Source organism: Paenibacillus mellifer, assembly GCF_023195895.1.
Lineage (GTDB): Bacteria > Bacillota > Bacilli > Paenibacillales > Paenibacillaceae > Fontibacillus > Fontibacillus mellifer.
Genome location: NZ_JALPRK010000028.1, coordinates 1 through 56238 on the forward strand (window position 1 = coordinate 1; position 56238 = coordinate 56238).

The 56238-nt window shown below is 50.2% G+C and carries 71 protein-coding genes and 1 other annotated feature; of the genes, 3 read left to right on the plus strand and 68 right to left on the minus strand.

From position 1 onward, the window contains the following. Positions 1-257 precede the first annotated feature (257 nt). The gene (locus M0651_RS21130) at positions 258-488 is read right to left on the minus strand and encodes a hypothetical protein (protein WP_059040349.1); all 231 of its coding nucleotides are present in this window, start codon (positions 486-488) and stop codon (positions 258-260) included. Positions 489-571: 83 nt separating this feature from the next. After that, complete coding sequence (locus M0651_RS21135) at positions 572-1192, minus strand: stage II sporulation protein M (protein ID WP_248553693.1); 621 nt, start codon at positions 1190-1192, stop codon at positions 572-574. A 126-nt stretch (positions 1193-1318) separates the two neighbouring features. On the opposite strand from M0651_RS21135, the gene pdaB reads away from it, so the two are divergent. Further along, entirely contained in the window at positions 1319-2128 is an 810-nt protein-coding gene (pdaB, locus tag M0651_RS21140; RefSeq protein ID WP_248553694.1) for a polysaccharide deacetylase family sporulation protein PdaB, read from the plus strand. A 21-nt stretch (positions 2129-2149) separates the two neighbouring features. On the opposite strand, the gene M0651_RS21145 is transcribed toward pdaB, so the two are convergent. Further along, on the minus strand, positions 2150-2758 hold the full coding sequence (locus M0651_RS21145) for a KinB-signaling pathway activation protein (protein ID WP_248553695.1): 609 nt from the start codon (positions 2756-2758) through the stop codon (positions 2150-2152). A 138-nt stretch (positions 2759-2896) separates the two neighbouring features. Between M0651_RS21145 and gerD the strand changes: the two genes are divergently transcribed. Continuing rightward, positions 2897-3712, plus strand: coding sequence for a spore germination lipoprotein GerD (gene gerD / locus M0651_RS21150; RefSeq protein WP_248553696.1), 816 nt, complete (start codon positions 2897-2899; stop codon positions 3710-3712). A 52-nt stretch (positions 3713-3764) separates the two neighbouring features. Here the strand turns inward: gerD and salA are convergent, their stop codons facing one another. From salA to rpmG, 55 genes are all read right to left on the minus strand, one after another. Next, positions 3765-4880 (minus strand): iron-sulfur carrier protein/transcriptional regulator SalA, encoded by a 1116-nt coding sequence (salA, locus tag M0651_RS21155; protein WP_308195569.1) that lies wholly within the window; start codon positions 4878-4880, stop codon positions 3765-3767. Positions 4881-4944: 64 nt separating this feature from the next. Further along, positions 4945-5715, minus strand: coding sequence for an N-acetylmuramoyl-L-alanine amidase CwlD (gene cwlD / locus M0651_RS21165; RefSeq protein WP_248553697.1), 771 nt, complete (start codon positions 5713-5715; stop codon positions 4945-4947). A 65-nt stretch (positions 5716-5780) separates the two neighbouring features. Further along, positions 5781-6950 carry a sulfate adenylyltransferase gene (sat, locus tag M0651_RS21170; RefSeq protein WP_248553698.1) on the minus strand — a complete coding sequence of 390 codons (1170 nt, stop codon included), beginning with the start codon at positions 6948-6950 and terminating at the stop codon, positions 5781-5783. A 50-nt stretch (positions 6951-7000) separates the two neighbouring features. Then, entirely contained in the window at positions 7001-7693 is a 693-nt protein-coding gene (locus M0651_RS21175) for a phosphoadenylyl-sulfate reductase (protein ID WP_248553699.1), read from the minus strand. A 195-nt stretch (positions 7694-7888) separates the two neighbouring features. Continuing rightward, the gene (locus M0651_RS21180) at positions 7889-8761 is read right to left on the minus strand and encodes an FMN-binding protein (RefSeq protein WP_248553700.1); all 873 of its coding nucleotides are present in this window, start codon (positions 8759-8761) and stop codon (positions 7889-7891) included. Between the two features lie 183 nt (positions 8762-8944). Then, a complete protein-coding gene (gene rpsI, locus M0651_RS21185; protein WP_068783673.1) occupies positions 8945-9337 on the minus strand; it encodes a 30S ribosomal protein S9 in 393 nt (130 codons plus the stop codon). 20 nt (positions 9338-9357) lie between these two features. Next, a complete protein-coding gene (rplM, locus tag M0651_RS21190) occupies positions 9358-9795 on the minus strand; it encodes a 50S ribosomal protein L13 (protein WP_248553701.1) in 438 nt (145 codons plus the stop codon). Positions 9796-10053: 258 nt separating this feature from the next. After that, positions 10054-10365, minus strand: coding sequence for a TFIIB-type zinc ribbon-containing protein (locus M0651_RS21195; protein ID WP_248553702.1), 312 nt, complete (start codon positions 10363-10365; stop codon positions 10054-10056). Positions 10366-10452: 87 nt separating this feature from the next. Further along, positions 10453-11232, minus strand: a complete 780-nt coding sequence (truA, locus tag M0651_RS21200) for a tRNA pseudouridine(38-40) synthase TruA (protein ID WP_248553703.1) — start codon at positions 11230-11232, stop codon at positions 10453-10455. A 113-nt stretch (positions 11233-11345) separates the two neighbouring features. After that, positions 11346-11711, minus strand: a complete 366-nt coding sequence (gene rplQ / locus M0651_RS21205; RefSeq protein ID WP_059040338.1) for a 50S ribosomal protein L17 — start codon at positions 11709-11711, stop codon at positions 11346-11348. Positions 11712-11748: 37 nt separating this feature from the next. After that, on the minus strand, positions 11749-12693 hold the full coding sequence (locus M0651_RS21210) for a DNA-directed RNA polymerase subunit alpha (protein WP_059040337.1): 945 nt from the start codon (positions 12691-12693) through the stop codon (positions 11749-11751). A 132-nt stretch (positions 12694-12825) separates the two neighbouring features. Beyond that, on the minus strand, positions 12826-13221 hold the full coding sequence (gene rpsK, locus M0651_RS21215) for a 30S ribosomal protein S11 (RefSeq protein WP_018753969.1): 396 nt from the start codon (positions 13219-13221) through the stop codon (positions 12826-12828). Positions 13222-13240: 19 nt separating this feature from the next. Beyond that, a complete protein-coding gene (gene rpsM, locus M0651_RS21220; RefSeq protein ID WP_036712625.1) occupies positions 13241-13609 on the minus strand; it encodes a 30S ribosomal protein S13 in 369 nt (122 codons plus the stop codon). Positions 13610-13630: 21 nt separating this feature from the next. After that, positions 13631-13744, minus strand: a complete 114-nt coding sequence (gene rpmJ / locus M0651_RS21225; protein WP_003333770.1) for a 50S ribosomal protein L36 — start codon at positions 13742-13744, stop codon at positions 13631-13633. Between the two features lie 163 nt (positions 13745-13907). Then, complete coding sequence (infA, locus tag M0651_RS21230) at positions 13908-14123, minus strand: translation initiation factor IF-1 (protein ID WP_193418686.1); 216 nt, start codon at positions 14121-14123, stop codon at positions 13908-13910. A 2-nt stretch (positions 14124-14125) separates the two neighbouring features. Then, positions 14126-14440 carry a KOW domain-containing RNA-binding protein gene (locus M0651_RS21235; RefSeq protein WP_248553704.1) on the minus strand — a complete coding sequence of 105 codons (315 nt, stop codon included), beginning with the start codon at positions 14438-14440 and terminating at the stop codon, positions 14126-14128. Between the two features lie 3 nt (positions 14441-14443). Then, positions 14444-15196 (minus strand): type I methionyl aminopeptidase, encoded by a 753-nt coding sequence (gene map / locus M0651_RS21240; protein WP_248553705.1) that lies wholly within the window; start codon positions 15194-15196, stop codon positions 14444-14446. Between the two features lie 5 nt (positions 15197-15201). Next, a complete protein-coding gene (locus M0651_RS21245) occupies positions 15202-15846 on the minus strand; it encodes an adenylate kinase (protein WP_248553706.1) in 645 nt (214 codons plus the stop codon). Positions 15847-15943: 97 nt separating this feature from the next. After that, positions 15944-17242: a preprotein translocase subunit SecY gene (secY, locus tag M0651_RS21250; protein WP_248553707.1), complete on the minus strand. Its 1299-nt coding sequence runs from the start codon at positions 17240-17242 to the stop codon at positions 15944-15946. After that, the gene (rplO, locus tag M0651_RS21255; protein ID WP_059040331.1) at positions 17242-17682 is read right to left on the minus strand and encodes a 50S ribosomal protein L15; all 441 of its coding nucleotides are present in this window, start codon (positions 17680-17682) and stop codon (positions 17242-17244) included. Before rplO ends, secY begins: the two co-directional genes overlap by 1 nt. A 52-nt stretch (positions 17683-17734) precedes the next feature. Beyond that, entirely contained in the window at positions 17735-17920 is a 186-nt protein-coding gene (gene rpmD, locus M0651_RS21260; RefSeq protein WP_248553708.1) for a 50S ribosomal protein L30, read from the minus strand. A 12-nt stretch (positions 17921-17932) separates the two neighbouring features. Further along, positions 17933-18430: a 30S ribosomal protein S5 gene (gene rpsE / locus M0651_RS21265; RefSeq protein WP_009226655.1), complete on the minus strand. Its 498-nt coding sequence runs from the start codon at positions 18428-18430 to the stop codon at positions 17933-17935. A 28-nt stretch (positions 18431-18458) separates the two neighbouring features. Continuing rightward, positions 18459-18827 (minus strand): 50S ribosomal protein L18, encoded by a 369-nt coding sequence (gene rplR, locus M0651_RS21270; protein WP_248553709.1) that lies wholly within the window; start codon positions 18825-18827, stop codon positions 18459-18461. An 84-nt stretch (positions 18828-18911) separates the two neighbouring features. Continuing rightward, on the minus strand, positions 18912-19454 hold the full coding sequence (gene rplF / locus M0651_RS21275; protein WP_248553710.1) for a 50S ribosomal protein L6: 543 nt from the start codon (positions 19452-19454) through the stop codon (positions 18912-18914). Between the two features lie 30 nt (positions 19455-19484). Next, complete coding sequence (rpsH, locus tag M0651_RS21280) at positions 19485-19883, minus strand: 30S ribosomal protein S8 (protein WP_128630038.1); 399 nt, start codon at positions 19881-19883, stop codon at positions 19485-19487. 31 nt (positions 19884-19914) lie between these two features. Further along, complete coding sequence (locus M0651_RS21285; RefSeq protein WP_009226651.1) at positions 19915-20100, minus strand: type Z 30S ribosomal protein S14; 186 nt, start codon at positions 20098-20100, stop codon at positions 19915-19917. Positions 20101-20142: 42 nt separating this feature from the next. Then, the gene (gene rplE / locus M0651_RS21290; protein WP_248553711.1) at positions 20143-20685 is read right to left on the minus strand and encodes a 50S ribosomal protein L5; all 543 of its coding nucleotides are present in this window, start codon (positions 20683-20685) and stop codon (positions 20143-20145) included. A 33-nt stretch (positions 20686-20718) separates the two neighbouring features. Next, positions 20719-21072, minus strand: a complete 354-nt coding sequence (gene rplX / locus M0651_RS21295; protein ID WP_009226649.1) for a 50S ribosomal protein L24 — start codon at positions 21070-21072, stop codon at positions 20719-20721. Positions 21073-21124: 52 nt separating this feature from the next. Then, positions 21125-21493 (minus strand): 50S ribosomal protein L14, encoded by a 369-nt coding sequence (gene rplN / locus M0651_RS21300; RefSeq protein ID WP_059048890.1) that lies wholly within the window; start codon positions 21491-21493, stop codon positions 21125-21127. A gap of 36 nt (positions 21494-21529) precedes the next feature. Further along, positions 21530-21793 (minus strand): 30S ribosomal protein S17, encoded by a 264-nt coding sequence (rpsQ, locus tag M0651_RS21305; protein WP_248553712.1) that lies wholly within the window; start codon positions 21791-21793, stop codon positions 21530-21532. A 50-nt stretch (positions 21794-21843) separates the two neighbouring features. Beyond that, positions 21844-22044: a 50S ribosomal protein L29 gene (gene rpmC, locus M0651_RS21310; RefSeq protein ID WP_018753986.1), complete on the minus strand. Its 201-nt coding sequence runs from the start codon at positions 22042-22044 to the stop codon at positions 21844-21846. Next, positions 22034-22468, minus strand: a complete 435-nt coding sequence (gene rplP / locus M0651_RS21315; RefSeq protein WP_059040326.1) for a 50S ribosomal protein L16 — start codon at positions 22466-22468, stop codon at positions 22034-22036. The genes rpmC and rplP overlap by 11 nt, the downstream gene beginning before the upstream one ends. 2 nt (positions 22469-22470) lie before the next feature. Then, positions 22471-23139: a 30S ribosomal protein S3 gene (rpsC, locus tag M0651_RS21320; RefSeq protein ID WP_248553713.1), complete on the minus strand. Its 669-nt coding sequence runs from the start codon at positions 23137-23139 to the stop codon at positions 22471-22473. A 13-nt stretch (positions 23140-23152) separates the two neighbouring features. Continuing rightward, positions 23153-23485: a 50S ribosomal protein L22 gene (gene rplV, locus M0651_RS21325; RefSeq protein WP_059040325.1), complete on the minus strand. Its 333-nt coding sequence runs from the start codon at positions 23483-23485 to the stop codon at positions 23153-23155. A 38-nt stretch (positions 23486-23523) separates the two neighbouring features. Then, a complete protein-coding gene (rpsS, locus tag M0651_RS21330) occupies positions 23524-23802 on the minus strand; it encodes a 30S ribosomal protein S19 (RefSeq protein ID WP_018753990.1) in 279 nt (92 codons plus the stop codon). Positions 23803-23875: 73 nt separating this feature from the next. Continuing rightward, positions 23876-24706, minus strand: coding sequence for a 50S ribosomal protein L2 (rplB, locus tag M0651_RS21335; RefSeq protein ID WP_248553714.1), 831 nt, complete (start codon positions 24704-24706; stop codon positions 23876-23878). A 28-nt stretch (positions 24707-24734) separates the two neighbouring features. Beyond that, entirely contained in the window at positions 24735-25025 is a 291-nt protein-coding gene (gene rplW / locus M0651_RS21340; protein WP_248553715.1) for a 50S ribosomal protein L23, read from the minus strand. Continuing rightward, positions 25025-25648 (minus strand): 50S ribosomal protein L4, encoded by a 624-nt coding sequence (gene rplD / locus M0651_RS21345; RefSeq protein WP_248553716.1) that lies wholly within the window; start codon positions 25646-25648, stop codon positions 25025-25027. The genes rplW and rplD overlap by 1 nt, the downstream gene beginning before the upstream one ends. Positions 25649-25676: 28 nt before the next feature. Continuing rightward, positions 25677-26300: a 50S ribosomal protein L3 gene (rplC, locus tag M0651_RS21350; protein ID WP_248553717.1), complete on the minus strand. Its 624-nt coding sequence runs from the start codon at positions 26298-26300 to the stop codon at positions 25677-25679. A 46-nt stretch (positions 26301-26346) separates the two neighbouring features. After that, on the minus strand, positions 26347-26655 hold the full coding sequence (gene rpsJ / locus M0651_RS21355) for a 30S ribosomal protein S10 (RefSeq protein WP_009226637.1): 309 nt from the start codon (positions 26653-26655) through the stop codon (positions 26347-26349). Positions 26656-26915: 260 nt separating this feature from the next. After that, a complete protein-coding gene (tuf, locus tag M0651_RS21360) occupies positions 26916-28106 on the minus strand; it encodes an elongation factor Tu (protein WP_248553718.1) in 1191 nt (396 codons plus the stop codon). Between the two features lie 83 nt (positions 28107-28189). Further along, positions 28190-30268 (minus strand): elongation factor G, encoded by a 2079-nt coding sequence (fusA, locus tag M0651_RS21365; protein ID WP_248553719.1) that lies wholly within the window; start codon positions 30266-30268, stop codon positions 28190-28192. A 47-nt stretch (positions 30269-30315) separates the two neighbouring features. Beyond that, the gene (gene rpsG, locus M0651_RS21370; protein ID WP_046680956.1) at positions 30316-30786 is read right to left on the minus strand and encodes a 30S ribosomal protein S7; all 471 of its coding nucleotides are present in this window, start codon (positions 30784-30786) and stop codon (positions 30316-30318) included. 262 nt (positions 30787-31048) lie between these two features. Further along, positions 31049-31471, minus strand: a complete 423-nt coding sequence (gene rpsL / locus M0651_RS21375) for a 30S ribosomal protein S12 (RefSeq protein WP_018753998.1) — start codon at positions 31469-31471, stop codon at positions 31049-31051. Positions 31472-31613: 142 nt separating this feature from the next. Further along, positions 31614-31865 (minus strand): ribosomal L7Ae/L30e/S12e/Gadd45 family protein, encoded by a 252-nt coding sequence (locus M0651_RS21380; RefSeq protein WP_240269703.1) that lies wholly within the window; start codon positions 31863-31865, stop codon positions 31614-31616. A 175-nt stretch (positions 31866-32040) separates the two neighbouring features. After that, positions 32041-35655, minus strand: a complete 3615-nt coding sequence (rpoC, locus tag M0651_RS21385; protein WP_248553720.1) for a DNA-directed RNA polymerase subunit beta' — start codon at positions 35653-35655, stop codon at positions 32041-32043. Positions 35656-35700: 45 nt separating this feature from the next. Then, on the minus strand, positions 35701-39246 hold the full coding sequence (gene rpoB, locus M0651_RS21390; protein ID WP_248553721.1) for a DNA-directed RNA polymerase subunit beta: 3546 nt from the start codon (positions 39244-39246) through the stop codon (positions 35701-35703). Between the two features lie 343 nt (positions 39247-39589). Further along, positions 39590-40189: a class I SAM-dependent methyltransferase gene (locus M0651_RS21395; protein WP_248553722.1), complete on the minus strand. Its 600-nt coding sequence runs from the start codon at positions 40187-40189 to the stop codon at positions 39590-39592. A 145-nt stretch (positions 40190-40334) separates the two neighbouring features. Next, on the minus strand, positions 40335-40700 hold the full coding sequence (rplL, locus tag M0651_RS21400) for a 50S ribosomal protein L7/L12 (protein WP_248553723.1): 366 nt from the start codon (positions 40698-40700) through the stop codon (positions 40335-40337). A gap of 68 nt (positions 40701-40768) precedes the next feature. Beyond that, positions 40769-41272 carry a 50S ribosomal protein L10 gene (gene rplJ / locus M0651_RS21405; RefSeq protein WP_248553724.1) on the minus strand — a complete coding sequence of 168 codons (504 nt, stop codon included), beginning with the start codon at positions 41270-41272 and terminating at the stop codon, positions 40769-40771. 45 nt (positions 41273-41317) lie between these two features. After that, positions 41318-41470 (minus strand) — a sequence feature (ribosomal protein L10 leader region). A gap of 80 nt (positions 41471-41550) precedes the next feature. Further along, on the minus strand, positions 41551-42243 hold the full coding sequence (gene rplA / locus M0651_RS21410; protein WP_248553725.1) for a 50S ribosomal protein L1: 693 nt from the start codon (positions 42241-42243) through the stop codon (positions 41551-41553). Positions 42244-42343: 100 nt separating this feature from the next. After that, complete coding sequence (gene rplK, locus M0651_RS21415) at positions 42344-42769, minus strand: 50S ribosomal protein L11 (protein ID WP_016310704.1); 426 nt, start codon at positions 42767-42769, stop codon at positions 42344-42346. Between the two features lie 259 nt (positions 42770-43028). Beyond that, positions 43029-43562 (minus strand): transcription termination/antitermination protein NusG, encoded by a 534-nt coding sequence (gene nusG / locus M0651_RS21420; RefSeq protein WP_155608370.1) that lies wholly within the window; start codon positions 43560-43562, stop codon positions 43029-43031. A 23-nt stretch (positions 43563-43585) separates the two neighbouring features. Further along, the gene (gene secE / locus M0651_RS21425) at positions 43586-43777 is read right to left on the minus strand and encodes a preprotein translocase subunit SecE (protein ID WP_009226623.1); all 192 of its coding nucleotides are present in this window, start codon (positions 43775-43777) and stop codon (positions 43586-43588) included. Positions 43778-43798: 21 nt separating this feature from the next. Next, positions 43799-43948: a 50S ribosomal protein L33 gene (gene rpmG / locus M0651_RS21430; RefSeq protein WP_071784256.1), complete on the minus strand. Its 150-nt coding sequence runs from the start codon at positions 43946-43948 to the stop codon at positions 43799-43801. Positions 43949-44384: 436 nt separating this feature from the next. Between rpmG and M0651_RS21435 the strand changes: the two genes are divergently transcribed. After that, positions 44385-45713 (plus strand): IS3 family transposase, encoded by a 1329-nt coding sequence (locus M0651_RS21435; RefSeq protein ID WP_248553726.1) that lies wholly within the window; start codon positions 44385-44387, stop codon positions 45711-45713. A gap of 100 nt (positions 45714-45813) precedes the next feature. Here the strand turns inward: M0651_RS21435 and sigH are convergent, their stop codons facing one another. From sigH to M0651_RS21485, 10 genes are all read right to left on the minus strand, one after another. After that, positions 45814-46467, minus strand: a complete 654-nt coding sequence (sigH, locus tag M0651_RS21440) for an RNA polymerase sporulation sigma factor SigH (RefSeq protein ID WP_372491028.1) — start codon at positions 46465-46467, stop codon at positions 45814-45816. Positions 46468-46625: 158 nt separating this feature from the next. After that, positions 46626-47147 carry an NYN domain-containing protein gene (locus M0651_RS21445; protein ID WP_248553727.1) on the minus strand — a complete coding sequence of 174 codons (522 nt, stop codon included), beginning with the start codon at positions 47145-47147 and terminating at the stop codon, positions 46626-46628. 5 nt (positions 47148-47152) lie between these two features. Beyond that, entirely contained in the window at positions 47153-47905 is a 753-nt protein-coding gene (gene rlmB, locus M0651_RS21450) for a 23S rRNA (guanosine(2251)-2'-O)-methyltransferase RlmB (RefSeq protein ID WP_248553728.1), read from the minus strand. Positions 47906-47936: 31 nt separating this feature from the next. Further along, positions 47937-48476 (minus strand): Mini-ribonuclease 3, encoded by a 540-nt coding sequence (locus M0651_RS21455; RefSeq protein ID WP_248553729.1) that lies wholly within the window; start codon positions 48474-48476, stop codon positions 47937-47939. Then, positions 48461-49867 (minus strand): cysteine--tRNA ligase, encoded by a 1407-nt coding sequence (gene cysS, locus M0651_RS21460; RefSeq protein WP_248553730.1) that lies wholly within the window; start codon positions 49865-49867, stop codon positions 48461-48463. The genes M0651_RS21455 and cysS overlap by 16 nt, the downstream gene beginning before the upstream one ends. 804 nt (positions 49868-50671) lie before the next feature. After that, complete coding sequence (cysE, locus tag M0651_RS21465) at positions 50672-51331, minus strand: serine O-acetyltransferase (RefSeq protein WP_248553731.1); 660 nt, start codon at positions 51329-51331, stop codon at positions 50672-50674. A gap of 691 nt (positions 51332-52022) precedes the next feature. Next, complete coding sequence (gene gltX / locus M0651_RS21470) at positions 52023-53483, minus strand: glutamate--tRNA ligase (protein ID WP_248553732.1); 1461 nt, start codon at positions 53481-53483, stop codon at positions 52023-52025. A 56-nt stretch (positions 53484-53539) separates the two neighbouring features. Next, entirely contained in the window at positions 53540-54028 is a 489-nt protein-coding gene (gene ispF / locus M0651_RS21475; protein WP_248553733.1) for a 2-C-methyl-D-erythritol 2,4-cyclodiphosphate synthase, read from the minus strand. A 174-nt stretch (positions 54029-54202) separates the two neighbouring features. Beyond that, complete coding sequence (gene ispD, locus M0651_RS21480) at positions 54203-54907, minus strand: 2-C-methyl-D-erythritol 4-phosphate cytidylyltransferase (RefSeq protein ID WP_248553742.1); 705 nt, start codon at positions 54905-54907, stop codon at positions 54203-54205. A 76-nt stretch (positions 54908-54983) separates the two neighbouring features. Further along, positions 54984-56072 carry a PIN/TRAM domain-containing protein gene (locus tag M0651_RS21485; RefSeq protein WP_248553734.1) on the minus strand — a complete coding sequence of 363 codons (1089 nt, stop codon included), beginning with the start codon at positions 56070-56072 and terminating at the stop codon, positions 54984-54986. Positions 56073-56238 lie beyond the last annotated feature (166 nt).

Consider the following 56238-nt stretch of genomic DNA (forward strand, 5'->3'; position numbering starts at 1 on the left):
GAAACTGACGAGATTTAATTTCTCATTTATTACTCACTCGTTGTTCAGTTTTCAAAGATCAACTTTCGTTCTTTCGTTCATCGCTGCGTTTCAGCGGCGACTTTTATAATATATCACAGTCGGCAAGTTTTTTGCAAGAGTTTCGATCAAACTTTTTCTTGCCAATGTCTTCCTGCCTTCTGCTGCTTGTCCCACAAAAACAGGGACAAATGCTAATTTACCATAAGGGCGACCCCGCCGTCAACTCCAATATTAGCCTATTCTCTGGCTTGCGGGAAGCGGGCGCGGCGGGCATATTTCGATAATTCCTTGGAGGGAGCAAATCGGGCGTACATACGGAAAATCGTTTTGTAACGATTAGCGATGGCATGGCGGATATCTTGATCTAGCCGCGTATCGCTCATATCTAGAAGCATTTCATCCAATTCTTTTCGCAGCACATAGTCGAGCTCCTTGCATTCTTTATCACTAAACAGCATTCCCAGCATGCGCAACACTCCTTATTCAGCCGATGGTATAAGGTTAGGTCTTCTTAAAGACGCTTTAATGTTATGCTCACTTTTTGGGAAATTTATGAATGCTGGGTCAAATAAAAGGTTAACGTACTCTCAATAACCGCAGCAATCAGAAGCATAACCACGATCCAAATCGCCCCGCGGCTGGCTGAGACTAGAAATCCCCTCCAATCGACTGTACGTTCGGAAGCATCCCTGGAGCCGATCTCCCCCAGACTTTTGAGGATCAGATATCCGAATTGCATTCCAAAACCGGCCGCGATAAGAATTGCCGGGATTTCAATCACGCCATGAGGAAGCAATCCTCGCACGATCAGACTCAGTGCATTGCCATGATCCGCCCCGGCTGCAGTCACCACGAACCCCAGCGCTAAGCCGTTCATCAATAGAAAGAAAGCCGGTAATACTCCGAAAATGGCCCCCAGCAAGATGACCATAATACTTTTTACCGCATTATTGAAGAAAATAAACAAGAAAAAGTTGAGTTCCGGATGATCGGATTGCGCCAAAGTCTGACTGACCTGGCCCAGCCTCTCAATATCAGGCATGACCCAACGCGTTAAAGTGTCGGCATTCCCTGCACCCAACACCAGTCCCACCACGAAAATTAGTATCGAAAGAAGCATTGCCTTCTTATAAATGCGTAAATCAGTTAGAAATCCCCGGATATAGAACATGCCATCAAGTCTCCTTAAATAAGTGATCGACGTAAAACGTCATAAAGCATTGGAACAAGCATACATTGGTACAAGCGGATCTGTTCAAGATCATTTCATTCTGATGACGAGAGGGGCTTACTGTTCATGAACAACTTCTTCTATGTCCTTAACGGGAAGAAAATCAAACGCTTTTTCTTTGTTTTCGCCGCAGCCCTTTTTGCTGCCGGCGTCATTTACGTGGAACAGGGGCAGGTTACGGTGTTTTCTGAGGAAAGCGCTCCGTCGGCTATTTATAGCGTGTCCACGAACAAAAAAGTCATAGCCCTGACCTTCGATATCAGTTGGGGCGATACGCGGGCCGAACCGATTCTCAAAGTATTGAAGGAGAAGAACGTAAAGAAGGCAACCTTCTTCCTATCCTCACCCTGGAGTAAAACCCATCCGGAAATCGTGAAGTCCATTCAACAGCAAGGGTATGAAATCGGAAGCCATGGACACAAACACACCAATTACAGCAGTCTGAGCGATGAGGAAATTGCCCGGCAAATCTCCACCGCGCACACGATTTTGACAGAAGTGACCGGCCAGGCCCCTAAGCTGCTGCGGCTTCCCAACGGCGACTTCGATAAGCGCGTGCTTAAGATTGCTTCCAATCAAGGCTATAAGGTCATTCAGTGGGATACCGATTCCCAAGATTGGATGAATAAAGGCGTGCAAACCATCGTCGACCGCGTCGTAAAAAAAGCCCATCCTGGAGACATCATCCTCCTACATGCCAGCGATTCAGTCAAGCAGACACAGGATGCGCTGCCCATCATCATTGACGAGTTGCGCAAGCAAGGTTATGAATTCGTAACCGTAACCGATCTGCTGCAAGAAGCCAGCGTACAGGGCAATGAAGTACGTGATCAAGCCTGGCTTCAGGAGCAGTTGGAATACGCCGCCGGCTGGTAACCGGTAGCAAAAAAGCCCAGTCTAAGCTGGGCTTTTTTGGGTTTTGGGATTTCCTGAACTCAGAACTCGCTGTAAAATCAGGATTTGATATGCATTACAAGCGATTAACGGTGCAACAATCCAGGCAGTTGCGGAATTAACGCCAATTTTCAATACGCCGACGGTTTCGACGATCGTTACGGCGATCATAAAAAATAATGTAGGAATCCAAGCCGTTGCATTGGTCAGCTTCGCCTTATAAAACGCGGTACCCACAGCCACAATAAGCAGAACGATCCCAAGGACAAGATCGGAAACCCCATTTTTCTCGCCGCCCACAAAAATTCGGAAGAACATCAACTCCAGCAGTGCCAAAGCGGTCAAGACTAACTGCACATACTGCCACGTTCTTTTGGAAAAAACGCCATTCCCCATATAATTAATCATTAAATATGCGAAAAAGCCCATTTGGGAATACACACTAACCATGATGCCAACGCCCAGCAAGATCCCGACATTCACCAAAATATCAGTTACGCCTTTGTACTGCAGCGTATCGGTCCATTGTAACAGCAAACCGACGATCAACGATCCCGCCGCCCCTACGGCTAAGGTCGTCCCAAATAAGTAAAGCCATTTTTTTAAGTTCAAGCCCCTTACACCTCCACTAACGAAATATTTTACCAACGATCCCGGTAAAAAACCATTGTTTTTAAGCTTTTCGTTGGGATATTTCCGTTTCTAAACCGCATACTAACGTCAGCAATGATGATAAGGAGGAAGGGAACCATGAAATGGCGGGGTACCCGTTGGATTTTATGCTTCTTATGTACATTTACTCTTCCGCTAGCGGCTTGCGGTTCTGAACAAAGCTCCTCCTCCTCTTCCCAGGGTGGGGGATATAAGGAAACCAAATCCATGGTCATCGATATTCTTAAGACCGATGAAGGCAAAAAGGCGATTTATGAGGCGTTAAGCACTCCCCCAAGCAGCAGTGAAAGCGGAAGCAGCGGCGGTGAGAGCGGCGGCGGCTCTGAGTCGGGATCTGATTCCGGCTCCGGCTCCGGCTCAGGCGGGTCCGGAGGAAGTGGCGGAAGCGGCGGAGGAACGTTTGGGGTTAAAATGATTCTCCCCTCCCAAACCTCCAACGAAGTCCGCATGGCGGTCAAGGAAACCATCACCTCACCGGAATATAAGAAGGAAATCGAGAAGATCATGACTGATCCGCAGTTTGCCGGTGACTTTGCTAAGGCGGTCAACTCGCAAAGCAAGGAGCTTCATATGCAGTTGATCAAAGATCCGACGTATCAAAAATCCGTCAGCGATATTTTGAAATCGCCGGAAGTCATGAAGATGTTCCTGGATTTAACCAAAACACCGGATTATCGTAAGCAATCGATGACGGTGATGCAGGAAGCTATGCAGAGTCCGTTGTTCAAGATGGAAGTTCTGGAGTTGTTAAAAACCGTCGTTCAAGAGCAGTTGCAACCAAAGGTTGAGAAAGAGCCGAAGCAGGAGGAAGGCGGCGGCGGTGGCGAAGACGGCGGCGGAGAAGGCGGCCAAAGTAAAGATGGCGGCGGTGGGGGTAGCGGCGGTGGGTCCTAACCTCAAGCTACTCGATACTGACTACAACAAAAAAAGACTGTCCCGAAAAGGGTCAGTCTTTTTCGCATATAAGGGTGATACGCTGCGCCAGTTCATCATACAGCTGGCCGATGGTCGCTTCTGCTTTATACACAGAGGGAGAAAAATCCGGTTCCGAGGGATGGTTGTCCGGCGCTCCAAGCGGAATTTGCGCCAGCAGTTCCGTATGCAGGGACTCCGCCAAACGCGCGCCTCCGCCGCGGCCGAAGATAAAATCCTTTTCGCCGCATTTGGAGCACTCGTAGTAAGCCATGTTTTCGACAACCCCCAGAACCTCATGCTCCGTACGCAACGCCATCGTGCCGGCCCGAGCAGCAACGAAAGCTGCCGTAGCATGCGGCGTAGTTACGATGATTTCCCGGCTTTGCGGGATCATCTGGTGTACGTCTAAGGCAATATCACCCGTCCCCGGCGGAAAATCGAGCAGCAAATAATCCAGCTCTCCCCACCGGACGTCACTGAAGAATTGGCGAAGCATCTTGCCGAGCATCGGCCCACGCCAGATCACAGGGTTGTTGTCCTGGATAAAGAAACCCATCGACATCACCTTGACGCCCAGCCGTTCAACCGGCAAAATTTCGCCTTCCTCGACGAGCGGCGCTTCCTCAATCCCCATCATATCGGGAACGCTAAAGCCATAAATATCTGCGTCAATCAGGCCAACCTTCTTACCCTGTCGTGCCAAAGCCGCCGCTAGATTAACCGTAACGGTCGATTTACCGACTCCGCCCTTGCCGCTGGCCACGGCGATAAAATGAACGCCGGACTTCGGATCAAGAATGGGCAACTGTTCCAATCCGGCTCCATGACCCTTTATCTCTTCCCGTTTATTTGGGGCCGGTTCAGAATGGTGACGGGCCGAGCTGAACGCCGTCTCCCGCTCCTGTTCCGACGCTTCACGGAAACGGAGATGAACCTCCTCCACGCCTGCTTCGGATAAGCGAAAGCGGATCTCCCGCTCTGCCTCGGCCTGCGCCTCGCTGCCTTTCTCAAAGCCGACAACCGTTAACGATACCCGGCCTTCCTTGATCATGATGTCGCGAATCCACTGCAATTCCACCAGGCTGAGTCCCGTGGTTGGTTCGGCTACGGGGCGCAATGCCGCCTGAAGCTGCTCCTTCGTTATCACTGACAGCACCTCGACTTCATCAGATAGTTAACTTAGCTGGTCCATTATGAGGTATATTATAACATTACCTGACATCGTCTGCCGGGGTTTGTACTTTTTCGCCGGAATAATATCTTAAGATCCCTTGATAAATGGAAGCCGCCACTTTTCGCTGATACGATTCGCTGCCGAGCAATTCCGCCTCCCCCGGATTGGACAAGAAACCAACCTCTACCAACACGGAAGGGATGTTTACCGCCTCAAGCAGATACACCTTCTTATCCGAACGATTGGCGACCCGGTCGGTATTCTCCAGATTCCGCCTAAGCTCTTCCTGTACGAGGGCTGCCAAGTTGGCGCTGTCACCATGATTCGGGTAATAGAAGGTTTGCGCCCCTCTCCAGCGCGGTGAAGGGATGCTGTTCATGTGAATGCTCACCAGCAGATCGGCCTGCTGTTCCTCGATGAAGCGAACGCGGGTTTTCAAGTCCTCTGTCTTTCGTTTGCTGTAGCCCTTCGTGCCCGCTCCCGCCAGGTCTTTGTCCTCCTCGCGCGTCATGACGACGATCGCACCGGCCTGCTGCAAATAATCACGCAGATATAAAGAAACGGCTAAATTGATGTTTTTCTCGATCAGCCCCTGTTTGCTGCTGGCTCCGCCATCCGGCCCTCCGTGACCCGCATCCAGAACGATAGTCTGACCCGCCAGCGGTAGGCTCCAGTAATTCCATGCTTTCTGCGACGGCACTCGGTATAAAGCCATCCCAAGGATCATGGCGGCAAGGCCGACGCCGATCAGCGCTATTTTGATGTGGTTCAGGGAAATCCATAACGTCACCTTATCTCGATCGCGCATAAAAAAAGCCACCTTTCTCCCTTCATGACATTACTCATGATATGGGACAAGGTGGACAAATATGACTAGTTGTGGACCTGCTGCTTCATCCCTTCAATCAGGACCTCAGCAACCTCCGGGCGGGTAAATTCCGGCGGCGGGCAGATGCCGTCACGCAGCAATCCGCGAACCTTCGTACCAGATAAGGTCAAATGATCTTCCTTCGGATGTGGGCACGTTTTGCTCGAGGCCATATTCCCGCATTTGGTGCAGAAGAAGCTATGTTCAAAGAACAAGGGAGAAATCCCCAGCTCCTCGGGCGTGAAATTTGAGAAAATTTCCTGGGCCTCATACGTACCATAATAATCGCCAACACCCGCATGATCGCGGCCAACGATAAAATGGGTGCATCCGTAATTTTTCCGAACCATCGCATGAAATATCGCTTCACGTGGGCCGGCATAGCGCATAGCAGCCGGGAAAACGCCTAGAAACGCACGGTCAGCGGGATAGTAGTTATCCAGCAGGGTCAAATAACTCTTCATCCGCACATCCGCCGGCACGTCGTCCGATTTGGTTTCACCTACCAACGGATTTAGGAACAAGGCATCCACGATTTCCATCGCGCTTTTCTGGATATATTCATGAGCCCGATGGACCGGATTGCGAGTCTGAAAACCAACGACGGTTCTCCAACCCTTCTCGGCAAAAATCCGACGCGTCTCCACCGGATCGAAGTAGAACTCCTTGAAGCGAGCCGGTTCAGGGCGATTTAACACCTGTACTGAGCCTCCAACGTAGTAGGGAGAACGTTCCAGCAACTTCTTAACCCCAGGATGTTCGGGATCATCGGTTTTGAACACTTTCCGCGCTTCCTCCGCTTGATCCACGTTATAGACGCTGCCAATCTCCAACAGAGCGTAGATAACTCCGTCTTGTTCGCCGACCAGTGCGACTTGTTCTCCAATCTCCAGGCTTTCCGCCTGCTCCCGTGCGACGGAGAGGGTTATCGGAATGCTCCAGACGGTTCCGTTCACCAGTCGCATGCGGTCGACAACGGATCGATAATCTTCTTCGTTCATAAATCCAGTTAACGGCGAAAAAGCACCAACCCCAATGAGGTCGAGGTCGGATATGGCCCAGTTACTGATCGGAATAGCCGGAAGTCCCTTAGCTGTCTCCAAGAGATGATCCCGTTGCTCTCCAGTAACCAGTCGATGTACTAAGCTTCCGCCATGCGGTAATATTGTCGTCACCCTATCTCCTCCACTTTTAAAAAAATCATCCTTATCGAATAAGGTCCGATTTATTTATGCAAGCCACATTCTGTCTTGTCCGAACCGGACCAGCGTCCCGCGCGAGGGTCCTCGCCAGGCATTACCTGACGCGTACAATACTCGCAGCCAATGCTTGGATAATTACGGTCATGCAAAGGATTGTAAATGAGTTCATGTTCGCGAATATAGTTCCATACGTCGTCCGATGTCCAATTGGCAATGGGATTAAACTTAACTAAACCGAATTTGGCGTCGTATTCGATCTTCTTGGCATTTGCCCGGGTTGGTGCCTGATCGCGGCGAATTCCGGTGATCCATGCCTCGTAACCGCCCAAAACCCGCGTAAGCGGTTCAACCTTACGTACATTACAGCAGGCATTGGGATCCGACTTCCACAGTTCCTCACCAAACTGGGCAGCCTGTTCTTCCGGTGTCAGCTTCGGCGATACCCGAACGAATTCCAGCCCGTATTTGCCAGCAATCGCATCCCGTGTCTCATACGTTTCTTGAAAATGAAAATCCGTGTCCAAGTAAAAAATGTCAGTGGATGGGCTGATTTGTTGCAACATATCAACCAAAACGACATCCTCGGCGCCAAAACTGCAGGCAAAGGTGATATTCGGAAACGTTTCAACTGCCCAGGCGATGATTTCCTGGGGCGTGGATGACTCGAACTCGTCGGCCTTGGCCGCAATCAACTGCTCTTTTTCCAATAGATTCACTTTCCTCAGACCTCCCGCATTAAGCTAAACATGGTAAATCAAAACATTATTCCAACTAATCTGATTAGAATTATATTTTTAAGTATATGGCATTCGCCTTATAAGTCAATACTAAAAAAACCAAAATGAAAAAAAGACCTAACCTCTCCTTAGAGAAGCCAGGTCACTAATTATCGTATTAGTCGTCCAACCCGATTATTCTTCGATTTTAATGGCTTTTAACTCTGTGTCGCCGACTTCAGCCAAGTCGTCCAAAGCGTACTCTACAAGCGCCGTAAAGTTGTTGGAGGAAGTTGTTGCTCCTGCAATGGCATCAACGTCGCCGATCAGTTGCTTGTCAACAAGTTGTTTCTCAAGCTCTTCCGTGTATTTCGCCGGATAGGTGCCCGATTTAGGTTCCATGGCGGCTTTATAATCTGCGTCTTCGGTTTTCAGCTTGCCTTCCTCATTGACGTAGTCAAAGCTAACCGACTCGATCTTGTGGTCCTTGATGATAAGCTCTAACTGCGGTTTCCACCCATGGTCGTCAAACGCTTCTGCTTCTACCTTGTAAGTCCCGTCTTCGTACAGATTAACGATTGCATCGCTGGTATCGCCGGTCTTCGCATGCTCCAATGCGGCTGCAGCCAGCTCGTTAAAGTTTCTGGAAGAATGGGTCGCCCCAGTTACAGCATCCACCTTCGCAGCATCTTGTACCTCAACCAATTTACTACCGAGTTGATCGAAGGCTTCGCGTGGTGTCATTTTGTTTGCCGCTTTGAACGCACTTGTGTAGTTCTCGTCATTCGTGCGCAAATCGCCATTCTCGTTAGTATAGTCGTAGTAGGCCTTCTCGACCTTGCCGTCTTTCACGGTAACCTCGACATAAGCCGTCCAATTGCGAACGTCCTTGCGGTCGTAGATCCCTTTGTACGTGCCATCTGTAAACGTACCGGTTGCTTCAGTGTTATTGGTTGTTGCAGCAGCTTCATTCGAGCTGCTGTTTGTTGCCCCCGCATTATTGGCAGCTTCTTTGTTATTTCCACCGCATGCCGTTAATGCCAAGGCTAAAATAAGTACTGTTCCCACGATTGTCATGCTTCTCTTCAAAATAATTACCCCCACTATCTTGTTGTCGTATCCAAGATGATGGTAACATGGTCAAAAAAGAATGTATGTGAATTTATGCACAATTTAAGATGCATTTCTCAAGCATCACAAAAAAGCCCTTCTCCGCTTGGCGGAAAAGGGCTTTTAGAACCAGAGTAAAGATTAACGTTTCGAGAACTGAGGAGCACGGCGAGCTGCTTTGAGGCCGTATTTCTTACGTTCTTTCATCCGTGGGTCACGAGTCAGGAAGCCTGCTTTCTTGAGCGCAGGACGGAATTCCGGATCTGCTTTAAGCAGAGCGCGGGAGATCCCGTGGCGAATTGCACCGGCTTGACCGGAGATACCGCCGCCATGAGCAATGACGATTACGTCGTAGTTACCGAGCGTTTCCGTCAAGGTCAATGGTTGTTTTACGATCAGCTTCAGTGTTTCCAGACCAAAATATTCGTTGATGTCGCGTTTATTGATGACAATGCGTCCTTCACCCGGTACAAGGCGAACACGTGCTACCGAATGTTTACGACGACCTGTCCCATAGTATTGTACTTGTGCCATGAAACTGTCCTCCCTTTTAATTATCCGCGAAGTTCGTAAACTTCAGGTTTTTGTGCCGCATGTGGATGCTCAGTGCCAGCGTAAGCTTTCAGTCTCAGCTTCATTTTCTCGCCTTGGCGAGTTTTAGGCAGCATGCCGTGAACGGCGGACTCGATTACACGTTCAGGTTTCGTTCTCAACAGATCTTTGGCAACGGTCACTTTCAAACCGCCCGGATGCAGGGAATGACGATAGTATTTTTTGTTATCCATCTTTTTGCCGGTCAAGGCAATTTTCTCCGCATTGATGACGATAACAAAGTCGCCGCCGTCAACATGTGGAGTGAATTGTGGTTTGTGTTTACCGCGGATAAGAGCAGCAGCTTCGCTAGCCAAGCGGCCCAGCGTTTTGCCTTCGGCATCGATAATATGCCATTTGCGCTCTACTTCGGCTGGCTTCGCCATATAAGTGGTACGCATGTAAAGATCCTCCTTCAAGTTCGTCCGAAATGGTTCATCCTGCTGAAAACGATCTTGCTCTTCGGGTCGCTTGACCTCTCCAGCAGATTTATCTTCGATCGTTTCGTTCATGTTTAGCAAGCTAAATGTCTTGTTTGAGCGGTCTTCTTGATTGGGGGCTGTGGGATAGCCATCAAGAAAACACAACTTTTATTTTACAGGAAGCGCAATTAATACGCAAGTCTTTTTTCGGAGTTTCCCATTAATTCCGGGGACCCGTCAATCGAATAGATCTCCAAAGATGTCCAGTGCCGACTTCTTCTTCTTAGGCTTATAATGTCCCTGCTGAGGATATCCTGAGGAAGACTTGGGCTTCTCATAATGGCCCGAGTGCCGGTGATCCTCGTATCGATCCTCCCGATGTTCGTACCACTCGTTAAAAGCCGGCCGGATTTCCCGAATTTCACTCATCAGCTTCTCAAGCTCACCTCTGTCAAGCCACACGCCTTTACAGTCCGGACATACGTCGATTAATACGCCATCCTTCTCCACTTCTCTCATACGCACATCGTTACATACTGGACATTTCAAGGTAAAACCCTCCTTAGATTCGTCGAACTATCTTACTTTTTAAATAAGTTACGGATAGCCATCTCTAAGGTTTCAGTCTTCCCACCATTATCCCGTTATTTCGTCGTATTCTACACTCCAGAGCATCAACCCCTTGCTTTCGGCCGTCGGGCCTGCAGTTTTCCGGTCCATTGCCTCTAGCGTCGTCTTCATGGATTCCGGCGCGCGTTTACCTTCCCCGATCTCGAGTAAGGTCCCCATGATGATTCGAACCATGTGCTGCAGGAATCCATTGCCGGTCACATAAAAGTGTAGAATCCCCTGGCTCGTGGTGCCCGGAATGTTCCCTGATGAATCGACTACGATCCGGGTATCATATATGGTACGAACATGACTGGCCTTCGTGGAGTGACGAGAAGCGAACGATGTGAAGTCATGGGTCCCGATGAGATAGGGCAGACTCTGCTGCATCGCATCCACATTCAGCTTGCCAGGATGATGAAACTGATAATTCCGCTGAAACACATCAATGATCCGGTTCCCGTTGATACTGTAGCGATAGGTTTTGCGTTTAGCGGAACGCCGGGAATGAAACGTCAGCGGGACCTCCTGAGCCGTCAGCACACGGATATCGGAAGGGAGCCGCCCGTTTAGTGCTAAGCACCAGCGTTCAACGGGGATTTGTGAAGTCGTATGGAAATGGAAAGGTTGCTGCCGGGCATGTACCCCAGCATCCGTTCGGCCGGATCCATGGATCTTCAATTGTTCTCCCGTCAACTGATGGATCGCTTCCTCTATATGATCCTGAACCGTGTTTCCGCCCGGCTGGGTTTGAAAACCGAAATAGTTTGTCCCGTCATAACTGACGGTCATCAGCAAATTACGCATCGGTCCCTTCCTCTCTCATGACATCCCCATCGCAATAAAAAAACTCTCCGAAAGCTTAGCCATAAGGCGAGCCGACAGAGAGTTTTACACGCTAGATAAGGGGAGTCCCCGAATTATGCGCGGTCTACCAGTTCCAGGTAAACCATAGGTGCAGCGTCGCCGCGGCGAGGTCCCAGCTTCAGGATACGAGTGTATCCGCCTGGACGGCTGGAATAACGTGTTGCCAGTTCGTTGAACAGCTTTTGGATTGCATCCTGCTCGCCATCGATCGATTCGCGACGAACATAAGCTGCCACTTGACGACGGGCGTGCAAATCACCGCGTTTTGCCTTGGTGATCAGCTTCTCAGCGATCGAACGAACTTCTTTCGCTTTCGCCTCCGTCGTTTGGATGCGTTCGTATAAGAACAGGTCGGTTACCAGGTCACGGAACAATGCTTTACGCGCGCTGGAATCGCGGCCCAACTTTTGGTATGCCATGAGTTTTCCCTCCTTCGCTAGAACGATTCAAGTGAACTTATTCTTCAGTGCGCAATCCCAAACCAAGCTCTTCGAGCTTCTCTTGAACTTCTTCCAAAGATTTACGACCCAGGTTACGCACCTTCATCATATCTTCTTCAGTTTTCGTCGTCAGCTCTTGTACCGTATTGATACCGGCACGTTTGAGGCAGTTATAGGAACGAACGGAGAGATCAAGCTCTTCAATCGTCATTTCAAGCACTTTTTCTTTCTTGTCTTCTTCTTTTTCGACCATGATTTCCGCGTCTTTCGCTTCGTCCGTTAAACCAACGAACAAGAAGAGATGCTCGGTCAATATTTTGGCGCCGAGGCTAACCGCTTCCTCAGGTCTGATACTGCCATCGGTCCATACTTCAAGCGTAAGCTTGTCGTAGTTGGTTACTTGGCCAACACGAGTGTTCTCCACAACGTAATTGACCCGAGTAATCGGGGTATAGATCGAATCGACGGGAATGACACCGATCGGTTGATCATCTCGTTTATTTCGATCTGCCTGAACATAACCACGACCGCGGCCTGCGTAAACGCGCATGTGGAGTCTCGAACCCGGTTCAAGCGTAGCAATATGCAAGTCCGGATTCAAAATTTCTACGTCGCTGTCCGCACGGATATCTCCTGCCGTTACAACTCCTTCGCCTTCCGCATCGATTTCGAGGATTTTCTCCTCATCCGAATGAATTTTCAGCGAGAGAGCCTTCAGGTTCAAGATGATCTCCGTAACGTCTTCCATAACGCCCGGTACGGTCGCGAATTCATGCAGAACTCCATCGATTTGGACCGAGGTTACCGCAGCACCCGGCAGAGAAGAGAGCAAAATCCGGCGAAGCGAGTTGCCCAGTGTGGTGCCATACCCACGTTCAAGTGGTTCTACTACAAATTTCCCATAGGTGCCTTCATCGTTAACTTCTACGGTCTCGATTTTTGGCTTTTCGATTTCTATCACGAAAGTACCCCTCCTTCAAAACGTCGTTCCTTTGAATCTGCCTGATTTGCTGAAGTTTGAAACGTAGTATGCCTAAACAACCATTGTTCCCAATTGACGCTGTTGTTATACCACAGCTTCAGCGCGGCTTCATTAAACGCGGCGGCGTTTTGGAGGACGGCAGCCGTTATGAGGAATTGGAGTAACGTCTTTGATCATGTTGACTTCAAGGCCTGCCGCTTGCAAGGAGCGGATAGCGGCCTCACGGCCAGCACCAGGGCCTTTAACCATAACCTCAACGCTCTTCATGCCATGTTCCATCGCAGCTTTGGCAGCAGATTCAGCAGCCATTTGCGCGGCAAACGGAGTCGACTTACGGGAACCTTTGAATCCGAGGCCGCCGGAGCTGGCCCAGGAAATTGCATTACCATGCGGATCCGTAATGGTTACAATCGTATTATTGAAGGTGGAGCGGATATGAGCCACACCAGATTCAATATTTTTCCGGTCACGACGTTTTGTACGTACGACTTTTTTTGGTTTAGCCATTGTCTGTTATCCCCCCTTCTTATTTCTTCTTGTTCGCTACAGTACGACGAGGACCCTTACGAGTACGGGCATTCGTTTTCGTACGTTGTCCACGAACCGGCAAGCCGCGACGATGACGCACTCCGCGGTAGCAGCCAATCTCGATCAAACGTTTAATATTTAAGGAAATTTCACGACGCAGGTCGCCTTCAACCTTGACCGTTTTGTCGATCGTTTCGCGTAGTTTGCTAACCTCATCTTCCGTCAAATCACGAACACGAGTGTCCGGATTGATGCCTGTTGTGCTCAGGATTTTCTGGGAAGTCGTTTTACCGATTCCGAAAATGTAAGTTAAGGCGATCTCAACGCGTTTATCACGTGGCAAATCCACACCAGCTATACGTGCCATTTTACGCTACACCCCCTTCAATTAACCTTGTTTTTGTTTGTGTTTCGGATTTTCGCAAATCACCATGACATTGCCTTTGCGACGAATGACTTTGCATTTTTCGCAAATCGGCTTTACAGAAGGTCTTACCTTCATGCTGATTACCTCCTAAAAGTTTTACAGAAGTAAAACTGGGATCGAAAGCTTACGTTTTGTTTTGCGAAGCAAAACTCGAATCGCAGGCATTCTAATCATAAACTACTCTCTGAAACAACTCAACCTGAATATTGTACCACAACTTTACCGTAATGGGTATAGTCTATTTGCGGTAAGTGATCCGGCCTTTCGACAAATCATAAGGCGAAAGCTGAACGACCACTTTGTCCCCCGTCAAAATGCGGATAAAGTGCATCCGCAGCTTACCGGAAACGTGAGCGAGAATTTGATGCCCATTCTCCAGCTCCACTTTGAATGTAGCATTTGGCAATGGCTCAATGACCACGCCTTCGACTTCAATGACATCTTCCTTAGCCACAGTCAGTCTCCTTTCTCTTCAGCCATAGAATCGGCGGAGTTCCGATAAACAAGAACCGCATGCCGCAGTTTCCCGTTTGTCACCCGTCCGCTTTCCTGCAAACTATGAACAACCTCGCTGCTAACTATGGGCAGTAGCTCAAGATGCTGGGCATTTTTACGTTTGGGTTCATCAAACTTGCGTTTGTTTCCATCCGCGATCCAGACGAATCTGTCGTCCAAAATCCCGACAATCACATAAATGGCCCCGGCATCTCTGCCTTTGAGAACTTTCACCAACTGACCGACCTGCGGCTCCGAGCGTTCTTTCACGTTCATCACCTACGCATTCAGCTTCGTGAAAATTTCCATTCCGTCCGGCGTTACGGCTACCGTATGCTCAAAATGAGCACAGAGAGAACCGTCGACCGTGACCACTGTCCAGTTGTCTTCCAGCGTTTTTACATATCGCTTCCCCATGTTAACCATCGGTTCGATCGCCAGGACCATCCCGGGCTTAAGCCGAGGACCCCGGTCAGGCAAACCATAATTCGGAATTTGCGGTTCTTCGTGCAAGCTCGCGCCAATGCCGTGACCGACATATTCCCGAACGACGGAAAAACCGGCAGCTTCGATAAATTGCTGAATCGCATGCGAGATCGTGAACAATCGAACATCCGGCTTAACGAGCTCAAGGCCCGCATACAGAGATCCTTCGGTGATTTCCAAGAGCTTCTTGGCTTCCTCCGAAATTTCTCCCACCGGATACGTCCACGCCGAGTCCCCATGGAAACCACGATACTCCGCGCCGATATCTAATGTGATGATATCGCCTTCGTTCAATTTGCGTTTGCCGGGAAATCCGTGTACCAATTCTTCGTTGACCGAAGCGCAAATGCTGTAAGGAAAACCGTTGTAACCCTTAAAGGACGGCACGGCGCCCTGACTGCGAATGTATTTATCGGCGAGTTGATCGAGTTCCCCCGTCGTAATTCCAGGCTCAATCGATTCCGCCATGAGCCTGTGCGTCTCCGCTACGATCCGCCCAGCTTCTCGCATAAAGCCTAGTTCCGTTTCGGATTTACAAATGATCATTACACCTAACCTCGCAGTAGTGACACGATTTCTTCCGAAACCGCATCGATTTCCTGTTCACCATCTACCTGACGCAACAGGCCTTTATCTTCGTAGAACTTCAGAAGCGGTGCGGTTTTGTTGATATATTCGTCCAAACGAGTGCCTACGCTCTCCTCGTTATCATCCGAGCGTTGGTACAACTCGCCGCCGCATTTATCACAAACACCTTCCTGCCCCGGAGGATTAAAGATCACATGATAAGTGGCGCCGCAGGATTTGCAAATCCGGCGTCCGGTCAGCCGCGCCAGCAGCTTATTCCGGTCCACTTTCAGGTTGATGACGTGGTCCAGCTTGCGACCCAGACCCTGAAGCAGCTCTTCCAGCGATTCCGCTTGCGAAAGGGTTCTTGGAAAGCCATCCAATAAGAAACCTTTTTCGCAATCGGGCTGCTGCAAGCGTTCGCGAACAATCCCCACTGTCACATCATCAGGCACCAGAAGTCCCTGATCCATATATTCCTTCGCTTTCATCCCCACAGGTGTTCCCTGTTTGATTGCCAGGCGAAATGCGTCGCCGGTAGAGATATGAGGAATACCGAATTCGTTAACAATGACCTCGGCTTGTGTTCCTTTTCCTGCTCCGGGAGGCCCCATGAATAGTAGGTTCATGTTTCTCACTCCCTCCAAGACTTCTCTACAACAAGAAATAGCGCAGTTAGGTGCCAGGCAAGGGCGTTTGCACGTCCCTGTTCCTGGTACCTACCGACTATTTATTGATGAAACCTTTATAGTGACGTTTGATCAATTGGCCTTCGATCGTTTTCATCGTATCCAGCGCAACGCCGATCACGATCAGGATCGAAGTACCGCCAATCAGAACCGTACGCGGCAATCCGGCTAAAGCCCCGAGGCCCATAGGAAGGACCGAGATGGCAGCCAAGAAAATTGCGCCGGTCATCGTAAGACGGGTCAATACCCGAGTGAGATAGGTTTCCGTCGTTTTACCCGGACGGATCCCCGGAATGTATCCGCCGTTTTTCTTCATGTTCTCAGCCATCTGCTGCGGGTTCATCTGTACGAACGTATAGAAGAACGTGAAGCCAATGATCATGACTACATAAAGCACCATCCCAAGTGGACGGTCGGTGGACAAGTTGTTGCTGATCCATTGCGCCCAAGTGTGTGTCGACCAGAAGCTGGCGATGACCACTGGGAATTGCAACAAGGAAACGGCGAAAATGACCGGAATTACGCCGGCAGCATTGATTTTGAGCGGAATATGCGTATTCTGCCCGCCATACATTTTGTTGCCAACCACGCGTTTAGCGTATTGCACCGGAATTTTACGGATTGCTTGTTGAACGTAAATGACGCCAATCACGATCAATACGCAGACGAGGAGAATCGCAATGGACTTCACCACGTTAATAAACGCTGCACCTTCAACAATAAACTCGGATTGAGCAATTGTCGTAATATGCGTAGGAATCGTCGCAACAATCCCGGCGAAGATGATGAGCGAAATCCCGTTGCCGATCCCTCTTTCGGTAATTTGCTCACCTAACCACATCAGAAACGATGTACCGGCCGTTAACACAATCGCAATGACCAGATAGTCGCCAAACGTTGCGTTTGGAATCATTTCTGTACCATACAACCGGTTAAAGCCAACCGATGTGGCAAAAGCCTGAATCACGGCCAAAATGACAGTTCCGTAACGAGTCACTTGAGCCATTTTTTTCTTGCCGTGTTCCCCTTGTTTGGCCCATTCCGCAAATTTCGGAATGACGTCCATGGACAAGAGTTGCACGATGATGGAAGCCGTGATATAAGGCATAATCCCGAGGGCGAAAATCGAGAAATTCGCAAGGGCGCCGCCCGAGAAGGTGTTCAAGAACCCTAACAAATCGCTGCCCGCCGTGTTTGTCGCCTCGAAGACGTCCTTATTAACGCCCGGAACCGGAACGAAAGAACCGATCCGGTAGATGAGGAAGATAAACAACGTGAACAAAATGCGGTTGCGAAGGTCTTGAACATGCCATATGTTCTTAATGGTTTTAAACATTAGATCACCTCGGTTTTACCGCCGGCAGCCTCGATTTTCTCTACCGCAGATTGGGAGAACTTATTCGCTTTAACTGTCAACTTGACAGTAACTTCACCGTTGCCAAGAATCTTGATGCCGCTTTTCGCGTCTTTCACGATTCCTTGTTCAAACAACAGTTCAGGAGTCACTTCCGTATCCGCCGCAAAGTTGTTCAAATCTTCGATGTTAACAATCGCATACTCTTTCCGCGTCGGATTGATGAACCCGCGTTTTGGCAAGCGACGATACAGCGGATTTTGACCGCCTTCGAAGCCCGGACGCACACCACCGCCGGAACGAGCGTTTTGACCTTTGTGACCGCGAGTCGACGTTTTACCCATGCCGCTACCTGTACCGCGGCCAACGCGCTTGCGTTCTTGGCGGGAGCCAGGAGCTGGGGAAAGCTCATGTAACTTCATCGTTCGTTGCACCTCCTTATTTATTGTTGGCACTTAAAAGCTTACGAAATCCTTAGCCTTCGATTTCTTTAACCGCAACCAAGTGGCTCACTTGATTCACCATACCACGAATGGCTGGATTATCGTTGTGAACAACGGATTGGTTGATTTTGCGAAGACCCAATGTTTTCACGGTAGTACGTTGGTTCTCCGGACGACCGATCAAACTACGCACGAGGGTAATTTGCAGTTTAGCCATGAGATTCCCTCCTTAACCGAGAAGTTCTTCGACGGTTTTCCCGCGCAATTTCGCAACATCTTCAGCGCGTTTCAGACGGGACAAGCCCTCCAAAGTCGCGTTGACCATGTTGATGGAATTCGAAGAACCCAAAGATTTAGTTAAAATGTCGCCTACGCCTGCCAGTTCGAGAACCGCACGAACCGGACCGCCAGCGATAACCCCGGTACCTTCGGATGCCGGCTTCAACAGAACGCGGCCTGCTCCGAAATGCCCGATTACTTGGTGAGGGATCGTAGTGCCCACGAGCGGAACATGGACAAGGTTTTTCTTCGCATCTTCGATGCCTTTGCGGATCGCGTCAGGCACTTCGCCTGCTTTACCGATCCCGGCGCCAACCCAGCCTTTGCCGTCGCCGACAACCACGAGCGCGCTGAAGCTAAAACGACGTCCGCCTTTAACTACTTTAGCTACGCGGTTAATGTTTACAACTCTTTCTGTCAGTTCTAAAGTGTTCGGATCTACACGCAAGTCGTTAACCTCCTTTTAGTGATTATTTTTAGAATTCTAGGCCTGCTTCGCGAGCTGCGTCTGCCAGCGCCTGAATCCGTCCATGGTACAAGTATCCTCCGCGGTCAAATACAATGTTCTTGACCCCTTTGTCTTGAGCGCGTTTCGCGATCAACTCGCCTACTTTGCGAGCAGATTCCACGTTGCCGCCGTTGCCGATCGAACTGCTCAGCTCTTTATCTACCGTCGAAGCGCTAGCCAGCGTTACGCCTGCTACGTCGTCGATCAGTTGAGCGTAGATATGTTTGGAAGAACGGTATACGTTCAGTCTTGGACGAGCTGCCGTTCCTTGGACTTTTTTACGAACACGCAAATGTCTTTTCAGACGAGCTTTGTTCTTATCACCTTTTGTAATCATGACTTCCATTTCACTCCCTTCGGTTTACCGCTATCGGACATTCCATTTCAAGACGCCAGAAGGACAGGCGCGTTAAGAAGAAACTTATTTCTTCTTACCGGCTTTACCTTCCTTACGAATGATGCGTTCACCTTCATACTTGATCCCTTTGCCTTTGTAAGGCTCAGGCGCGCGAACGGAACGAATTTTAGCAGCGTATTCGCCTACGCGCTCTTTATTGATCCCTTTAACGATGATCTTCGTATTCGAAGGCACTTCAAATTCGATGCCCGCTTCCGGCGTGATTTCCACCGGGTGGGAGTAACCTACGTTCAGAACCAGTTTGTTGCCGGACAAGCTTGCGCGGTAACCGACACCAACCAGCTCGAGCGATTTGGAGAAACCTTCTGTTACCCCGTTCACCATGTTGCTCACGACGGAGCGAGTGGTGCCATGCAGGGAACGATGAAGTTTATTATCAGAAGGACGCTCAACGGTAATCACGTTGCTTTCTACCGATACCTTGATGTCCTTGTGAAGCTCACGAGTCAAAGTGCCTTTCGGCCCTTTTACCGTAATGACGCTATTATCAAGTGTGATATCCACACCACTTGGTACTGTAATTGGTTTGCGACCAATACGAGACATTTATTGCACCTCCTTGTTATAAGACGTTAATTACCAAACGTAGCAGACAACTTCGCCGCCGGCTTTAGACTGGCGAGCTTCCTTGTCAGTCATGACACCTTTGGAAGTGGAGATAATCGCGATACCCAAGCCGCCGAGGACACGAGGAACTTCATTGCTTTTCGTGTACACGCGAAGGCCTGGTTTACTGATTCTCTTAAGTCCAGAGATGACGCGTTCGTTGTTCGGGCCGTATTTCAGGAAAATACGGATGATCCCTTGTTTGTTATCATCGATATATTCAGCATCACGAATGAAACCTTCACGCTTCAAGATCTCAGCGATTTGTTTCTTGATCGTGGACGCAGGCAGTTCAACCGTCTCGTGACGCACCGTATTGGCGTTACGAATACGAGTAAGCATATCTGCAATTGGATCTGACATAGTCATACGTGTAAACCTCCTTCCCGTTGTTGATTAATTACCAGCTTGCTTTTTTCACGCCAGGAATCTGGCCTTTATAAGCTAATTCACGGAAGCAAATTCTGCAAATCTTGTACTTTTGCAATACCGAATGTGGGCGACCACAACGTTCACAGCGGGTATAAGCCCGAACTTTAAATTTAGGTGTACGTTGTTGTTTAACTTTCATCGAAGTTTTAGCCACTTAGCCTGACACCTCCTAAATAGTTTCGGAGAAAATGGACTTTTACTTAGCAAACGGCATGCCGAGTTGCGTCAAGAGCTCGCGGGATTCTTCGTCGGTTTTCGCCGTCGTTACGATGACGATATCCATACCACGTACTTTATCCACTTGATCGTATTCGATCTCAGGGAAAATCAGTTGCTCTTTCAAGCCCAGCGTATAGTTGCCGCGACCGTCGAATGCTTTCGTCGATACGCCGTGGAAGTCACGGACACGCGGAAGCGTTACATTAAACAGTTTGTCGAGGAAATGATACATGCGCTCACCGCGAAGGGTTACCTTCACACCGATCGGCATGTTCTCGCGCAGTTTGAAACCGGCGATAGATTTCTTCGCACGCGTGATAACTGGTTTTTGACCAGCGATCAACTGCATATCGTTCACTGCGGAATCAAGCACTTTAGAGTTCGCTACGGCTTCACCAACACCCATGTTGATAACGACCTTCTCGATCTTCGGCACTTGCATAACCGTTGTATAGTTGAATTTTTGAACCAAAGCAGGTGTTACTTCGTTCAAAAAGCGTTCTTTCATTCTTGCTGCCATGAATCATGGACCTCCTTTCTTAACGTTACTGGATTAGTCGATTACTTCTCCGGATCTCTTCGCTACGCGAACCTTCTTGCCGTTGTCCAATACTTTGTAACCGATACGGGTTACTTTTCCGCTCTTAGGATCAACGTGCATTACGTTCGAGACGTGAATCGGAGCTTCTTTCTCGATAATGCCGCCTTGTGGGTTCAGTTGATTTGGTTTTTGATGTTTCTTAACCATGTTCACGCCTTCCACAAGCACGCGGTTTTCGCGAGGATAAGCGGCAATGACGCGGCCTTTTTTGCCTTTGTCTTTACCGGAAATCACGATCACCGTGTCGTCCTTTTTGACGTGCAGCTTATTGTTATGAGATTCAAGAATCTTCTTCAGTCTAGGCACTTGGTTTACACCTCCTGTTAAATCGGGCTCCCCCTCTACTTACGGGGTGTTCTTAGATAACTTCCGGAGCCAAGGAAACGATCTTCATAAAGTCTTTGTCGCGAAGTTCGCGAGCAACTGGTCCGAAGATACGCGTTCCGCGCGGGCTCTTATCTTCTTTAACAACAACCGCTGCGTTCTCATCGAATGCAATGTAGGAACCGTCTTTACGACGAACCGAACGTTTCGTACGAACGACAACCGCTCTGACTACATCACCTTTTTTGACAACGCCGCCTGGTGTTGCTTGTTTGACGGAACAAACGATCAAATCTCCGATTTGCGCTGTACGGCGACCCGTACCACCCAAAACGCGGATACACATCAGTTCCTTCGCGCCGGAGTTGTCAGCCACATGCAAACGTGTAAATGGTTGAATCATGGATATTTCCTCCTTTCGGTCTAAGCTACCGTGCTATTAAATGATAACCGCTTCTTCAACGACTTCAACGAGTCTCCAGCGTTTGTCTTTGGACAACGGGCGAGTTTCGGCGATTTTGACGGTATCTCCGATTTTCGCGGTGTTATTCTCGTCATGCGCTTTAAATTTCTTCGTGTATTTAATACGTTTGTGGTACAAATCATGCTTTTTGTAGGTTTCTACAGCAACAACGATTGTTTTGTCCATCTTGTCGCTGACGACTTTACCAATTTGCACTTTACGGTTGTTACGTTCGCTCATGGTTAGCCTCCTTCCTGGACTTAGGCGCTTCGCTTACGCTTGAGCGCTTCTTAACTAATGATCCCGAGTTCTCTTTCACGGATAACGGTTTTAGCACGAGCTATTTCCTTACGCACATCGCGGATCCGAGTCGGGTTATCGAGTTGGCCGGTAGCCAACTGAAAACGGAGGTTAAAGAGTTCTTCTTTAAAACCTGCGATTTTTTGTTCGATTTCAGCAGTGGTTAAGTTGCGAAGTTCATTAGCTTTCATTTGCTTCACCACCCAATTCTTCACGTTTCACAAACTTCGTTTTGATCGGCAGTTTGTGGGCGGCAAGACGCATAGCTTCGCGTGCAATTTCCTCCGATACACCAGCAAGCTCAAACATGATTTTGCCTGGTTTCACAACTGCGACCCATTTCTCTACGTTACCTTTACCGCTACCCATCCGGACCTCAAGAGGCTTTTGAGTAATCGGCTTATCAGGGAAAATTTTAATCCATACTTTACCGCCACGTTTGATGTAACGCGTCATTGCAATACGCGCTGCTTCGATTTGACGGTTGGTGATCCAGGTTGGCTCAAGAGCTTGCAGGCCGTATTCGCCGAAGTTGAGTTCGGTTCCGCCTTTAGCTTGGCCTCTCATATTACCGCGTTGTTGTTTGCGGTGTTTTACGCGTTTTGGTACCAACATGATTAGTTGCCTCCTTCCTGACCAGCTTGTTGTTTCTTAGCCGTAGGAAGAACCTCTCCACGATAGATCCATACTTTAACGCCAGTACGACCATAAGTCGTATGCGCTTCTGCCGTACCGTAATCGATGTCGGCGCGGAGCGTATGAAGTGGAACAGTTCCTTCACTGTAGCCTTCCGTACGAGCAATTTCAGCACCGCCAAGGCGACCGCTGACTGATGTTTTGATCCCTTTAGCACCCGAACGCATTGTTCTTTGAATTGCTTGTTTCAGCGCACGACGGAAAGAAACACGACGTTCCAATTGTTGTGCAATGCTTTCAGCAACCAAGATTGCGTCAAGATCTGGGTGTTTAATTTCAGAAATGTTGATGTGAACTTTTTTGCCGCCTGCGATCTTAGTAATTTCTCCACGCAGGTTTTCCACTTCCGAACCGCCTTTACCGATAACCATGCCCGGCTTGGCTGTGTGGATCGTGACGTTCACACGATTCGCCGCTCTCTCGATCTCAATCCGAGATACCGCGGAGTCTTTCAGTTTATTTTTCAGGTATTCACGAATTTTTACGTCTTCAAGCAACAGATCACCAAAATCTTTGCCTGCGTACCATTTGGATTCCCAATCACGGATAATCCCTACTCGTAATCCGACCGGATTTACCTTTTGGCCCACACGTTTTCCCTCCTTATTTTTCGGATACCACCAAAGTAATGTGGCTGGTGCGTTTGTTGATCCGGCTAGCACGTCCCATTGCCCGTGGACGGAAACGTTTCATCGTCGGGCCTTGGTTTACGTAGGCTTGCGTAATCACCAATTTATTTACATCCATAGAATAGTTATGTTCAGCATTGGCAATCGCCGAGTTCAAAAGCTTCTCCACGATCGGGGATGCCGCTTTTGGCGTATGGCGGAGAATCGCAATCGCGTCGCCAACTTGCTTACCGCGGATCAGGTCGATAACGAGCTGAGCTTTGCGGGGAGCAATACGAATCGATCTTGCATGTGCTTTAGCTTCCATGTAGTATTACCTCCTCTCAAACGAAGAACTTATCGTAATTAACGTCTCGTTTTCTTATCGTCATCCGTATGACCTTTGTAGGTCCGGGTTGGAGCAAATTCGCCCAGTTTATGTCCGACCATATCCTCGGTCACATACACCGGCACGTGCTTGCGGCCGTCATAAACACCAAACGTTTGACCAATGAATTGCGGATAGATTGTGGAGCGACGGGACCAAGTTTTGATCACGACCTTCTTGTTCGAAGCACTCGCTTCCTCCACTTTCTTAAGCAGGTAACCGTCGATAAAAGGTCCCTTTTTCAGACTGCGACTCATTCATTTATCCTCCCTTCACAATGCGCTGCATGTTACGCTCGCTCAAGCCGCGAAGTGATCCGCGAAATGCGGATTACTTCGTGCGACGACGAACGATATATTTATCAGATGCTTTGCCTTTTTTACGCGTTTTGTAACCCAGGGTCGGTTTGCCCCAAGGAGACAACGGAGATTTACGGCCGATCGGAGCGCGACCTTCACCACCACCGTGAGGGTGATCGTTCGGGTTCATGACGACACCGCGCACTTCCGGACGTTGTCCGAGCCAGCGGCTGCGTCCCGCTTTACCGATTTTCACGAGCTCATGGTCACCGTTACCTACGGAACCGATGGTTGCGCGGCAAACTTTCAGGACTTTACGAACTTCACCCGAAGACAGGCGGATCGTAACGTATTTCTCCTCTTTACCGAGCAATTGAGCTTCTGTACCCGCAGCGCGAACGAGTTGTCCGCCTTTGCCAGGTTTCAGCTCGATGTTGTGGATCACAGTACCTACCGGGATGTTCTCCAGCGGCATAGCATTACCGATTTTGATATCGGAGCCTACGCCGGATTCGATCACGTCGCCCACTTTCAAACCTTTAGGAGCGATGATGTAACGTTTTTCGCCATCGGCATAATGGATCAAAGCGATGTTCGAAGTCCGGTTTGGATCGTATTCGATCGTAGCAACGCGGCCTGGAATTCCATCTTTGTTCCGCTTGAAGTCGATGATGCGGTATTTACGTTTATGTCCGCCGCCGTGGTGACGAACTGTAATTTTACCTTGGTTATTGCGGCCAGCTGTTTTGCTCAGCGGCGCAAGCAAAGATTTCTCCGGTTGATCCGTCGTAATTTCTTCGAAGGTCGACACGCTCATTGCGCGTCTTGCCGGGGATGTCGGTTTGTACTTTTTGATTGGCACGAGATTTCCCTCCTTACTTTAAACGATTTTATACCGATTCAAAGAATTGAAGCGGCTTGCTGTCCGCCGTCAATGTAACAAAAGCTTTCTTCCACTCAGGAGTGTATCCGGAGTAGCGTCCGTAACGTTTCAACTTCCCGGGAACACGCAGGGTGTTTACGTTCTTCACCTTCACACCGAAAATCGACTCAACTGCTTGTTTGATCTCGGTTTTGTTGGCACGAAGATCTACTTCGAATACATATTTCAGGTCGTTCATATATTCCGAAGAACGTTCCGTAATCACCGGGCGTTTGATAATATCGCGAGGATCTTTCATTACGCGAGCACCTCCTCTACCTTCTGAACTGCTTCCTTCGTAATGATCAGTTTGTCGTGCGTCAACACGTCAAGAACATTAATGCCGTCTGCCGCTACGAATTTAACACCTGGGATGTTACGTGCGGAAAGCGCCAGGTTATCGTCATAGCTAGGAGCTACGATCAATGCTTTGCGTTCCACTTTCAGGTTGTTCAAAATCGCTGCGAATTCTTTCGTTTTAGGAGCGTTCATCGCAAGAGCGTCCAATACGATGATGTCCTGGTCGATCACTTTCGACGAGAGCGCCGATTTGATCGCTAAACGACGAACTTTCTTAGGCAGTTTGTAGGAATAGCTGCGCGGAGTTGGTCCGAATACCACGCCGCCGCCTTTCCATTGAGGAGCGCGAATGGAGCCTTGACGAGCACGTCCTGTACCTTTTTGTTTCCAAGGTTTACGACCGCCGCCACGAACTTCGGAGCGTCCTTTAACTTTATGCGTACCGAAACGCAGGGAAGCGCGCTGCATCACTACAGCTTCATGAAGGACATGCGTGTTCGGCTCAATTCCGAATACGGCATCGTTCAATTCTACTTCGCCCACTTGGCTACCGCTAATATTGAAAAGTGCTACTTTTGGCATTTTGTGTTCCTCCTTTCTTGAGGGTTACTTATTTCTTAATGGTTTGTTTGATTTTAACGAAGCTGTTTTTAGGACCTGGAATCGAGCCTTTAACAAGCAAGACGTTGCGTTCTGCATCCACGCGCACGATTTCGAGGTTTTGGATCGTTACGGTTTCGCTGCCCATATGTCCTGGAAGGCGTTTGCCTTTCGGTACACGGTTCGCTTGGATGGAACCCATGGAACCTGGTCTGCGATGGTAACGGGAACCGTGAGCCATTGGTCCGCGGCTTTGTCCCCAGCGTTTGATAACGCCTTGGAACCCTTTACCCTTCGAAATACCTGTTACGTCAACAAATTCGCCTTCAGCAAAAATATCAACTTTGACCTCTTGGCCAACCTCGTATCCTGCCAAATCAACACCGCGAATTTCGCGAACGTAGCGCTTAGGCGTTGCGCCTGCTTTCTTCGCATGCCCAACTTCAGGTTTGTTCGCTCTTGCTTCCTTCTTATCGGAATAACCGATTTGGATCGCTTCATAGCCGTCATTCTCCAGATCTTTCTTCTGCAGAACCACGTTAGAACTCGCCTCAATAACCGTTACAGGAACTACGTTCCCTTCCGGAGTAAACACTTGAGTCATTCCAAGTTTTTTTCCTAAGATACCTTTCATGTTGACACCTCTTTTCCTTTCCTGGTTACCTTACATATAGTAGGTATTACAATTTGATTTCGATATCTACACCGGACGGCAGGTCCAAGCGCATCAAGGCATCCACAGTTTGTGGAGTCGGGTTCACAATGTCGATCAGACGTTTGTGCGTCCGTTGTTCGAATTGTTCCCGGGAATCCTTGTACTTGTGTACCGCACGGAGAATAGTAATTACTTGCTTCTCAGTTGGCAGCGGAATCGGCCCGGATACGCCAGCACCCGAACGTTTTGCTGTTTCAACGATTTTCTCTGCGGATTGATCAAGAATTCTGTGGTCGTAAGCTTTCAAACGAATACGAATTTTTTGCTTTGCCATTTTAGTCCCTCCTTCTATCGCCCAATTTAGTATCGGACATACTCCGTGAAAATTTTCTGGCCACCCTCCCATGGCAAAGGGGCCGGGTGTGTCAGTAACCTCTCACATCATCGCAACGTCACAGAACAACATTCACTATTATATAGAAAAGGTAGGCGAAATGCAAGTATAATATCTGAAGTTTTTGTTTTCCAAAAAATAAAAGGAGCTGCTCTCCGAAACCGGAGGGCAGCTCCTTCTTTCAGGCTATATAAGCCTTCTTATTTGCTAATGTTAACAACGGCACCGGATCCAACTGTACGGCCGCCTTCACGAATGGAGAAACGAGTTCCTTCTTCGATCGCGATTGGGGAGATCAGTTGAACGGTAACTTCGATGTTATCGCCAGGCATAACCATTTCAGTACCTTCTGGCAGGTTGATGATGCCAGTTACGTCCGTTGTACGGAAGTAGAACTGAGGACGGTAGCCGGAGAAGAACGGCTTATGGCGTCCGCCTTCTTCTTTAGTCAATACGTATACTTGAGCGCTGAACTCAGTATGCGGATTAACGGAAGCTGGTTTAGCCAATACTTGACCGCGTTCGATTTGGTTACGGTCAACACCGCGGAGCAATGCGCCGATGTTGTCGCCCGCTTGAGCGGAATCAAGCAATTTACGGAACATTTCAACGCCGGTAACGACGGATTTTTTCGTTTCTTCATGGATACCCACGATTTCGATTTCGTCGCCGACTTTAACCGTACCACGCTCAACACGACCCGTAGCAACTGTACCACGGCCAGTGATCGAGAATACGTCCTCGACAGGCATCAGGAACGGTTTGTCAATTGGACGTTCTGGCAACGGAATGTACTCGTCGATAATTTCGAACATTTCAACGATTTTCTTAGCCCAATCGCCTTCTGGGTTTTGCAGAGCTTCACGAGCGGAACCACGGATGATTGGAGTGTCGTCGCCTGGGAACTCATATTCGTTCAACAGGTCACGAACTTCCATCTCAACCAATTCGAGCAACTCTTCGTCTTCAACCATGTCGCATTTGTTCAGGAACACGACGATGTAAGGTACGCCTACGTTACGGGACAACAGGATGTGCTCGCGAGTTTGCGGCATTGGGCCGTCAGCTGCGGATACAACCAAGATTGCGCCGTCCATTTGAGCTGCGCCGGTGATCATGTTTTTAACATAGTCGGCGTGTCCTGGGCAGTCAACGTGTGCGTAGTGACGGTTGTTGGTTTCATACTCAACGTGTGCCGTCGAGATTGTGATACCGCGTTCGCGCTCTTCTGGAGCTTTGTCGATTTGGTCGAATGCTACAGCAGCACCGCCATATGTTTTGGACAATACAGTCGTGATGGCTGCTGTCAGAGTTGTTTTACCATGGTCGACGTGACCAATCGTACCGATATTAACGTGCGGTTTTGTACGTTCGTATTTAGCCTTTGCCATTTTAAACAGTTCCTCCTTAAAATATGGATTGTTATGTGTGACCGTTCGGAAGAACAAATCCTCCGATCGGTAAATACATTAAGTTATTCTCCGCCTTTGTTCTTGGATACGATTTCCTCAGCGATGGTCTTCGGAACTTCTTCATAGTGAGAAAGTTCCATCGAGAATACGCCGCGTCCTTGCGTACCGGAACGAAGGGTTGTCGAGTAACCGAACATTTCGGAGAGAGGCACTTTCGCACGGATAATTTGAGCGCCACCGCGGGAATCCATACCTTCGATACGGCCACGGCGAGAGTTCAGCATACCCATAACGTCACCCATGTACTCCTCAGGTACCGTTACTTCAACTTTCATGATCGGCTCAAGCAGAATCGGCTGACATTTTTCTTTAGCCGCTTTCAGAGCCATGGAGCCGGCGATTTTAAACGCCATTTCACTGGAGTCGACATCATGGTACGAACCGTCTACGATTGTGGCTTTAACGTCTACAAGCGGGAAGCCTGCAAGTACACCATTCTTCATAGCTTCTTCAATACCTTGTTGTGCCGGAGCGATATACTCTCTAGGAACGGAACCACCGACGATTTTGCTCTCGAATTGGTTACCCGTGCCTGGTTCCAGCGGTTCAAATTCAACCCAGACGTGACCGTATTGACCACGACCACCGGACTGACGAACAAATTTACCTTCGACGCGTGCAGGAGCTTTGAATGTTTCACGGTAAGCAACTTGCGGTTTACCTACGTTCGTCTCAACTTTGAATTCACGGCGCATCCGGTCGATGATGATATCCAGGTGAAGTTCACCCATACCCGCAAGGATCGTTTGCCCCGTTTCTTCGTCTGTATGAGCGCGAAGCGTTGGGTCTTCCTCTGTCAATTTACCAAGAGCCACACCCATTTTATCCTGGTCGGCTTTCGTTTTAGGTTCAACGGCGATTTCGATAACCGGATCTGGGAAGTTCATCGATTCAAGAATAACCGGTGCCTTCTCATCACACAGTGTATCACCTGTCCCCGTATCTTTCAAACCAACAGCTGCCGCGATATCACCGGAGTAAACTTCGGAGATTTCTTGACGGCTGTTCGCGTGCATTTGCAGGATACGTCCGATCCGTTCGCGTTTGCCTTTCGTTGCATTCAACACGTAAGAACCGGATTGCAAAATACCGGAGTATACGCGGAAGAACGTCAGCTTACCTACGTAAGGGTCGGTCATGATTTTAAATGCAAGCGCCGAGAACGGTTCTTCATCAGAAGAGTGACGCTCTACTTCCGTACCATCCTCCAAGTGACCTTGGATGCTTGGTACGTCAATCGGAGCTGGCAAGTAATCGATAACGGCATCCAGCATCAGTTGAACCCCTTTGTTACGGTAGGAAGATCCACAGATAACCGGGAAGATTTTCACTTCGACAACACCCTTACGGAGCGCTGCTTTCAGTTCTTCAACGGTGATTTCCTCACCTTCGAGGTATTTCATCGTCAAGTCTTCGTCCAGCTCAGCAACCTTCTCAACAAGTTCCGCACGAAGCTCTTCAACTTGTGCTGTGAATTCAGAAGGAATTTCGGTTTCTTCGATATCCTGACCCAAATCATCTTTATACATATACGCTTTTTGCGCAACGATATCGATAATCCCGACAAAGTCATTTTCCGCACCGATTGGCAGTTGGATTGCAACTGCATTCGCTTGCAGACGCTCGCGCATATCTTTGACAACGTTCAGGTAATCAGCACCGATGATATCCATTTTGTTGACGTAAGCGATCCGTGGAACACCATAACGGTCAGCTTGTCTCCAAACGGTTTCAGACTGCGGTTCAACGCCTTCTTTAGCACTGAACACGCCTACAGCCCCGTCCAATACACGCAGGGAACGTTCGACTTCAACGGTGAAGTCGACGTGTCCCGGGGTATCGATGATATTTACGCGGTGACCTTTCCATTGAGCGGTCGTCGCAGCGGACGTAATCGTGATTCCGCGCTCTTGTTCTTGTTCCATCCAGTCCATCGTCGCAGCACCCTCGTGAACTTCCCCGATTTTGTGCGTACGGCCTGTGTAGAACAAGATCCGTTCCGTCGTGGTTGTCTTACCGGCGTCAATATGCGCCATAATCCCGATATTACGTGTATTTTTCAAGGAGAACTCTCTTGCCATGAATCTGTCTCCCTTCAAAATATAAATTTTGAAATACGGGCGTTATCCTACCAACGGTAGTGCGCGAACGCTTTGTTCGCTTCCGCCATCTTGTGCGTATCTTCGCGTTTCTTCACGGAAGCGCCCGTGTTGTTGGATGCATCGATGATCTCAGCAGCCAAACGCTCTTCCATCGTTTTCTCACCGCGGTTGCGGGAGTAGTTTACGAGCCAACGTAATCCCAAGGATGTACGTCTCTCTGGTTTAACCTCGATTGGAACCTGGTAGTTCGCGCCGCCGACACGACGAGCTTTAACTTCCAGTACAGGCATGATGTTTTTGATCGCTGCTTCAAACACTTCCATAGGGTCATTCCCCGTGCGCTCTTGAATGATGTTGAACGCATTATATAGAATGCTTTGAGCAACGCCGCGTTTACCGTCAAGCATGATGCGGTTGATCAAGCGAGTAACCAATTTGCTGTTATACACTGGATCTGGCAACACGTCTCTTTTCGTAACTGGACCTTTGCGTGGCATTGTTTGTTATCCCCCTTTCAGCAATAATTCAAACCAAGTTGTAGTTCAAAAACTCGTCTTTCGATCACGAGGCAGGAACAGAGAAGCTTATTCGACATCGAATCTTGAATTCAGCCGAGCCCTCCGTTGCTCACGTAGCTTACAGCTACGCTCCGCTACTCAGACTCTAGCTTCATCCAACCTTCTCGGTGCTCCAAACCCAACTTTTTGAACCTTCATTGAAATGATAGTTCGAAAAATCGTCTTTCGATCACGAATGATCTTAGGACTTCTTCGCTTTCGGACGTTTCGCGCCGTATTTGGAACGAGCTTGCATCCGATTGTTAACCCCAGCGGTATCCAAAGCTCCGCGTACGATATGGTAACGTACACCCGGAAGGTCTTTGACCCGGCCGCCGCGAATCAGTACAACACTGTGCTCTTGCAGGTTATGACCGATCCCCGGAATGTAAGCCGTCACCTCTACACGGTTCGTCAAACGAACACGAGCATATTTACGAAGTGCGGAGTTCGGTTTCTTCGGAGTCATCGTACCTACACGAGTGCAGACACCGCGTTTTTGCGGAGAACTCAAATCCGTAGCCTCACGTTTCAGAGCGTTAAACCCTCTTTGCAACGCTGGCGATTTGGATTTGTACACCTTATCTTGGCGTCCCTTACGTACTAATTGGTTAATTGTTGGCATGTTGTTGCCACCCCCTTCCTCAGAATTCAAATCTCTTTACAAACCTCTTGATTAAGCCCACAGACCCAGGCGGTTCATAAAAGAACAAAGGAAATGTTTTTGCCAAGGAGTTACCCTCATTAGCAAAAACATTTTCGATCAACTATGACTTTACGATCGCAGCCATCGCCGCTCCCACTTCAATCCCGCAAGCCTTGCCGAGATTGGCCATCGTATCCACATATGTGACTTTTACGGCATGTTGGTTGCATAAGGCGACGATCCTTGACGTAAGACGCGGATCTGCATTCTCAGCAACGTAAACTTCCTCGGCCCGTCCAAGTTCAACCATTCGCATGGTTTGCTTCGTGCCGATCTTAACCGGTGCGTCCCGTAGTCCTTTATCATTAGACATCATGACGTCCTCCAAAGCACAGGGTATTCCGTACTCACGCACTATGATATAGTATCACTCCGCTATAGCCGATGTCAAGCAAATTATTCAGCGGAATTCACCCGATAAAACAGGACCGGCGCGCCCCGGATGCAACACGCTTCTGGGCCGCGCCGGTATGATCTTCGTTCAGTGATTACTCTACAGAAACAGGCTCCAAACTTTCTTCTGCAGTCTCATCTTGCTCCGGTTCTTCAAATTGAATGCTGCGATAACGATTCATGCCGGTACCGGCTGGAATCAGCTTACCGATGATGACATTCTCTTTCAAACCGAGCAACTTATCGACTTTGCCTTTGATGGCAGCGTCGGTAAGCACCCGCGTCGTTTCCTGGAAGGAAGCGGCGGACAAGAAGGAATCAGTTTCCAGCGACGCTTTCGTAATCCCGAGCAGAACCGGTTTGGCAACCGCCGGCTCTTTCCCGGAGAGGATCGCGTCTTTGTTGGCAACTTCATACTCGTGCAGGTCAACGAAAGAGCCCGGCAAGAGCGGCGTATCGCCGGCATCTACGATCCGGATCTTGCGCAGCATTTGGCGAATCATGACTTCAACGTGTTTGTCGTTGATTTCTACGCCTTGGTTCCGGTAAACGCGTTGTACTTCCTGCAGAATGTAGTTCTGTACGCCGCGGATCCCTTTGATGCGCAAAATTTCTTTCGGGTCGATCGAACCATCCGTCAATTCATCGCCGGCTTCGATCTCGTCGCCTTCGCTGACGCGCAGGCGAGAACCGTAAGTAACAGAGTAAACTTTCGTTTCCGCTTCGCCTTGAACCTCGATTTCGCGACGGTCCTTTGCTTCACGGATCTCCTTAATCACGCCGTCGATCTCACTGATCGTTGCTTGACCTTTCGGATTCCGAGCTTCGAATAGCTCCTGAATCCGCGGAAGACCTTGGGTAATATCGTCACCCGCAACGCCCCCGGTATGGAACGTACGCATGGTGAGCTGTGTCCCTGGTTCACCGATCGATTGAGCCGCAATAATTCCGACGGCTTCCCCGATTTCCACGTGTTTCCCGGTGGCCAGGTTGCGTCCGTAACACTTCTTGCACACGCCATGACGAGCGCGGCAGCTGAGCACGGAGCGAATTTGCAGTTTGGCAATGCCTGCATCAACGATTTCATGCGCTTTATCGGAGTCGATCAATTCATTACGATGAATGATGATCTCGCCCGTCTGCGGATGCTTGATCGTCTCGAACGAGTAACGGCCTTCGATCCGGTCGTACAGGTCCTCGATAACCTCTTTACCATCTTGAATCACGCTGACGGTAAAGCCTTTATCCGTACCGCAATCTTCTTCGCGAACGATAACGTCCTGGGCCACGTCGACAAGCCGGCGTGTCAAGTAACCGGAGTCGGCGGTCCGCAGCGCGGTATCGGCCAAACCTTTCCGCGCACCGTGCGTCGACAAGAAGTACTCGAGGACGGTCAGGCCTTCGCGGAAGTTCGATTTGATCGGGAGTTCGATGATCCGACCCGCCGGGTTGGCCATCAGCCCCCGCATACCGCCCAGCTGGGTGATCTGCGATTTGTTACCGCGTGCCTTGGAGTCAACCATGAGCATGATGGAATTGTAGCGATCCATCGATTTCATGAGCACGTCGGTAATTTGGTCCTTACATTTGGACCAGATATCGATAACGCGGTCATACCGTTCTTCATTGGTAATCAAACCGCGACGGTATTGATTCGTTACAACCCGTACTTTCTCATCGGAATCACGCAGGATCTCCTGCTTCTCCTGAGGCACGATAACGTCCGCCACCGCGATACTTACACCCGCGCGAGTCGAGTAAGTAAAGCCAGTTTGCTTGATTCTGTCCAGAATGATGGAGGTTTCCGTCGTATGGTAGATTTCGAAGCAGCGGCCGATAATTTCGCCTAGGTATTCCTTGCCGACACCGCCTGCTTGCGGAGCAGCCATGATGCGTTCCAGAACATTGGCGCCTTTATCATGGATAAAGTAATGATCCGGCGTTCCTTGGAACAAGTTCACCCGAGTTGCTTCGTTGATATATGGGAAACTAGCCGGGAAAATCTCATTGAAAATGATTTTACCCACGGTCGTGATCAGCAAAGCATTTTGCTGTGCTTCCGTAAAGCTGGTTTTGCCCAACGCTTTAGTTGGAATCGCTACCCGCGCATGCAGAGAAGCCGTGCCGCGTTGATAAGCCGATACCGCTTCGTTAATCGAAGACAGAATCATACCGGCGCCTTTGGCTTCCTTGTTATCCATCGTCAGATAGTAGGAGCCGAGGACCATGTCCTGCGAAGGCGTAACGACAGGTTTACCGTCTTTCGGGTTCAAAATGTTGCCCGATGCAAGCATCAAGATACGAGCTTCCGCTTGAGCTTCCGCAGACAACGGCACGTGAACAGCCATTTGGTCACCGTCGAAGTCGGCATTGTACGCCGTACAAACGAGCGGATGCAGACGGATGGCACGGCCCTCAACCAGAATCGGCTCGAACGCCTGGATGCCGAGACGGTGAAGCGTAGGTGCACGGTTCAAGAGAACCGGATGCTCCTTAATGACTTCTTCGAGCACGTCCCAAACTTCCGGACTGACACGTTCAACTTTGCGTTTTGCGCTCTTGATGTTATGGGCTAAACCTTTGTTAACCAGCTCTTTCATGACGAAAGGCTTGAACAACTCCAGCGCCATTTCCTTCGGCAAACCGCATTGGTACATTTTCAGATACGGGCCTACGACGATAACAGAACGACCGGAGTAGTCAACCCGTTTCCCGAGCAGGTTCTGCCGGAACCGACCTTGTTTCCCTTTGAGCATATGGCTCAGGGATTTCAATGGACGGTTGCCTGGACCTGTAACCGGACGGCCGCGACGACCGTTGTCGATCAGAGCGTCAACGGCTTCCTGCAGCATGCGTTTCTCGTTTTGAACAATGATGTCCGGCGCGCCCAGGTCAAGCAATCGTTTCAACCGGTTGTTCCGGTTGATCACGCGGCGATACAGATCGTTCAAGTCGGACGTTGCAAAACGGCCGCCATCGAGCTGAACCATCGGACGCAGTTCCGGCGGAATGACTGGAAGTACGTCGAGGATCATCCACTCCGGCTCGTTGCCGGAGCTTTTGAACGCTTCGATGACTTCCAAACGTTTAATTGCACGGTTACGGCGTTGACCTTGGGCCGTGCGTAATTCTTCCTTCAGGAAATCAAGCTCTTTGTCGATATCGAGATCCTGGAGCAGCTTCTTCACCGCTTCCGCCCCCATACCAGCCTGGAATCCGTAGCCGTATTTCTCGCGGTAGCTGCGGTATTCTTTCTCGGACAAAAGTTGCTTTTTCTCCAGCGGCGTTTCGCCGGGATCGGTTACGACATAAGATGCAAAATAAATGATCTCTTCCAGGGAACGAGGAGACATGTCGAGCGCAAGGCCCATCCGGCTCGGGATCCCTTTGAAGTACCAAATATGAGACACCGGCGCCGCCAGTTCGATATGCCCCATCCGTTCACGGCGCACTTTAGCGCGGGTAACCTCAACGCCGCAGCGGTCGCAGACGACGCCTTTGTAGCGAACGCGTTTATATTTACCGCAATGACATTCCCAGTCTTTGGTTGGGCCAAAAATCTTTTCGCAGAACAGCCCTTCCTTCTCTGGCTTCAATGTGCGATAGTTGATCGTTTCCGGTTTCTTTACTTCTCCGCGGGACCAAGAACGAATTTTATCTGGGGAAGCAAGCCCAATTTTCATAAACTCGAAGTTGTTGACGTCCAACAAGGAGCATCCCTCCTTAACCAAGTCCTGATTTGACTGTATAACGCTCTATTCTACGCCGACTTCTGCGCCTTCCAGATTGAGACTGAGCTTGTCGCCCGACGCATCATCCTCGTCGTCGATCTCTTTCATCTCGATCTCTTCTTCGTTTTCGGTCAGGATCTTGACGTCCATACCCAAGCTTTGCAGCTCTTTGATCAAGACCTTAAACGATTCAGGCACGCCCGGTTCAGGCACGTTTTCTCCCTTGACGATGGACTCGTAGGTTTTCACCCGACCAACCACGTCATCCGATTTGACGGTAAGAATCTCTTGCAGCGTATAAGCGGCGCCATAAGCCTCCAACGCCCACACTTCCATCTCCCCGAAACGCTGTCCGCCAAACTGAGCTTTACCACCCAGCGGCTGCTGCGTAACGAGCGAGTAAGGACCTGTCGAACGGGCATGGATTTTATCATCAACCATGTGCGCGAGTTTGATCATGTGCATGACACCGACGGTAACTTCACGTTCAAACGGTTCACCCGTCCGACCATCATAAAGGATCGTTTTACCGTTACGTTGCATACCGGCTTCTTCCATCGTATCGAACACATCTTCTTCGTTCGCCCCATCGAATACCGGCGTAGCCACGTGAATCCCCATTTTTAAGGCAGCCATACCCAGGTGAATTTCCAATACCTGCCCAATATTCATCCGGGAAGGTACGCCCAGCGGATTCAGGACAACCTGTACCGGTGTTCCGTCCGGCATAAACGGCATATCTTCTTCCGGCAAAATACGAGCCACGACCCCTTTGTTACCATGGCGTCCGGCCATTTTGTCGCCTTCGGAGATTTTCCGTTTTTGCGCGATGTACACGCGAACGAGTTGATTCACGCCCGGCGGCAATTCGTCGCCGTTATCGCGGGTAAACACCTTCACATCAACAACGATCCCGTCCGTACCATGCGGTACGCGCAGAGAAGTGTCGCGAACTTCGCGAGCCTTCTCCCCGAAGATGGCGTGCAACAGGCGTTCTTCCGCCGTCAGTTCGGTTACGCCCTTCGGCGTCACTTTACCAACCAGGATATCGCCGGCGGCAATTTCCGCACCGACGCGGATAATGCCGCGTTCGTCCAGGTTACGCAACGCTTCTTCGCCGACATTTGGAATGTCGCGGGTAATTTCTTCCGGCCCCAGCTTCGTATCGCGGGCTTCGGATTCGTATTCCTCGATGTGGATCGAAGTGTATACGTCTTCCTTCACCAGCTTCTCACTAAGCAGGATCGCATCCTCGTAGTTGTAACCTTCCCAAGTCATAAAGGCAACGACTACGTTACGGCCAAGTGCCAATTCGCCCATTTCCGTCGAAGGACCGTCGGCCAGGATGTCACCTTTCTTGATAACGTCTCCCCGCTTCACGATCGGACGTTGGTTAATGCAGGTTCCTTGGTTAGAACGCATAAATTTGTGTAATTTATGTTTAACAAGGTCGCCTTTGACTTCCTTGCCGTCCACGACTTCAACGCGGCGCAGCCAAATTTCGTTAGCCGCCGAACGTTCGATGATCCCATCGTATTTCGACACGATGCAGACCCCGGAGTCCTTGGCCGATTTATGCTCCATCCCGGTTCCGACGAGCGGAGCCTTCGGAATGAGCAACGGTACCGCTTGACGCTGCATGTTCGAACCCATAAGCGCACGGTTCGAGTCGTCATTTTCCAAGAAAGGAATCAACGCTGTCGCGACGGATACGACCTGTTTCGGCGAAATATCCATGTAATCTACACGGCTGCTCGGCATGGTCAAGATGTTATCCGACTGTTTGTTGTAACGAACGATAACCGATTCATCTTCGAACTTGTTATCTTCGGTCAACTTCGCATTGGCCTGGGCAATGATATAGTTGTCTTCCTCATCTGCCGTCAGGTAAGCGACTTGATCGGTAACGACTCCCGTCTTCGGATCAACCCAACGATACGGAGCTTCGATAAAGCCGTACTCGTTAATTCTCGCAAACGTCGACAAGGAGTTGATCAAACCGATGTTCGGACCTTCCGGCGTCTCGATCGGACACATCCGGCCGTAGTGGGACGGGTGAACGTCACGAACTTCCATGCCGGCGCGTTCCCGGGTCAAACCACCAGGACCCAGTGCGGACAAACGGCGTTTGTGAGTCAACTCAGCAAGCGGGTTCGTTTGGTCCATGAACTGCGACAACTGGGAGCTGCCGAAGAACTCTTTGATCGATGCAATGACCGGACGAATATTGATCAAAGCCTGCGGCGTGATCACATTCGCGTCCTGAATCGACATTCTTTCGCGCACGACGCGTTCCATCCGGGACAAGCCAATGCGGAATTGGTTCTGCAAGAGCTCACCGACCGAACGCAAACGACGGTTGCCGAGATGGTCGATATCATCCGTGCTGCCGATGCCGTGCAGCAGATTGATAAAATAGCTGATTGAAGAAATAATATCAGCAGGCGTGATATGCTTCACCGATTTATCGATGTTGCGGTTCGCAATCACCTTAACCACTTTGCCGTCTTCAATCGGCGAGAATACGTCGATGGTTTGCAAAGGCACATCATCCGCATCAAGCACACCGCCGGCAACATGGTAATTCTTGAAACCAACATTGTTCTCAAGAAGTGGCAAAATCTCGTCCAACAGACGACGATCCACCATTTGTCCGGCTTCGGCGATGATTTCACCTGTAGTCGTGTCAATCAACGACTCCGCGAGACGTTGGTTGAACAAACGGTTTTTGATATGCAGCTTTTTATTGATTTTGTAACGGCCGACATTGGCCAAATCGTAACGTTTTGGATCGAAGAAGCGAGCTACGAGCAAGCTCTTCGCATTCTCAAGAGTCGGCGGCTCGCCCGGACGCAGACGTTCATAGATTTCGATCAGCGCTTTCTCCGTCGAATCCGTATTGTCTTTGTCGAGCGTATTACGAATATACTCATCGTTGCCGAGCAATTCTAGAATTTCCGCATCTGTTCCGAAGCCAAGCGCACGAAGCAGCACGGTTACCGGAATTTTGCGCGTGCGATCGATCCGCACATAAATAATATCCTTCGCGTCCGTCTCCAACTCAAGCCAAGCGCCGCGGTTTGGAATAACGGTTGCGGTATACATTTTCTTCCCGTTCTTATCCACTTTCGTGCTGAAATAGACGCTAGGAGAGCGAACCAACTGGCTGACAATAACCCGTTCCGCACCGTTAATAATGAACGTACCGGTTTCGGTCATCAGCGGGAAATCTCCCATGAATACTTCCTGCTCTTTGACTTCGCCGGTTTCCTTATTAATAAGCCGGACTTTGACCCGAAGCGGCGCCGCATAGGTAACGTCGCGTTCCTTCGCGTCATCCACCGTATACTTCGGTTCGCCCAGGCTGTAATCGATAAACTCCAACACCAGATTCCCGGTGAAATCCTGAATCGGCGAGATATCTTGGAACATTTCCCGAAGGCCTTCTTCCAAGAACCACTCATAGGATTTCTGCTGGATTTCGATCAGGTTCGGTACTTCGAGTATCTCGTTAATTCGCGCATAACTACGCCGAGTGCGTCGACCATATTGAACAAGATGTCCTGCCAACTTAAACTCACCCCTCATGTCTACTCACTTTAAAAATACATTGCGAACCCGTGTTTGTGCCCTTATAATAGGACCATACGGATTCATCCACAAATAAAGAAAAGCCCTTATCGAATGCTTTCGAAAAAAGAGCATCATTTATCCGTGTCTGTTTCTGCTCTGATGTCCCCGTATTTATTAGTTTATCCAAAATGTGCATATTATACGTAAAACAACACATTTTTATGCATTGTTTTCGCAAAGCTATTGACATTTCACTAAACTAAAGCCACCGAGGGCATCCTAATGCTGACATTTTATAATAATAACATATCGATTTTGTCAAGTCAACCTTAATTCCAATTCAAGCTTTGACGGCTTTATAGATCCGGTACCCTTTATCCTTCGTTACTTCCTCCACTTGAGCAAATAGCGACTCCAACTTCGCCTTCGCCGAAGGCGCACCTTGTTTCTTCTGAATAACCACCCATAGCGATCCGCCCGAACGCAAGCGTTCATAGGCACCTTCGAAGATCGCATGAACCGTGGCCTTGCCGGCGCGAATGGGCGGATTGGTCAGCACCACGTCAAATTGCCGTTCCCCTACCGCCGAGAACAGATCACTTTCCGCTATCGTCACGTTGTTCACTCCGTTGGCGGCTGCATTTTCCTTAGCCAACTCCACAGCACGTGAGTTCACGTCGATCATCATCACATGCCCTCGACTAGCCAACCTGGCCGCCGTAAGCCCAATCGGTCCGTACCCGCAGCCTACATCCAGCACTTCGGCATCCTCCGGTATGTCCATCGCCTCGATCAAGGTACGACTTCCGAAATCAACGCCCCCTTTGGCAAACACACCCGCATCACTGACAAAACGTAAGGTTTGTCCCCGCAGCATAGCCTCCCAAGTCTTCCGATCATGAGCCGCGGTCGGCTTGTTGGAGTAATAGTGATCTGACATGATTCCGTGTTCCCTCCATTAATACTTATGATCAATTAAACGGTATGTCCCCTATTATATCCATTCCCGCCGAATGAAGTAAGGGGAGATAAGCAACAAACCCCTTGAATCAAGTTCAAGGGGTTTGTTATAGGAGAAGTAGCGATTACTTCACTTCTACAGTTGCGCCTGCTTCTTCCAATTTCGCTTTCACGCTGTCTGCTTCTTCTTTGCCCACTTTTTCTTTCAGTGGTTTTGGTGCGTTATCAACCAAGTCTTTTGCTTCTTTCAAGCCGAGGCCTGTGATTTCGCGAACCACTTTGATAACGTTGATTTTGGAAGCACCAGCGTTAGTCAGGATTACGTCGAATTCGGATTGTTCTTCAGCTGCTACAGCACCGCCGCCGCCGCCAGCTACAACAACCGGAGCTGCTGCAGTTACGCCGAATTCTTCTTCGATTGCTTTAACGAGATCGTTCAGTTCAAGAACGGTCATACCTTTGATTGCTTCCAAGATTGCTTCTTTACTCATGGTAGAACCTCCATTATATAATAGTTTATTTTTTTGCGAATCAGATGACTTGCTTCCGCAAGGCTAACTTACGCGCTTGCTTCTTCTTTCTCGGCAACGGCTTTGACAGCCAATGCGAAGTTGCGCACTGGTGCTTGAAGCACGCTGAGGAGCATCGAAAGGAGACCTTCGCGGGACGGAAGATCCGCCAACGCTTTGATTTGGTCGACGCCAACAACACGGCCTTCAACCACGCCACCTTTCACTTTCAGAGCATCGTTCTTCTTGGCGAAATCGCTCAAGATTTTGGCTGGAGCTACTGCATCTTCCGCACTGAACGCGATGGCCGTAGGACCGGTCAACACTTCGTCCAGCTCAGTCAATTCCGCAGCAGCGGTAGCGCGACGAACGAGCGTGTTCTTAAGCACTTGGAATTCCACGCCAGCTTCACGAAGCTGTTTGCGGAGTTCGGTAACTTGAGCAACATTCAATCCGCGGTAGTCCGCAACAACAGTCGTTGCGCTTTCGCGCAATTTCGTTGTTACAACTTCAACGGCTTCTTGTTTTGCTTGAATGACATTTGCGTTTGCCAAACTGCACACCTCCTATTTAGATTCATGAGCCTATTGCTATATCCGCAAGGCATTGAAAAAGCCTCCGCAGAAATCACGAAGGCTTGATGGATCATCTGTACACAGCAACGCTGCATGCATTGACGTTCTATCACAACACCTCGGTAGGAAATTAAGCCTTACGGCACCTACTGTCTACGGTAAGCATATTCTTATTTAAGTCTCACATAAAACAACTGTTTCAGTATACCAAGGCGACACTAGCGTGTCAATCCCCGATCCGGAAAGTGCGGAAGGTATTATCTGTAAACGGCTGTATTCACGCGAGCGCTTGGGCCCATGGTCGAAGAAATCGCGATATTCTTCAAGTATACGCCTTTGGCAGCAGCCGGTTTTGCCCGGTTCAATGCGTCGATGAGAGCTTTGAGGTTCTCATTCAATTGTTCGGAAGTAAACGATACTTTACCGATCGGCGCATGGATTTGACCTGCTTTATCCAAACGATACTCAATTTTACCCGCTTTGATTTCTTGAACGGCTTTAGCTACGTCAAACGTAACCGTGCCTGCTTTAGGGTTAGGCATAAGGCCTTTACCGCCGAGCAGACGGCCAAGCTTACCAACTTCGCTCATCATGTCCGGTGTAGCTACGCAGACATCGAACTCGAACCAGCCTTGTTGGATTTTGTTGATCATGTCTTGATCGCCAACGAAATCTGCTCCGGCCGCTTCCGCTTCCTTCACTTTTTCACCTTTGGCGAATACCAATACGCGTTGGGTTTTGCCCGTGCCATGCGGCAGAACAACGACACCACGAACGGCTTGGTCTTGTTTACGAGGGTCTACGCCCAAACGCACTGCAGCTTCAACGGTTTCGTCGAATTTTGCAGTCGCTGCCTTCTTCACCAGTTCAACGGCTTCAGAAGGCTCATATGTCGCTTCGCTGTCAATCAGCTTAGCGGCTTCCAGGTATTTCTTACCGTGTTTAGCCATGAATTCGTCCTCCTTTGTGGTATTAGCGGAAATTCCTCCCACTGAGGATGAAAACTAACAATGCTTGTCGCATAGATTAATTTCATCCGAGGATCCAAGATTAGTCTTGAATCGTGATGCCCATACTGCGAGCGGTACCTTCAACCATGCGCATAGCCGCTTCAACGGATGCTGCGTTCAGGTCAGGCATTTTTTGCTCCGCGATTTGACGAACGGTATCGCGTTTCACGGTAGCCACTTTCTTCTTGTTCGGTTCGCCGGAACCCTTCTCGATCTTCGCTGCAACACGAAGCAGAACGGCTGCCGGAGGAGTTTTGGTGATGAAAGTAAAAGAACGGTCTTCAAACACCGAAATTTCAACCGGAATGATCAAACCTGCTTGATCGGCGGTACGTGCGTTAAATTCCTTACAGAATGCCATGATGTTGACACCCGCTTGACCCAACGCCGGACCTACCGGAGGTGCAGGGTTCGCTTTACCTGCAGGAATTTGCAGTTTTACCACTTTGATAACTTTTTTCGCCATGTAAAACACCTCCTTGCCCTAATTGTGGTAGACGGAACCCTTCGGCTCCTCCCACTTCAAAACCCTAAGAAACCTTAATAGAGGAAATTCAAAAAGTCAACTTTTGATCACGAAGTAATCATGAAGCGGATTCGGCATCGAATCTTGAATTCACCCGGGCCTTCCGTTGCTCACGTAGCTTCCAGCTACGCTCTGCTACTCAGTCCCCAGCTTCATCCAACCTTCTCGGTGCTGAAAACTCGACTTTTTGAATAGCCAATTATATCTTCTCCACTTGAGTGTAATCCAGCTCAAGCGGGGTTTCTCGTCCAAACATGTTGACGTGAACCTTGACCTTGCTCTTCTCGGTCAGAATCTCTTCTACCGAGCCAACAAAATTGGCAAACGGACCAACTTTGATGCGTACGGATTCTTTGAGCTCGAATTCGATGACCGGCTTCGGCTCCTCCATCCCCATATGCGCCAAAATCTGATCCACTTCTTCAGGGAGCAGCGGCGTAGGTTTGGAGCCAGAACCCGTGGAGCCAACAAACCCGGTGACTCCCGGTGTGTTGCGAACAACATACCAAGAATCGTCGGTTTGGATCATTTCCACCAAGACGTAACCGGGGTAAACTTTACGCATGACGGTCTTCTTCTTACCGTCTTTGTTTACCACTTCTTCTTCCATCGGAACAAGAACGCGGAATATCTTGTCTTCCATGCCCATAGACTCGACGCGTTTTTCCAAATTGGCTTTGACTTTGTTCTCATACCCGGAATAGGTATGAACGACATACCATCTTTTTTCCATATCAAGCCACCTAAGGACCCTTCTTAAATTATCGCTTCGATCACAGCAGAGATGCCGATGTCCAGAACCCAAAAATAAATCGCGACAACGGTAATTGTACCGAGCACAATCAGCGTATAATTAGTCAGCTCTTTACGATTAGGCCAGCGAACCTTTTTAAGCTCAGCCCAGCTCTCAGAGAAAAAAGAAAACAACGACTTGAAACTACGTTTCATGCGCGACTACACCTCCAAAGACTATCTGGTTTCGCGATGAGGAACTTGCTCGTTACAGAACTTGCAAAATTTCTTCATCTCCATGCGGTCGGGGTGGTTACGCTTGTTTTTCGTTGTCGTGTAGTTTCTTTGTTTGCAATTCGTACAAGCCAACGTAATTATTACCCGCATGATGTGCACCTCCCGAAGACATTCTAAATGAGCTGTCTCTATATTGACCTAAATCGAATGTTTGTCACCTAAAAAAGGGAAACACAAAATTAGGCCTACCTAAAACACTTTATCACATGGCACTACCCGTGTCAACGAGACATCCAGCTAACCTCTTCGATTATTTATAGTATAACTCATGGAATTGGAAGATAAACCCGTAGGGGGAGAATCCTTTGGAGAAACGCTGCAGAGAAGTAGAGGAGAAGAAGTCGGATACGGCAAGTAAATCCGCAAAGTCACGGCCGCTATGAGTCCATAGAACAACGATTAATCGTGGTAAAAAAAGGGCCTCCTGCAACTAAACTGGTACCCATACACTGGACACTTGAAAAAAAGTGTTTAGTCGTATGGGTACCTTTTTGTATACTGAAGTTAACATTAGGGGGCGGACAAGATGGGCAAAAAGTATTTTAATCATAACGAGCAGGAACGATTATCGAAGAATCCGAACGTTCTACGAGTAAGTGAAAAGTCGATAACCTACGCGGATGAATTCAAGCGTCTATTTATCGAACAATATTTATTAGGTCAAACACCGAGAGAAATCTTTGAAACGAACGGATTCGATGTAGAAATACTCGGGATGAAGCGAGTGGAGCAGTGTGCCGATCGATGGAAGAAGGCTTACGAAAAGGATGGTATTGTTGGATTAGTGGACTCCCGTAAAGATGCCGTGCTTCGTCCTTCCAAACGAGTATTATCCCAAGAAGAGATCATCGCTAGGCAGGAAGCGAAGATTAGACTTTTAGAGGAACAGCTGGCCTATGTAAAAAAGTTAGACAAGAACGAAAGGAGGCTGTTAGCAAACGGAGAAAAACTGAGCAAGACTGAGTGCTTTGAGCTCATACAGAATGCCGTAAAGCAAGGGCTACAGCGAATGACACGTTATTTCTGTGAGTTGCTTGGTGTGTCTCGCTCTGGGTACTACAACTATCTAGATACTGCAGATCGGCGACTTGAACGTGCTCAAGCAGATGAGAAGGCTGGAGACCTGATCAAAAGGGCCTTTAATCGGAGAGGTTTCAAAAAGGGCTCTCGGTCCATCAAGATGACTTTAGAAAATGACTACGGTACGGTATACAACCTGAAACGTATCCGGAGATTGATGAAGAAGTTTAACCTCGTGTGCCCGCATCGGAAAGCCAACCCGTACCGACGTATGGCTAAAGCTACCCAAGAACACCGTACGCTTGAAAACAAGTTACAGAGAGACTTTAAGAAGGGGATTCCAGGTCTCGTGCTGCTAACAGATATCACATACCTTCCGTACGGAAAATCCCAGACGGCCTATTTGTCGACCATCCTGGATGCATCTACCGGTGAGCTTGTTGCTCATAACTTATCCACCACCCTCCAACTTCCCATAGCTACAGAAACAATACGGTTGTTAATGAAACAAAAGCGCTTAAAGTTGCATAACAACGCCTTCATTCATTCTGACCAAGGTGGTCATTATACCAGCCCCGCCTACCAGAAACTATTAAGAGACGAGGGTCTAGGACAATCCATGTCCAGACGCGGTAACTGCTGGGATAATGCACCCCAGGAGTCTTTCTATGGTCACATGAAAGATCATGTGAAGAGCCGACACTGTCAAACCTTTACTGAATTAAGACGAGAAATTAATCGGTATATCCATTATTACAACCATTACAGGTACCAGTGGGGATTAAAAAAGATGACCCCTGTACAATACAGGAATCATCTCTTGAGTGCTGCTTAACTCTTTTTTTTAAAAGTGTCCTTGACTGAGGGTCCAGTTTACAACCAGGCAACCCTTGAGTCTACTTGTTTATGTAATACCTCATTAAATAAGAATTAGTTCAGATGCTGCCATCGCGCACTTCCAAATAACGTTCCAGCTTACGCTTTACGCGTTGCAGGGCATTATCGATCGATTTCACGTGTCGATTCAAATCTACTGCGATTTCCTGATAGGATCTTCCGTCCAAATACAGCATAAGCACTTTGCGCTCCAGATCACTGAGGATTTCGGACATCTTGTCCTCTAGGCCGGTGAACTCCTCTTGATTGATAATCAATTCTTCCGGATCACTCACCTGAGTGCCGCAAATGACATCGAGCAACGTCCGATCCGATTCTTCATCGTAGATCGGCTTGTCCAAAGAAACGTACGAATTAAGCGGAATATGCTTCTGCCTCGTAGCCGTCTTAATCGCGGTAATGATCTGCCTCGTGATGCACAACTCCGCGAACGCTTTGAAAGAAGCGAGCTTATCCCCCCGAAAGTCCCGGATCGATTTGTAGAGTCCGATCATGCCTTCCTGGATAATGTCCTCACGATCCGCGCCGATCAGAAAATAAGATCTGGCCTTAGCGCGCACGAAGCTCCGGTACTTGTTAATCAAGTACTCCAACGCTTCACTGTCGCCTTCCCGAACCGCCTCGACAATGTCTTCGTCACTTTGGATCTCATAGTCAAACCTTACCCATGTTTCGAGTTTGACACTCACCACAAATCCCTCCGGCCGCAACGCACGGTTCCCCGTCACTCATTCAAGTAATACGAACAGTATATATGAAGGTGCATATTAGCGTCAACCGCAAAAGTACCAAAAGATGTAAAGTCGAACTTTGTCAAGGTCATTTGGTAGCAGAACTGGAGAATGCCCTTTCATTCCCTGCGCCATCGTTCGAACAGCTTACGCTGCTCTGGGGTCAGCTTGGCATCGAGGGTGTTGCGGCTAGAATTGGCGCTGCGCTCGGCGATTTTCGCCTGGATTTCCTTCTCGCTTTGCTCTACTTGGATTAGGAGCTCCCTGGCCGACACCCGCAATGCCCCTTGACCAAAAATCACGTGTTGCTCCACCATATCGCTTGTTGCGACGTAAATCTGCCGTCGACGGTGCTTGAGCTCGCCGACCAAGCGTTCTATACATTCGTCCGCCGTTTCCTTCTCCTTGGTAAAGTACATCTCCACCTTGTTTTGGGAATAGGCCTTCCCAAGCCCCGGAACCCGATAGGCATCAAAGACGACGATCACCTTTCTCCCGGAGTAGGCTTGATAATCGGCGAGCCGCTCAAGCAACCTGTCCCTTGCGGCTTGCAGATCCCGTTTGGACAATTCGGCCAACTCGGCCCACCCGCCGATCATATTGTATCCGTCAACCAATAGCACATCGCGCAAATCGCGCATGGCCTTTATCCTTCAGCGCGTCGTCTGCGCAGCACTTCGTACATAATAACCCCGGCGGCGACGGAGGCATTCAGCGAATTTAACCGACCATTCATCGGGAGCTTGACCAGGACGTCGCAAGTCTCCCGAACCAGGCGTCCCATGCCTTTGTTCTCATTGCCGATGACGATCGCCACTGGTCCCGTCAGCACGTTGCCGCTGCGGTACATCTCTTCTTTTGCACCTACGTCTGTACCGACGATCCATACGCCCGCTTCCTTCAGTTGCTCCATCGTCTGCACCAGATTTGTCACCCGAGCGACGGGAATGTACTCCACAGCCCCGGCAGAGGTTTTGGACACCGTAGCCGTTACTGCAACCGAGCGGCGTTTAGGGATAATTACCCCATGTACCCCCGTGCATTCGGCCGTCCGTAATATCGAACCCAGGTTATGCGGATCCTCGATCTCGTCCAAAATCAGCAAGAACGGGTCTTCGCCGCGTTCCTTCGCACGAGCCAGCAAATCCTCCACCTCAGCGTAGGCGTATGGAGCGACCTGGGCGACCACCCCTTGATGCTGCAAGCCGGGTGCCATTTGGTCCAGCTTGCGCTTGTCGACGAACTGCACGATGACGCCGTGTTTTTTGGCTTCAGCCACGATGGGCTGGGTTAGATGCTTCTGGGCGCCTTCGGCCACCCATATTTTATTGATCGTGCGTCCAGCATGCAGCGCTTCGAGCAGCGAATGCTTACCGCCAATCCATTCTTGTTCCTCCATCGGAATCCTCCTATGCAATGGTGACGCGTATTTAGCCGCGGTCCCGGTTATCCTCCAAATGGGCGAACCCTTCGGCGATCAACCCGCGGAGGCGGTCATGCGCTCCGGTATAATACAGGTACCCCACCAAGCTCTCAAAAGCGGTGGCAAGGCGATAATCCAGCACGTTGGCGTTCTTCGGCACCGTGCCGGATTTGGCGTTGCGCCCTTGACGAACAACGTCTCTCTCTTCCTCGGTTAGCAGCGGCTCGATCAGCTCCAGGAGCCGCGCTTGCGCCTTGGCCGAGACATACTTCGTCGACTGGCCATGCAGGTGGTGGGGCCGCAAATTCGGGCGGGCCATCACATGCTGGCGGACGGCGACTTCGTAGACGGCGTCGCCGATGTAGGCGAGGGCGAGCGGCGGCAGCAGCCGGGCGGGCTTGGCGGGCGGGTCGGGGAACCAGAGCTCGGCGGATATGCCGTGCTCTGGGGCCGCAGACCCGCAACCAGGGGCAAGGGGCGGCAGCGGCCCGGTCAGCGCCTCTTGCCCTGCGCCCGGCCCGTGCGGCTCGCTCATTTGCGCCGCCATCTCATGCCCTGCGGCGTGTCCTCGAGCACGATGCCCCGGGCGTCCAGCAGGTCGCGAATTTCGTCCGCGCGCGCCCAGTTCTTGGCCTTCCGCGCTTCGGCCCGCTCCGCGATCAGCGCTTCGATCTCTTCGCCGGGCAGTTCGGTCTCCGGCGGCAAGGCGATGCGCAGCACGCCGTTCATCTCCTCGAACAGCCGTAGCGCCGCTTCCAGATCGCCGCGGGCGGCTACCGGCTGCTGCAGCAGCGTATTGACTTCGCTCACCCATTCAAACACCGCCGTAATCGCATCCGGGGTGTTGAAGTCGTCTTGCATTTTGGCATGGAACAAACTACGTACCTCTTCCAGCTTCTCTGCCCACTCCAGCGTAATTTTCGACTCGCCGCCTTGCGGTGCCGCATTCATCCGATGACGTAGATTGTTTGCAGCGTTGCTGATCCGCTCTACACTGCGTTCCGCCTGTTGCATCGTTTCTTCCGAGAAATTCAGCGGATTGCGATAATGAGTCGACAGCATGAAGTAGCGGATCGCTTCCCGTTTGTATAGCGCGCGCAAATCCTTAACAAGAACGCCATTGCCGAGGGATTTGGACATCTTCTCCCCGTCGATATTGATATATCCGTTATGCATCCAGTAATTGGCCAACGGCTTGCCGGTGGCGGCTTCCGACTGCGCTACCTCGCATTCGTGGTGAGGGAACTGCAGGTCCTGGCCTCCGCCGTGGATATCCAGCGTGTCACCCAGCAATTGCCGGGACATCGCCGAGCATTCAATATGCCAGCCAGGGCGACCTTCGCCCCAAGGGCTGCTCCAATGAATTTCACCGGGCTTGGCCGCTTTCCAGAGTACGAAATCCTCCGGATTTTCCTTGCGATCGTCCACGTCAATGCGGATACCGAACTGCAGCTCGCCGATATTTTGTCCGGACAACTTGCCGTAATCCGGGAATTTGTTCGTACGATAGAACACGTCCCCGCCGCTTTCGTAGGCAAACCCTTTTTGCTCCAGGTCGCGGATAAAATCGATGATCACTTCCATGTTCTCCGTAACCCGTGGATTCGCCGTAGCCCGCGGAATTCCGAGGCCGTCCAGATCCTCGTAATAGGCTTTAATGAACATCTCAGCCACTTCGGGCACGGTCAGATTCATTTCTTCCGCCTTGCGGATCAGTTTATCGTCCACGTCCGTAAAGTTGACGACGTAATTCACATCATATTGCTGATTCTCCAGGTAACTGCGCACCACGTCAAAGAAGATCATCGGCCGCGCGTTCCCAATATGAATATAACCGTAGACGGTAGGTCCGCAAACATACATCTTCACTTTTCCCGGCGTCAGACTAACGAACTCTTCCTTGGCCCGGGTTAAGGTGTTATAAATCTGCAATCCCATTCTGCACTTTCCTTCCTTGTAAGGTCGTTTTCAAATCGGCTTCCCATCACGAAGTGGCTCAGGGAGCGGAAGCGGCGTCGAATCTTGAATTCAGTCGGTCGCTCCGTTGCTCACGTAGGTCTGCCTACGCTCCGCTACTCCCTCTCTCCTTCATCCAACCTTCTCGGTGCTGATAACCCCATTTGAAAACCTTGATTTGACTGAGGTCGTTTTCAAATCGGCTTCCCATCACGAAGTGGCTCAGGGAGCGGAAGCGGCGTCGAATCTTGAATTCAGTCGGTCGCTCCGTTGCTCACGTAGGTCTGCCTACGCTCCGCTACTCCCTCTCTCCTTCATCCAACCTTCTCGGTGCTGATAACCCCATTTGAAAACCTTGATTAACTGAGGTGGTTTTAAATCGGCTTCCCATCACGAAGTGGCTCAAGGGAGCGGATTCGGCGTCGAATCTTGAATTCAGTCGGCTGACAGCCCCGCTACTTCCTCTCTCCAGCCGATGTCGGCCTCTAACGGACCTCAGGGATGTTATTCTCCCATTTCCCGGGTATTTCCCCGCTTAACGGACTCCAGTTGCCTTATTTCGTTCAAATCACATACTAAACAGCTGATCTTAGGCAAATAACGTCATCTCTGTCCGTTACTATGGAGAACGCCGGAATTCCAACACATTAACGTCTCTGGGGTCCATTAAATCGGAAACCACGATCGCATGGCTACCATCAGCCCTCAACCAACAAACCGTGTATCGCGCTGTTTAGCCTGAACGTCTCGCTAACTCGTCCGCCCTACAGCAGCAGTAGCAGCTGCTCACAGCTCGCTTGGCTGTTTCTCGCGAAGCTGCTCTCTGAGTTCGAGGACTTCGCCGCGCAGTTGTTCGATCTCACGCTGCATCTCGCGCATCGCGTCGACCACCGGATCGGGCAGTTGATGGCTGAGGCGGTCCAGGGGTTTTCCGTCCTGGCGAACCACTTTGCCGGGGATGCCGACCACGGTGCTGCCGGCCGGCACCTCTTTTAGGACAACCGAATTCGCTCCGATATTTGCTTGGTCTCCGATCTTAAACGAACCAAGCACCTTTGCCCCCGAACCAATAACGACATTGTTGCCGACGGTCGGGTGGCGTTTCCCTTTTTCCTTACCGCTTCCGCCCAAAGTGACTCCCTGATAGATAACCACATCGTCCCCAATTTCGCAAGTTTCCCCGATTACAACGCCCATCCCATGGTCGATAAACAGCCGGCTGCCGATCCGCGCACCCGGATGGATCTCGATACCGGTGAAGAACCGGCTGATCTGCGAAATCGTACGTGCAGCGCTATACCAACGACGGCGGTAGAAAAGGTGCGCTATCCGGTGGCTCCAAATCGCATGCAGACCGGAATAAGTAAAGATCACTTCGAACCAGCTTCGGGCCGCCGGGTCGTTGTCGAACACCGCCTGGATGTCGGATCGGATTCTCTTGAACATAGTTTCCCCCCACCTTCTATTCCTATCGCATACGGACAGACCTAATCAAAAAAGGCGCCCCTGCAGCTTTCGCTGCAGAGACGCCTAACGACGCGGTTCCACTCTGCTTTGGATGAGTTGGCCTCGATTAAAGCCTGGCTCCTCCCTCTTGGGGTCCTTAACGCGGACGATACGGCGAAAGCTACCTCGCCTCTCTAGGCGTGTTCGCATTCGCGGCTCCCGGGTGCATTTCCGCCAGCGCGTATCCGGATAACTTCCAGCCTGGTAACTTCATTGCGCGGTCCGCACCGAAGGGTCCCGGTTATCCTCTCTGGACGATACGGCTGATCGCGTACTTCTCCCGATCTATGCCGGTGGCTTCAAGGCGGCCAATAACCGCCATTCATCTAGTTGTAAGGTTTACCTGCCTTTATATTACCTAATGGACGGCTAACTGACAATGGCAGTCGAAAAAAATTTAAGTATCTCTAACGCTGCTCACAGACGTTAAATGAGCAAAAAGGGTGCGTATCCAACGCTAACGCTTGCCTGAAACCTTATTCCTTGTTTTCAGCAAAGAATTGAGCATTAATCGCCACTATAAGCACACTGACAAGCGTTAGACAAGAAACCCGCTTCGTTTCGCCTAAATAAGCGTTGTGGCAAGCGTTAGCGGAATATCGATAACGAAAACGCTACGCGGCCCGCCGCCTTACAAAACAGCGATACGCCCCTTCAACCGCTCGATGACTTTGTCCCGGCCAAGCAGGTAAATCGTCTGGTTCAAATCTCGGCCATGCATCTGTCCGGTCAACGCCACGCGAATCGGCATGAATAGACCTTTGCCCTTGCTGCCGGTCTCTTTCTGTACCTCTTTGATCGCGGCGCCGATGTTCTCCACGCTGAATTCGGCAAGCCCTTCAACCTTCGTCAAAAAAGCGGCAAGCACGGTTGGCACCTGCGGCTCCGCCAATACGGCGGCCCCTTCTTCGTCCAACGCCGGCTCGCTGCGGAAGAACATTTCCGACAACTCCACAATATCGGAAGCCGAGGTCATTTGCTCCTGATATAACGCGACAAGCGCGTTCGCCCATGCTTGCTGCTCGGAAGACAGCTCGGTTGGGAGCTTCCCGGCCCGCTGCAGATGCGGAATGGCCAGCGAAGCAATTCGCTGCGGTTCGGCGTTCTTGATGTAGTGGTTGTTCAGGTGCGCCAGCTTATTCGTATCGAACACGGCCGGACTGCGCGACAAGCGATTCGCGTCAAAGATCGAAATCAACTCATCCTTGCTGAAAATCTCTTCTTCCCCTTCCGGCGACCAGCCGAGCAAGGCGATAAAGTTAAACATCGCTTCCGGCAAATAACCAAGCTGATCATATTGCTCGATAAATTGAATCACCGATTCGTCGCGTTTACTCAGCTTTTTGTGGTTCTCCCCGACGATCAGCGTCATATGGCCGAACACCGGCGGCTCCCAGCCGAAAGCATCGTAGATCATGAGCTGCCTTGGCGTGTTGGACACATGGTCCTCTCCGCGCAGTACGTGCGTGATGTTCATCAGATGATCGTCCAGGACGACCGCGAAGTTGTAGGTCGGGATGCCGTCTTTTTTCACGATAACAAAATCACCGCTGACGTCGGACTCGAACGAGATCGGTCCTTTGACCAAATCGTCGAACGTAAACGTACGGCCTTCGGGTACGCGGAAACGGATGCTGGATTGCCGGCCTTCTGCGTCAAACGCGGACAGCTGCTCCGGCGTCAAGTGACGGCATTTCCCGGAGTAACGCGGGGTTTCCCCGCGCGCCATTTGCTCTTCGCGCTCTTTTTCCAGCTCCTCTTCCGTACAGTAGCAGCGATATGCCAGCCCCCGATCCAGCAAGTCCTGTACCAATGGACGGTACAAATCTAGACGCTCCGTTTGCCGGTACGGCCCGTAGTTCCCGCCGACGTCTACACTTTCGTCCCAATCCATCCCCAGCCATTTGAGATAGGTCAGCTGGTTCTCCTCGCCTCCGGCCACATTACGCTTCACGTCCGTATCCTCAATGCGGATAATGAATTTCCCGTTCATATGTCTAGCAAATAAATAATTGAACAACGCCGTTCTGGCGTTCCCGATATGTAAATGACCTGTCGGACTCGGCGCATAACGCACGCGGACTTCAGCCATTTCAATCCCTCCCTAAATTGCAGTTCATCATGATCAGAAAAAAAGCTCGATGCAAATTACGATGATAGCACATTCTGTACTAGACACACAATGCATTGTGCCGCAATCCCTTCGCCGCGTCCGGTAAACCCGAGCTGCTCCGTGGTTGTGGCTTTCACATTGACGAGCTCCGGCTGCGTTCCCAGGGTACGAGCGATGACCTCGACCATTTGAGGAATGTACGGGGCCATCTTTGGCTTTTGCGCGATAATTGTCGCGTCTAGGTTGCCGAGACGGTACCCCTTCTCGACCGCCATATTCCACACCCGTTGCAACAGCACCACACTATCCGCATCTTTGAACGCTGGATCGGTGTCCGGGAAATGACGCCCAATATCCCCGAGACCTATCGCACCTAATATTGCGTCACTGATCGTATGCAGCAACACGTCGGCGTCGGAGTGTCCCAGCAATCCCTTCTCATAAGGAATATGCACCCCGCCGATGATACATGGCCTGCCCTCTACGAGCTGATGCACGTCGAAGCCCTGTCCCACTCTAAACATCCTATCCATCCTCTCCCGGTCATCTTTTAATCACGATGTAAATCGAGGAAGTCGATTCGACTTCGAATCTTGAATTCAGTCGGTCCCTCCGTTGCTCACGTAGGCTTACCTACGCTCCGCTACTCAATCCCTCCTTCATCCAACCTTCTCGGTGCCTAAAATCTGACTCCTCTTTTAATCACGAAGCCTCTTCCCCCGTATAAACTCCGCATAGTCCAGATCCTCAGGCGTCGTGATTTTAATATTGTCATACGTCCCTTCGACCAGCTTGACGGGGATGCCCAGCCGTTCGACCAGCATCGCGTCGTCGGTGCCGACGAACTCTTCCTCCGCAGCCCGCTCATGGGCTGCCAGCAGGTCGTCGCGTCGAAAAGCCTGCGGCGTCTGGATCGCCCACAGACTCCGGCGGTCCAGGGTTGCCGCGACCCAGCTCTGCTCGTCCGCCTGTTTGATCGTATCCTTCACCGGTACCGCGAGCACGGCGGCCCCATGCGCCTTAGCGGCTTCACAGCAAGCCGTAATCTGTTCTCTCGTGACAAAAGGGCGGACGCCGTCATGCACCAGTACCCAAGGCGTGCTGAGAGTCAGCAATCCTTGACGTACCGAGTGTTGACGTTCAGCCCCGCCCGGAATAACTTGTATTTGCTCGGTCATACCATACTCGGCAATCCATGACCGACACCTGTCCACATCCTGTTCCCCGGTGACAAGCACAATCTGCGAAATCGACGGATGACGGTGAAAAACCTCCAGCGTATGGATAAAGATCGGCTTGCCGTCCAGCATAAGATACTGCTTGCTTTCTACCGTCCCCATGCGTGTACCGCGCCCTGCCGCCACCACGATGACTCCCGTATCGCCGCTTGCTTGTAAACCCATCATGTTCTGCCTCACCTTTGCCCGGAATTCACCCGCGCCGCGGTCAGCGCAGCGTAGTTAATCCCATCATACCGAATTACTGCGCTTTTTCCAACAGTTTTGGCTTGGCAAAAATCATTCGTCCCGCCGAAGTCTGCAGCACGCTTGTGACCAGCACCTCCGTGATGGTGCCGATGTAATCGCGTCCGCCTTCCACGACGATCATCGTTCCATCATCCAAATAAGCGACACCTTGTCCATGCTCCTTGCCGTCCTTGATCACCTGGACCATAATTTCTTCGCCAGGCAGCACGACCGGCTTAACCGCATTGGCCAAATCGTTAATGTTCAGCACGGATACGCCCTGCAGCTCGCATACCTTGTTCAGGTTGAAGTCGTTGGTCACGACTTTTCCTTGCAGAACCTTCGCCAGCTTAACCAGTTTGCTGTCGACCTCGGAGATTTCCTCGAAATCCCCTTCATAGATCATGACTTTCACGTCCAGCTCTTTCTGGATTTTGTTCAAAATATCCAGTCCCCGCCGCCCACGGTTCCGCTTGAGCAGATCCGAGGAATCGGCGATATGCTGCAACTCCTCCAGCACAAATTCCGGAATAACGATCGTTCCTTCAATAAAGCCGGTTTTGCAGATGTCGGCGATCCGCCCGTCAATAATGACGCTGGTATCCAAAATTTTGTGTTCCTCCGCCCAACGTTCCTCTTCCGGAACGGAAGCGCCCCATTTGCCGGATTTCCAAAGTGAGGACAGTTCTTCCTTCTTCGCCAGCCCGACGTAAAGCCCAATGTAGCCAAACAACGCCGATACTGTGAATTGCGCCATGCTCTCCAGCGTGCCGAGCCAGGACAGCAGGGGATAGACCGTTAAGGAAAGAAGGAGTCCCGCAGTCAAACCGGCCGCACCGGCAGCCATTTCATTCATCGGGATCCGCGTTAACGCGGCGATCCACAATTTCACTCTGGAAGAAACGACGTCTGCAGCCAAGGAGAACAGGAACAAGAACAGTAGCGTGCCGGCTGCGGCCCAGATCAAATTGGCCGCGATGGGGTTCATTTCGCGAAACCAGTCACTGGCGGCACCCGGCAACACGCCGGACACACCGCCGGTCGTATAACCGAACCAAGCCCCGCATATACCAGCTAGAATCATCAAGTATTTTTTCAGCACGTCTCTCTTCACCTCCTAGATAAGTATCTTCTTTAGCCAGTATGAACCAATTTCTGGGCGCATAATCCGTGGAGGATAACTTTTTTTGCCGAAAAATAACCAATCCCAAATCAAACGCACCCCTTGGCTATGGGATTTCAGGTTGATCTCGGAGGAAAAGGTGGAA

What these genes read in the sequence shown, in the direction of transcription:
- rplD (WP_248553716.1), bottom strand. Translation starts at nt 25,648, where the DNA reads ATGCCAAAAGTAGCACTTTTCAATATTAGCGGTAGCCAAGTGGGCGAA.
- M0651_RS21435 (WP_248553726.1), top strand. Translation starts at nt 44,385, where the DNA reads ATGGGCAAAAAGTATTTTAATCATAACGAGCAGGAACGATTATCGAAG.
- nusG (WP_155608370.1), bottom strand. Translation starts at nt 43,562, where the DNA reads ATGGAAAAAAGATGGTATGTCGTTCATACCTATTCCGGGTATGAGAAC.
- rplP (WP_059040326.1), bottom strand. Translation starts at nt 22,468, where the DNA reads ATGTTGGTACCAAAACGCGTAAAACACCGCAAACAACAACGCGGTAAT.
- M0651_RS21380 (WP_240269703.1), bottom strand. Translation starts at nt 31,865, where the DNA reads ATGTCTAATGATAAAGGACTACGGGACGCACCGGTTAAGATCGGCACG.
- rplO (WP_059040331.1), bottom strand. Translation starts at nt 17,682, where the DNA reads ATGAAGTTACATGAGCTTTCCCCAGCTCCTGGCTCCCGCCAAGAACGC.
- pdaB (WP_248553694.1), top strand. Translation starts at nt 1,319, where the DNA reads ATGAACAACTTCTTCTATGTCCTTAACGGGAAGAAAATCAAACGCTTT.
- ispF (WP_248553733.1), bottom strand. Translation starts at nt 54,028, where the DNA reads ATGTTTAGAGTGGGACAGGGCTTCGACGTGCATCAGCTCGTAGAGGGC.
- rplA (WP_248553725.1), bottom strand. Translation starts at nt 42,243, where the DNA reads ATGGCTAAACACGGTAAGAAATACCTGGAAGCCGCTAAGCTGATTGAC.
- rpsH (WP_128630038.1), bottom strand. Translation starts at nt 19,883, where the DNA reads ATGACTATGTCAGATCCAATTGCAGATATGCTTACTCGTATTCGTAAC.
- cysE (WP_248553731.1), bottom strand. Translation starts at nt 51,331, where the DNA reads ATGTTCAAGAGAATCCGATCCGACATCCAGGCGGTGTTCGACAACGAC.
- secE (WP_009226623.1), bottom strand. Translation starts at nt 43,777, where the DNA reads ATGAAACGTAGTTTCAAGTCGTTGTTTTCTTTTTTCTCTGAGAGCTGG.
- rpsL (WP_018753998.1), bottom strand. Translation starts at nt 31,471, where the DNA reads ATGCCAACAATTAACCAATTAGTACGTAAGGGACGCCAAGATAAGGTG.
- gltX (WP_248553732.1), bottom strand. Translation starts at nt 53,483, where the DNA reads ATGGCTGAAGTCCGCGTGCGTTATGCGCCGAGTCCGACAGGTCATTTA.
- truA (WP_248553703.1), bottom strand. Translation starts at nt 11,232, where the DNA reads ATGCGTAATTTGCTGATGACCGTCAGTTATGACGGGACAAACTATTTC.
- rplQ (WP_059040338.1), bottom strand. Translation starts at nt 11,711, where the DNA reads ATGGCATACCAAAAGTTGGGCCGCGATTCCAGCGCGCGTAAAGCATTG.
- fusA (WP_248553719.1), bottom strand. Translation starts at nt 30,268, where the DNA reads ATGGCAAGAGAGTTCTCCTTGAAAAATACACGTAATATCGGGATTATG.
- rplR (WP_248553709.1), bottom strand. Translation starts at nt 18,827, where the DNA reads ATGATTACAAAAGGTGATAAGAACAAAGCTCGTCTGAAAAGACATTTG.
- rpsS (WP_018753990.1), bottom strand. Translation starts at nt 23,802, where the DNA reads ATGAGTCGCAGTCTGAAAAAGGGACCTTTTATCGACGGTTACCTGCTT.
- gerD (WP_248553696.1), top strand. Translation starts at nt 2,897, where the DNA reads ATGAAATGGCGGGGTACCCGTTGGATTTTATGCTTCTTATGTACATTT.
- rplV (WP_059040325.1), bottom strand. Translation starts at nt 23,485, where the DNA reads ATGGAAGCTAAAGCACATGCAAGATCGATTCGTATTGCTCCCCGCAAA.
- rplC (WP_248553717.1), bottom strand. Translation starts at nt 26,300, where the DNA reads ATGAAAGGTATCTTAGGAAAAAAACTTGGAATGACTCAAGTGTTTACT.
- rplN (WP_059048890.1), bottom strand. Translation starts at nt 21,493, where the DNA reads ATGATTCAACCATTTACACGTTTGCATGTGGCTGACAACTCCGGCGCG.
- rpsM (WP_036712625.1), bottom strand. Translation starts at nt 13,609, where the DNA reads ATGGCACGTATAGCTGGTGTGGATTTGCCACGTGATAAACGCGTTGAG.
- rplE (WP_248553711.1), bottom strand. Translation starts at nt 20,685, where the DNA reads ATGGCAGCAAGAATGAAAGAACGCTTTTTGAACGAAGTAACACCTGCT.
- rpsJ (WP_009226637.1), bottom strand. Translation starts at nt 26,655, where the DNA reads ATGGCAAAGCAAAAAATTCGTATTCGTTTGAAAGCTTACGACCACAGA.
- M0651_RS21135 (WP_248553693.1), bottom strand. Translation starts at nt 1,192, where the DNA reads ATGTTCTATATCCGGGGATTTCTAACTGATTTACGCATTTATAAGAAG.
- rplF (WP_248553710.1), bottom strand. Translation starts at nt 19,454, where the DNA reads ATGTCTCGTATTGGTCGCAAACCAATTACAGTACCAAGTGGTGTGGAT.
- M0651_RS21445 (WP_248553727.1), bottom strand. Translation starts at nt 47,147, where the DNA reads ATGCGCGATTTGCGCGATGTGCTATTGGTTGACGGATACAATATGATC.
- rpmC (WP_018753986.1), bottom strand. Translation starts at nt 22,044, where the DNA reads ATGAAAGCTAATGAACTTCGCAACTTAACCACTGCTGAAATCGAACAA.
- rpsG (WP_046680956.1), bottom strand. Translation starts at nt 30,786, where the DNA reads ATGCCACGCAAAGGTCCAGTTACGAAAAGAGACGTGTTGCCAGATCCA.
- rplK (WP_016310704.1), bottom strand. Translation starts at nt 42,769, where the DNA reads ATGGCGAAAAAAGTTATCAAAGTGGTAAAACTGCAAATTCCTGCAGGT.
- cwlD (WP_248553697.1), bottom strand. Translation starts at nt 5,715, where the DNA reads ATGCGCGATCGAGATAAGGTGACGTTATGGATTTCCCTGAACCACATC.
- rplL (WP_248553723.1), bottom strand. Translation starts at nt 40,700, where the DNA reads ATGAGTAAAGAAGCAATCTTGGAAGCAATCAAAGGTATGACCGTTCTT.
- rpmJ (WP_003333770.1), bottom strand. Translation starts at nt 13,744, where the DNA reads ATGAAGGTAAGACCTTCTGTAAAGCCGATTTGCGAAAAATGCAAAGTC.
- tuf (WP_248553718.1), bottom strand. Translation starts at nt 28,106, where the DNA reads ATGGCAAAGGCTAAATACGAACGTACAAAACCGCACGTTAATATCGGT.
- rplM (WP_248553701.1), bottom strand. Translation starts at nt 9,795, where the DNA reads ATGCGTACCACTTATATGGCGAAGCCAGCCGAAGTAGAGCGCAAATGG.
- map (WP_248553705.1), bottom strand. Translation starts at nt 15,196, where the DNA reads ATGATCATTTGTAAATCCGAAACGGAACTAGGCTTTATGCGAGAAGCT.
- ispD (WP_248553742.1), bottom strand. Translation starts at nt 54,907, where the DNA reads ATGGGTTTACAAGCAAGCGGCGATACGGGAGTCATCGTGGTGGCGGCA.
- M0651_RS21130 (WP_059040349.1), bottom strand. Translation starts at nt 488, where the DNA reads ATGCTGGGAATGCTGTTTAGTGATAAAGAATGCAAGGAGCTCGACTAT.
- rpsI (WP_068783673.1), bottom strand. Translation starts at nt 9,337, where the DNA reads ATGGCACAAGTACAATACTATGGGACAGGTCGTCGTAAACATTCGGTA.
- rplW (WP_248553715.1), bottom strand. Translation starts at nt 25,025, where the DNA reads ATGAAAGATCCTCGCGATATTATCAAACGCCCGGTGATTACGGAACGT.
- M0651_RS21245 (WP_248553706.1), bottom strand. Translation starts at nt 15,846, where the DNA reads ATGAACCTACTATTCATGGGGCCTCCCGGAGCAGGAAAAGGAACACAA.
- secY (WP_248553707.1), bottom strand. Translation starts at nt 17,242, where the DNA reads ATGTTTAAAACCATTAAGAACATATGGCATGTTCAAGACCTTCGCAAC.
- rlmB (WP_248553728.1), bottom strand. Translation starts at nt 47,905, where the DNA reads ATGGAGGAACAAGAATGGATTGGCGGTAAGCATTCGCTGCTCGAAGCG.
- rpmD (WP_248553708.1), bottom strand. Translation starts at nt 17,920, where the DNA reads ATGGCTAAACTGCAAATTACCCTCGTGCGTAGTTTGATCGGTCGTCCG.
- rpmG (WP_071784256.1), bottom strand. Translation starts at nt 43,948, where the DNA reads ATGCGGGTAATAATTACGTTGGCTTGTACGAATTGCAAACAAAGAAAC.
- rpsQ (WP_248553712.1), bottom strand. Translation starts at nt 21,793, where the DNA reads ATGAGCGAACGTAACAACCGTAAAGTGCAAATTGGTAAAGTCGTCAGC.
- cysS (WP_248553730.1), bottom strand. Translation starts at nt 49,867, where the DNA reads ATGGGATTGCAGATTTATAACACCTTAACCCGGGCCAAGGAAGAGTTC.
- M0651_RS21235 (WP_248553704.1), bottom strand. Translation starts at nt 14,440, where the DNA reads ATGAACGTGAAAGAACGCTCGGAGCCGCAGGTCGGTCAGTTGGTGAAA.
- rpsK (WP_018753969.1), bottom strand. Translation starts at nt 13,221, where the DNA reads ATGGCTAAACCAAAAAAAGTCGTACGTACAAAACGTCGTGACCGGAAA.
- M0651_RS21455 (WP_248553729.1), bottom strand. Translation starts at nt 48,476, where the DNA reads ATGGCGGCGCAAATGAGCGAGCCGCACGGGCCGGGCGCAGGGCAAGAG.
- M0651_RS21395 (WP_248553722.1), bottom strand. Translation starts at nt 40,189, where the DNA reads ATGTCAGATCACTATTACTCCAACAAGCCGACCGCGGCTCATGATCGG.